Genomic DNA, 44,801 nt, shown 5'->3' with positions numbered 1-44,801 from the left:
GGCGACGCGCTGCCGTCCACGCGGCTGCTCGCGGCGGCGCTGCAGGTCGCACGCGGCACCGTCGTGGACGCGTATGCGCAGCTCGTCGCCGAAGGCTTTCTCGAAGCGCGCGGCGGCGCCGGCACGCGCGTCGCGAACGCGCTGGCCGAGCCGGCGCCCGCTGGCGACCCTCCTGCCGCGCGCCCAAGCAGCGCTCACGCCGCCCACGCCGCGCCCACCGGCCTTCCCGAGCCGGCCGCGACGTTCGCGCGGATCGCGCGCGAATTCCGGCCATTGCCGGCCGCGCCGTTCGCGATCTCGGTGCCGGCCGGACTCACCGCGCCCGACGACATCTGGCGCCGGCTCGGCAATCGCCTGCGCGCGCGCGGCGCCGGCGCGCCGTCCGGCTATGCGGATCCGCAAGGCGCATTGCCGCTGCGCGAAGCGATCGCCGATTACGTGCGCCGGTCGCGCTCGGTGCGTTGCAGCGCCGACCAGATCGTGATCACGAGCGGCACGCAGCAAGGGCTGCATCTCGCGAGCCAGGTGCTGCTCGGCGCGGGCGATCGCGCGTGGGTCGAGAATCCCGCCTATCGCGGCATCACCGCGCTGCTCGAGAGCACCGGGCGGCGCGATGCGATGGTGCGCGTGCCGGTGGACGCGGACGGCATCGACGTCGACGCCGGCATCCGCGCCGCGCCGGACGCGCGCGTGGCATTCGTCACGCCGTCGCATCAGTACCCGCTCGGCATGCCGATGAGCATGGCGCGGCGCAACGCGCTGCTCGGCTGGGCGCGCACGCATCGCGCGTGGGTCGTCGAAGACGATTACGACAGCGAGCTGCGTTACGAAGGCTATCCGTTTCCGTCGCTGCAAGGGCTCGATCCCGATCGCGTCGTCTATCTCGGCACGTTCAGCAAGATCCTGTTTCCGTCGCTGCGGCTCGGCTACGTGATCGCGCCCGACGATCTCGTGCCGGCGTTCTGCGGCGCGCGCGTGCTGATGGATCGCCACGCGCCGACCGCCGATCAGCACGTGCTCGCCGCGTTCATCGCCGAAGGTCATCTCGATCGCCACATTCGCCGCGTGCGCGGCGTCTACGCGGAACAGCGCGCGCTACTGATCGACACGCTGCATGCGCGATTGCCCCGCGAGCTCGCGTGGGTCCAGCCGGGCGACCAGGGCATGCACGTCGTGTTGTGGCTCGCGCAACGACTCGACGATCTCGACGTGGCGGCCCGCGCCGCGCAGGCCGGCGTCGCGGTGCGCGCGGTGTCGCCGATGTTCGCGCCGGGCACCGCACGACCGGGCCTCGTGCTCGGCTTCGGCGGGTTCGACCGCGCGCGAATGGAGGCGGCCGCGCAGCGGCTCGCCGATGTGGTCGGCGAAGCGGCCGGCGGCCATTGATCCGATGAATCGCACGCGGCGCGTGCGCGCAAAGATTGTCCGCGGGCAACAAACGTAATCGTCTGTAAATCCTGCAAGGAAACCGGCCTTTTAGTCACAGCCGACGCCGGCCGGTTTGCTAGGATCGCGCCTTTTCCGCTCCCGCTCTCGCCGCCGTGAATCGCTTCGTGCCGTTCGTCCGCAATCTGTGGCTTCGCTGCCGTGGCCGCGCTCGCGTGCTCGGCGCCGCCGCGTGGCAGCACGTGCGCCATCCGACGCGCCGCGGCGTCGTGCTGACGTTCGCCGCAATCCCGGTGCTCGGCCTGCTCGTGCTGCTCGCGTTCGTTCCGCTCACGCCGAGCATCGGCGACATCCGCAAGGCGCGCATCGATCGCCCCGCGCGCGTGCTGTCCGCCGACGGCCAGCTGATCGCCGAGTTCCGGCCGGTGAACCGCGAATGGGTGCCGCTCAAGCAGATTTCGCCGCACATGGTCGATGCGCTGATCGCGACCGAGGACCATCGCTTCTACGAGCATCACGGGCTCGACTGGAAGCGCACGGCGTCGGCCGCGCTCCATACGTTCTCGGGCGACCGCCAGGGCGGCTCGACGATCACGCAGCAGCTCGCGCGCAACCTGTACCCGGACGAAGTCGGCCGCGCGCCGACGCTCACTCGCAAGCTGAAGGAGGCGATCACCGCGCTGAAGATCGAGGCTGTCTACAGCAAGGACCAGATCCTCGAGACCTACCTGAACACGGTGCCGTTCCTGTACAACGCGTACGGCGTCGAGATGGCCGCGCGCACCTATTTCGGTAAATCGGCCGATCAGCTCGACATCGTCGAAAGCGCGACGCTCGTCGGGATGCTGAAGGGCAACAGCTACTACAACCCGGTACTGAACCCCGAGCGCGCAGTCCAGCGCCGCAACATCGTGCTCGGCCGGATGGCCGCGATGGGCATGCTGTCGCCGCGGCAGCTCGCGCAACTGCAGCGCCGGCCGCTGCGCGTCGATTTCGAGCCGCAGACCGCGCAGCCGGGCCCCGCGCCGCATTTCGCGGTGCAGCTGCGCAAGTGGCTGATCGCGTGGGCCGACCGCAACAACTACGATCTCTATTCCGACGGCCTCGTCGTGCGCACGACGCTCGACGCGCGGTTGCAGGACATGGCGACGCAAGCGCTCACGCAGCAGGCCGACCGCCTGCAGGCGATCGCCGACACCGCGTGGCGCGGCCCGTCCGGCTGCGGGCTGCGCAACGACCTGTTTCGCGGCTTCATCCGGCAGACGCCCGACTATCGCGCGGCGCGCGACGCGGGCCTCGCCGACGCGGCCGCGCTGAAGCAGCTCGGCGCGAATCGCACGTTCATGCGCGCGCTGTGCGAGCGCAAGACGCAGGTGCAGGCCGGCTTCGTCGCGATCGATCCGCGCAACGGCGCGATCCGCGCGTGGGTCGGCAGCCCGGACTTCGGCAGCGAGCCGTTCGATCACGTCGTGCAGGCGCGGCGGCAGCCGGGCTCGACATTCAAGCCGTTCGTCTATGGCGCCGCGTTCGCGGACGGGATGCGGCCAGGCGATACGTTCGTCGATCGCCCCGTCGCGATTCCGATCGGCGCACACGCGGTGTGGCGGCCGAGCGACGCCGAGCCGCCGACGGACGCGCCTATGACGCTGCGCGACGGGCTCGCGCTGTCGCGCAACCGCATCACCGCGCAGGTGATGCAGCGCGAAGGTGCGGCGAAGGTCGCGCAGCTCGCGCGCGCGATGGGCGTGCGCGACAGCCCGCTCGACGCGGTGCCGTCGCTCGCGCTCGGCACGAGTCCGGTCACGCTGAAGGAGATGGTGGCCGCGTACGGGACGATCGCGAACCGCGGCGTGTACGTCGCGCCGCAGATGATCACGCGCATCGAGGATCGCGACGGCAAGGTGCTCGCCGCGTTCGGCAGCGCGCCGCCCGAACGCGCGCTGCCGGAGGCCGCGGCGCAGACGCTCGCCGATACGATGCGCAGCGTCGTCGATTACGGGACGGGCGCCGACATCCGCGCGCGCTACGGAATCCGCATCGACGTCGCCGGCAAGACCGGCACGACGCAGGACAACACGGACGGCTGGTTCATCCTGATGCATCCGCAACTGGTGGCGGGCGCGTGGGTCGGCTTCGACGACGGCAGCGTGACGCTGCGCAGCGACTACTGGGGCGCGGGCGCGCACAGCGCGCTGCCGATCGTCGGGTCGTTCTACGAGGCGGCGCTGCGTGCGCGCGTGATCGATCCGCATGCGCAGTTCTCGCCGGACTTCCGGCCGCGCAGCGGGCCCGCGCCAGCGCCCAGGCGCCGTGCACAGCATTCGGGCTTGTTCGACTGGCTGAGGATTTTCCGCTGATTGCGCGCTCAGCTCGCAGCGAGCGTGGCGGCCAGCGCGTCGTATTCAGCCACCCACGCCGCACGCCATGCGGCCTTCGTCGCCTCATCGATCCACGCGCCGTCGATCCCGTTCAGCATGAATTGCTTCAGGTCGGCGATGCCGAAGCCGAAGTGGCTGAACATCAGCTCCCACGCCTCCGACGGATTCACCTTGTGCAGCGTCGGGTCGTCGGTGTTCGGATGGATCTTCAGCCCGAGGCCCGGCATCTTGCGCATCGGATGCAGTTCCGCCCATTGCTCCGGCGGCAGCGTGCGCAGGTAGTACGAATTCGTCGGCACGACGGTGAAGACGATCCCGCGCTCCGCGTAGCGTGTGCACAGCTCGGGGTTGTCGACGATCGTGTAGCCGTGATCGACGCGATCGACGTGCAGCAGGTCGACCACCGTCTCGACGTTGCGCCACGGCATCCCGAACTCGCCTGCATGTGCGGTCGTGCGGAACCCGGCCGCGCGTGCATCGCGATACGCCTTCCAGAACAGCTCCGGCGGACGATCGTTCTCGCGATAGTCGATCCCGAGCCCCGCGACTTCGTCCGCACGATTCGCCTTCATCCATTCGACGATCGCGACCGCTTCGTCCGGATCCTGCTCGCGGTCGATGCTCGGAATCAGGCGCGCACCGATCCCGAAATCGCGTGCCGCATCGCGAATCGCCGTCACGATCGCGGCCTGCGCATCCGCATACGGAATGCCCGACACGCGCACGGTTCCCGTCGGATTCCAGAAGAATTCCGCATGCCGGACGTTGTGCGCGGCCGCATCCTCGAGATACTCGTACGCGATCCGATGCAAATCGTCGGGCCGCGTGAGCAGATACCGGTCGAGCGCGCGCAGCACGTGCAGCACGCCGACCGGCTTCTCGCCGCGCGCATAGAACGCGTCGATCTCCGCGCGCCCGATCGGCGCGAGGCTGCGCTCCGCGAGCGCGACGAACGTGTCGTGCCGCACCGCGCCGAGCAGGTGGCAATGCAGCTCGACCTTCGGCAGCGCACGGAAGAAGGCCCGATGCGCGGGCGTGATGTCGATGCCCGTGCGCGCGGCCGGGACGTTGCCTGGTGTTCCGTTCATTTCAGTCTCTTTCTTTGCGGTGTTGCCGATGCGTCGTCGAGGCCGCCCGTCAGTGCGGCTTCACGACGGTCCAGAAGTAGTAGCCGAGCGGCAGCGCGAGCACGACGAGGCCCCACGACACGTCGCGCCGGCGGCCGGCCAGCAGCTTGACGAGCACGTAGCACAGTAGCCCGCCCGCGATGCCGGTGCCGAAGCTGTTCGACATCAGCGTGAGCAGCACCATCGACATCACGGGCAGTGCATCGGTGAAGTCGTCGAAATGCGTATGGCGGATGGTCGCGAACATGGACAGTCCGATCAGGATCAGCGCCGGCGCGGTCGCCTCCTTCGGGATCGCGAGCGCGACCGGCACGAACAGCAGCATCGCGGCAAACAGGACGGCCGCGGCCAGCGACGACAGCCCGCTGCGCCCGCCGGCTTCCACGCCCGCCGCCGATTCGATCAGCGCGGTCAATGCGGGAATGCCGAACACGGGGCCGAGCGTCGCGGCGAGCGAATCGACCAGGAACGGCCGGTTGATGTTCGGCAGGTTCCCCTGGCCGTCGAGCAGGTTCGCTTTCGCGCCGACCGCGAGCGCGGTGCCGAGCGTCGAGAAGAATTCCGCCGCGAAGAACGCGAACAGGTACGGCGCGGCGGCGACGGTCAACGCGCTGCCGATGTCGAGCTTGAACGCGATCGGCGCGATGCCGTGCGGCAGCGACACGAACGACGCCGGCAGGTGCGTGACGCCGAGCGGCACGCCGGCGGCGGCCGCGACGAGAATCGCGATCAGGATCGCGCCGGGCACCTTGCGCGCCTGCAGCGCGATCGCGACCGCGAGGCCGATCAGCGCGACCAGCGCGCCCGGCCGCGAGAAATCGCCGAGCGCGAACGCGTTGGTCTTCGCGTTCGCGACGACCATCCCCGCGTTGCGCAGCCCGAGCATCGTCACGAACAGGCCGATCGACGCGCCGAGGCCGAGCTTGATCTGCACCGGAATCAACCGCATCACGACGCCGCGCGCGCCGAAGATCGTCAGCAGGAAAAACAGCACGCCCGATACGCACGCGATGCCGAGGCCCGTCTGCCAGCCGACGTGCTCCGTCGTCGCGAGCGTCACGCCGATGATCACCGAGCCGCCGATGCCGGGGCCGACCAGGAACGGCAGGTTCGCGTAAAGCCCCATCAGCGTGGTGAACAGCACGAACACGACGATCGTCGCGGTCGTCGCCGCGCCGCGCTCCATCCCGCCCGTCGCGAGCAACGAAGGAATCACGACGAGCAGGTAGGCCGCCGCGAGAAACGACGTGACGCCGGCGATCGCCTCGGTGCGCACGCTCGTGCCGCGCGCGGCGAGCGCGAAGCGCCGTTCGAGCCAGTTGGCCGGCGTGCGCGCCGGCATCGTGTCAGTCGCTGACATGGTGGTTCTCCTGTGATTCCGAATATTGTCCTGTGCCGGTTCGCGCAACGCGGTCTTATACTGCCGCGTACCGCCTCCCGACCGTACCGTTCCGATGTCGTCCGATCGCTCGTCGCTGCTACCCGCACTCACGTTGCGGCAGGTCCAGCACTTCGTTGTCCTTGCGCATGCGCGCAGCTTCACGCAGGCCGCACAGGCGCTGTCGCTCACGCAGCCAGCGCTCACCGCGTCGATCCGCCAGATCGAGTTCCTGCTCGGCGGGCGCCTGTTCGCGCGCAGCGCGCACCGGCTCACGCTGACTTCCGCGGGCGAAGCCGTGCTGCCGCTCGCCGAGCGTCTGCTGAACCAGGCGCGCGGCACCTTCGACGACATGACGCGGCTCATCGGCGAACGCATCCAGACGGTGCGGATCGCGTTCATCCCGTCGGTCGCGGGTCGCCTGCTGCCTGCGCTCAACGCGCTGCGCGGCACGCATCCGGCGCTGCGCTTCACGCTGACGGACTTGCCGAACAGCGCACTCGTCGAAGCGGTGCGCGACGGCGTCGCGGATCTCGGCATCGGCGTGCGCGAACCAGACGGCGACGACGGCACGCTGCGCTACCGGCAACTCTTCGAGGACGAAATCGTGATCGTCGTGCGGCACGACGATCCGCTCGCGGGCGCGAAGAGCGTCACGTGGGCGAAGCTGGTCGATCGCGAGCTCGCCGTGTTCGTGCGCGGCAGCGTCAGCGAGTCGCTGCATCGCACGGGCGGCGCCGAGAAGCTGCGTCTGAACGTCGCGTACCGGATGGAATACACGGAGCCGCTGTACGCGCTCGCGCGCAACGGTCTTGCGACCGCCGTGCTGCCGAGCCTCTACACGATGCATCTGCACGATCCCGAACTCGTCGCGCTGCGCGTCGAGAAGCCGCGCGTCACGCGCGCGATTTCGCTGATTTCGCTCGCGGCCGACGACCGCGGCCCGCACGTGCGCACGTGCCGCGAATGGATCGCGAAGCGCATCTGATCCGGGCCGCCGCGCCGCGTGTCGCGCCGCACGCAGCTGCGCACGTCGCGCCGCTCACGGCAGCTTCGCGATACGCTCGGTGAGCGTCGCGTAGAAACGGTCCGCATCGACCTCGTTGATCCACGTCGCGTTCGCCATCCGGCCGCTGCGCCCGTTCCAGTCGACGACCGTCTCGCCGAGCGTCCACTGCCCGGCCGTCTCGACCATCACGTTGACCTTGCGTCCGTTGAACAGCGTCGGATCGACGAGATAGCCGACCACGGTCGGGTCGTACATCGGCGCGTCGTCGACGCCGCGCCGCTTCCTGTTGTACGCGAGCTCCGCTTCCATGATGTCCGCGACGATCGCGCCGCAGCGGTTGCCGAGCGCGCGCAACGGCGCGACGCGTGCCGGCGTGATCGGCGCCTTCACCGCGACGTCGCGCGGCAGCACGACGATCGGCACGCCGCTGCCGAACACGACTTCCGCCGCCTGCGGATCGACGTAGATGTTGAACTCGGCAGCCGGCGTGATGTTGCCGCGCTCGAAGAACGCGCCGCCCATCAGCACGATCTCGCGCAGCGCGCCGCGAACCTGCGGCGCTTCCACCAGCGCGGTCGCGACGTTCGTCAGCGGCCCGAGCGCGCACAGCGTCACGCTGTTCGGCGCGGCACGGCCCAGCGTATCGACGAGGTACGACACCGCATGACCGGCCGCGAGCGGCGCGCGCGGCTCGTGCAGCGTGACGCCTTCGAGGCCGGTCTTGCCGTGCACGTTCGCGGCCGTCACGAGCTCGCGCACGAGCGGACGCGGACAGCCCGCATGGACGGGCAACGTCGTCGTGCGGCCGGCCCAGTCGCGGATGATCCGCGCATTGCGCTCGGTCAGCTCGAGCGGCACGTTGCCGGCCACCGTGGTCAGCGCACGCACGTCGAGGCGGTCCTGCGCGCCCAGCGCGAACAGGATCGCGATCGCGTCGTCCTGGCCGGGGTCCGTATCGATGATGACGGTGCGGCGCGCGGCGTCGCCGCCGGCCGCGAACGCGCCCGTTTCGGGCAGCAGCGCGGTGCCGGCCAGCGCGGCGGACAGTTTCAGGAACGTGCGGCGGGAGGCGATCGGATGGGTCATGGTCGGGTTCTCAGAACACGTGGCGGATGCCGAGCGTCGCCATCATCTGGCGCGTGCCGGTCGAGCGCGCGTACGCGAAGATCTGCGCGTGGTCCGCGTCGCCGGCCGCCTGCTGCGCGATCACCGTCAGCGCGACGTCGGTGCGTTTCGACAGGAAATAGTCGGCCTGCAGGTTCACCTGGTGCCATTTCGGCCGCTTGTCGATCACGTCGTACCTGCCGTTCGTGAACGCATACGCGGCGCCGAGAAAGAGCTGCGGCGTCATCGTGTAGACGACGTTCACGCCGACGTTCTGCAGGTGCAGGTGCGAATGGTCGAGGTAATCGTAGCGCACGTCGGTGAACATCGCCGCGAACTGCGCGCGGCCGATCGTGTAGAAGCCGCCCGTGCCCGCGATCCGCTGCCGGCTCGCGAACACCGCCGGCGACGTCGCGCTCTTCGCGAAGATCAGCAGCGGCGACGCATAGTCGTTCGCGATCGCGCCGTCGGGATTCGTGCTGCTGTACGGATGGTTGTACTGCGCGTACACCGCGCTCCAGCGCAGCGGGCCGCGCTCGTAGCCGAGGCCGAAGCTGTACGCGCTGTTGTTCGCGAAGCCGGTCGCGTTGCTGAAGCCGTACAGCGCCGTGAACTTCAGGCCGTAGTAGACGGGGCTCACGTACTTCACCGAGTTCTGCACGCGGATGTCGTTGTAGCCGTTGTCGTTGTCGCCGATGTTCACGCCGTTGCTCGCGATGATCACCGGCCCGATGTAATCGTGGATCGCGTCGTATTGACGGCCGAACGTCAGCGAGCCATAGGTGCGATCGGCGAGCCCGACGTACGCCATGCGCCCGAACTCGCGGCCGTTCTGCGCGGCCGTGCCCGTCATCACGTTGAAGCCGTTTTCGAGCTGGAAGATCGCCGACAGTCCCTGGCCGAGATCCTCCTTGCCCTTCAGCCCCCAGCGCGGGTTCTGGTTCGTGCCGGACAGCGCCTGCCACGCGTTCTTGCCGCCCTGGTTGGTCGCGTACCCGACACCGGCCGAGATCAGACCGTACAGCGTGATGCTGCTTTGCGCGCAGGCATGGGTCGCGAAGGCGCCGAGCATCGCGAGCGGCGCGAGCTTGTGGAGAGTTTTCATGCGGTCGTATCGTCGGTGAGGATCCGGGCGCGGCAAGATTCCGCGAACTGGCCTCGACTATACGAACCGCGATCGGATAATAAAAGTTTGCTTTTCTTATGCGTCAATAAAACGGATTTATTCTCATCCGCCGGCCTTCCGAGGCGGCGGACCAGCCGTTCGTCAGTCCGCCGTGTCGCCGTTCTTCGGCAGTTTCGACCATGCGTTTCGGCCCGGCGCCGGCGACCATGCCGGACGCGTCTTGCGTTCGCTGTCGATCACGACCAGGTAGCGGCCGGCGATCGGTGTGATGTCGCGATCGTGGCGCAGCACCCACAGCGACTTGCCGGCCTCGACGCGCGCCTGGTAGTCGTCGTCGAGGATGCCGTGGCGGTCGAGGAACGTGTTCAGCGAAGCCGGGATGCGCACGCAGCCCTTCGAGTGCCGGATGCCGAGCAGCGGTTCGAGGTGGTCGGGATCGGTCGCGTGCATCTGGAAGCGCATCGGCGACTTGCCGCCCTTGCCCCAGCCGCGCTCGCCGTCCACCCAGCCGAAGTCGTAGATGCGCATGTCGCGCTGGCCGTAGCCGCGAATCCCGTTGTCGTTGGTCGTGCCTTCCGCGCGGAAGTCCATATGGTCGGGCGAATGGTGGAACACGCCGAGCGGCGTCAGGAAATGATCGTACTGGCCCGGCCAGCCGGTGGCGACCGGCGACGCGCCGATCATCAGCCACGCATTCTTCGGCGTCGCCCGGAAGTAGATGAACAGCGCCTGCACGTTCGGCGCGCGATCGACCATCACGACGTATTCGCCGGCGAGGTCGCCGAGGTTCGCGTCGTCGAGCGCCTTCTGAAGACGCTCGCCGTATGCGCGCTGTTCGCTCGCGGGCACGTTCAGGCGCCGCGTAACTTCCCGCGTGAAGCGCTCGCGCATGCCGATCGCGCGCGCGGTGGCGTCTTTCGCTTCGTCGGCCGACAGCGGCGGATGCCTGCGCGGCGGCGTCGGTGCGGCGGCTTCGGCTTCGCTCGCCGGCGTCCCGGAGGCCGCCGACGCAGGCGATGCGGGCGATGCTGCCGATGCCGCTGACGCCGGCGATGCAGCGGACGCCGCGGAAGCCGCCGATGCGTCGCTCACGGACGACGCATGATGCACGGCGGATGCTGCGGACGATGGTGTCGCTGCCGACGCATGCGCGGCCGAACCCGGACGCACGGCCGACGCAGTTGATGAGGATGGCGTAGCAACGGATGACGATGCGCCGGACGCGGCCAGCGCGGGCCGCTCGACGAGCATGAGAATCGGGAGGGCGGCAGCGAGCCACACGGAAGCGACTGCGAAGGTACGGCAACGCGGCTGGGACAACCGCCGCGCGAGGGCGGAAAGTATCATGCGATCGAGGCCATCGGCCGAACCGGCTGCCGCACGCGGCGACAGCACGCTTTCCGCGCGAGCCATCGACACGCCGGACCCATCCTGTGCATCCGGCGCCGACGCCTCTTCGCGGTGGAACCGTTCGCGCATGCAACGCGTCCGGCCCGATGGCGGCTAATGAGTCGTCAGGTCTTTCATTCTACCCGTGCGAACACGCGTCCGCAGGGGCGAACCCTCCGTTTTGCGCGGGTTTTGCGCTTGGTCACGCTTTGTTTCAATTCGTTGCCGGTTACGCCGCCGCATCGCACGCTGCTGCGTCCGCGATTGACGGCCACGCTCGTGCGCCACACGCGACATTCGAGCGCGCTAGCGTCCGCCGCCTACTTCGAAATGGTTTCGAGCGCGATGCCCTTCGTGCGCGGCCCCATGAACCCGATCGCTGCCATCACGACGACCATCGCGCCGGCGATGAACGCGAACACGCCCAACGTGCCGAAGCCTTTCAGCACGGCCGCGATCACGAACGACGAGAAGATCGCCGAGAAGCGGCTCCACGAATAGACGAAGCCCACCGCGCGCGCGCGGATCGACGTCGGGAACAGTTCGGCCTGGTACGCATGGAAGCTGTACGACATGATGTTGCTCGCGAGCGTGAGGCCGATGCCGAGCACGATCAGGAACGCGCCGATCGTCGTCTGGCTGAACGACAGCCCGCAGACGACGATCGCCGCCGCCATCGCGACGATCACCGACTTGCGCTCGAAGCGGTCGGCGATCACGAGGCCGATCAGCGGGCCGAGCGGCGCCGCGAGCGCGATCACGCTCGAATACATCAGGCTCGACGTGATCGTGATGCCCTGCTTGATCAGCAATGTCGGCACCCAGTTCGCGAAGCCGTAGAAGCCGACCGTCTGGAACACGTTGAAGATCGTCATCATGATCGTGCGGCTGCGATACGGCGGCACCCACATGTCGCGGAAGCTGCCGCGCGGCGGCACCGGTTCGGCCGGCGCGGGCGGCGGCAGCGGCTTGCCGTATTCGGCTTCGACCTTCGCCTCCAGCGCGCGCATGATGCGGTCCGCTTCGTCGACGCGGCCCTGCTGCGCGAGCCAGCGCGGGCTTTCCGGCAGCTCGCGGCGAATCCACCACACGAACAGCGCGCCGTGCGCGCCGATCAGCACGACCCAGCGCCAGCCGTCCAGGCCGAACGGCGCGTGCGGCACGAGCAGATATGCGAGGAACGCGACCACCGGCACCGCGACGAAGCCGACCGCCTGCTCGCACGCGAACGCGCGGCCGCGAATCTGCTTCGGCACGAGCTCGGAGATGTACGTGCCGATCGTGACCATCTCGACGCCGAGCCCGAGACCGACGACGAAGCGCCAGAAGTTCAGCCCGCCCGCCGTGTCCTGAAACGCCATCACGACGTTGGCGGCCGTGTACCACAGCAGCGACCACGTGAAGATCGCGCGGCGGCCGAAGCGGTCCGCGAGAAAGCCGCATGCGATCGTGCCGATGAAGAGGCCCGAGAACAGCGCGGCGATGAAGCTCGCGACGCCCGTGGTGCCGAACAGCCCGTGCGTCGTCGCCGACAGGATCCCGCCTTTCACGAGGCCGGGCGCGATGTAGCCGCTGTACAGCAGATCGTAGAGTTCGAAGAAGAAGCCGAGGCTCAGCAGCACGACGAGCTTCCAGACGCTGCGGGTCGGCGGCAGGCGGTCGAGGCGCGCCGAAATCGAGCCGGGGTCGATGGAAGAGGACGAGGCGGCTGTGTCGGGAAGGCTGTCCGTTGAGACCATCTTGGTCGTGTCTCCTGATCGTGTCGTGTGTCGTTGTGCGGCGGGTGAGCGGCCCGCCGTCGGATGATTCGCTGCATTGTACCGGCACGCCGCACCACCCGCGTGGCGTCGCGAACCGGTTCCGGCACCGCGTTTTCGCGTTGGACAATATGTAAATTGCGTAACCGTCTGTCGGTGTCGCAAGGAATGCCGGCGTCGTGAAATCGGGCTCAACGACCGTGCGCGGAACCGGCTCGGCCCCGCCGCCATGGGCGCGCGGCGGCCTTGCGGCACACAGAAAGCCCATCCGGCGCGCAACGCCCGCGCCCCCCGATCGGCACGACCGCCGGCGCCGCACCCCGGTAACATGCTACCGGGCCAACTCCCGGCTTCCGGGTGCCTTTCAGCATTCGGCATCGTCGGCAAAACGTAAGCATTCCATGTCCATACAACGACTCTCCACGTACGCACGCCGGATCGCGCTGTTCGCGCTGCTGCAGTTCGCGGCGGTCGCGACCGCGTCCGCGTTCCCTTCGGCAGCGTCCGCGCCGGGCGCGAGCGGCGTCGGCGTCCCGGTGCCGACCATTTCGCTGAGCGACGCGGTCGCGCAGCTCAAGCAGATGCAGGTGCAACAGGACCGCATCAAGCAGCAGACGTCGACCGCGACCAACAGCAAGGAGCTCGACGAACTCGGCGACGCGACGCAGGAACTGAGCGCCGACGTCGACAAGCTGCAGAGCCAGCTCGTGCCGCAGCGCACGCAGGTGCAGGCGCAGCTCGACGTGCTCGGGCCGCCGCCGGCGCCCGGCGCGTCGCCGGAAACGCCCGCGGTCGCGCAGCAGCGGGCGGCGCTGAACGCGCGCAAGGCGCAGATCGACGCGGCGCTGAAGCAGGCCGTCGACCAGAAGGCGAACCTCGCGAACCTGAACGACCAGTTCGCGAAATTGCACCGCAGCCTGCTCAGGAACCAGCTCGCATTCCGTTCGGGCAGCATCTTCGGCGCGCAGTTCTGGCTGCCGCTGTTCCATCTGTCGCCGGACGACGTCCAGCGGCTCGACGACTTCAACGACGAACTGCGCGACATGCTGCGCTCGTCGTGGACGCCCGGCCAGCGCGCGATCACCACGCTGCTGCTGATCGCCGCGCTCGCCGCGTGGCTCGGCGGCCGCCGCATCGTCGAACGCGGGCTCGCATGGGTGTGCCTGAACCGCCTGCCGCCGACCCGGCTGCGACGCAGCGCGCTTGCGCTGTCGACCGCGCTCGCGACGCTGCTGGCCACCGCGGTCGCCGTCCAGATCCTGTATCTCGCGCTGGCCCGCCACTACGAGCTCACGCCGTCGATGACCGACCTGTGGGACCAGTTCGCGAAGCTCGCGGTGACGTGCGCGCTGATCGCCGGTCTCGGCCGCGCGCTGCTCTGCACGAAGCATCCGTCGTGGCGGCTGCCCGCGCTCGCCGATCCCGTCGCGCTCGCGATGAAGCCGTTCCCCGGCGTGCTCGCGGCGCTGCTGCTGATGTCCGGCACGCTCGAATCGATCAACCGGATCGTCGACACCAGCCTGTCCGTCACGCTGTTCGGCCGCGGCATCGTGTCGCTCGTCGTCGCGCTGACCGTCGGCGCGTCGATCCTGCGCGCGAATCGCGTGCGCAGCGCGCTTGCCGCATCCGGCGAGGCGCCCGAGGACCGTTCGACGCTCGCGGGGCTGATCCACGCCGGCGTCACGCTCGCGATCGTCGTGTCGCTGGCCGCGCTGCTGATCGGCTACATCACGGTTGCGCGCTTCATCACGTACGAGCTCGTGTGGTTCGAAATCGTGCTGTGCAGCGTCTACATCCTGACGCAGCTGACGCGCGACGCGAGCGAGAGCCTGTTCTCCGCGAACCTGTCGACCGGCAAGCAGATCAAGCACCTGTTCGCGCTCGACGATCGGCATCTCGAGCAGGCGCACACCGTCGTGTCGGGCCTCGGCACGAGCCTGCTGATGCTGGTCGCGGCCATTGCGCTGCTGACGGGCGGTTTCGGCACGACGCCGAGCGACCTGCTCGACAGCGCGATCGCGATGATCGGCGGCCAGCGGCTGCAAAGCCTGAACATCATGCCCGACCGGATCCTGAACGCGGTGATCGGGTTCGCGATCGGCTTCTACCTGCTGCGCTCGGTGCGCCGCTGGCTCGACGGCGAGTTCATGCCGGCGCTCGGCATGGACGCGGGCATGCGCGTGTCGCTGATCACGCTGTTCACCAACGTCGGCTACGTGCTGCTCGTGCTGATGACGCTGGGGTTGCTCGGCGTCAAGTGGAGCAACCTCGCGTGGATCGTCAGCGCGCTGTCGGTCGGTATCGGTTTCGGCCTGCAGGAGATCGTGAAGAACTTCGTGTCGGGGCTGATCCTGCTGACCGAGCGGCCGGTGAAGGTCGGCGACATGGTCAGCATCGCGGGCGTCGAAGGCGACATCCGCCGGATCAATGTGCGCGCGACCGAGATCCAGCTCAGCGACCGCTCGACCGTGATCGTGCCGAACTCGCAGCTGATCTCGCAGAACGTGCGCAACGTGACGATGGGCAACAGCACGCAGGGCGTCGCGACGCTGATGCTGACGTTCCCGCTGAATACCGACCCCGAGCAGGTGCGCGACCTGCTGCTCGACGCGTACCGCGAACATCCGGCGATTCTCGACAAGCCGGCGCCGTCGGTCACGTTCAGCCAGCTTGCGCCGGACGGGATCACGCTCAGCGTGACCGGCTACGTGTCGAGCCCGCGGATTGCAAGCTCGACGAAGAGCGATCTGCTGTTCGAGATCCTGAAGCAGTTGCGCGCGGCGAAGATCACGCTGTCGACGCCGCAGGTGCTGGTCGTGCAGAACATGCCGGCGGGCGACGGCGCAGCGCGGCACGAATCGTGAGCGCGTGATCAGCGGGCGCGCTTGCTATCCAGCGTCGCGTCGCGCCACCGCTCATTGCCGAAAACGACAAGGGCCGGTCACCGCTTCCGCGGCAACCGGCCCTGTTCATTCGACTGTCAAGCGCCCGCAGGGCGCGCGCACCATTACACGTCGAACTTCACCCCCTGCGCCAGCGGCAGCTGCCGGCTGTAGTTGATCGTATTCGTCGCACGGCGCATATACGCCTTCCACGCATCCGAACCCGACTCGCGACCGCCGCCCGTTTCCTTCTCGCCGCCGAACGCGCCGCCGATTTCCGCGCCGCTCGTGCCGATGTTCACGTTGACGATCCCGCAGTCGCTACCCGCCGCCGACATGAATTGCTCGGCCTCGCGCATGTCGTTCGTGAAGATCGCCGACGACAGGCCTTGCGGCACCGCGTTGTGCACCTCGATCGCATCGTCGAAGTTGTCGTAGACCATCACGTACAGGATCGGCGCGAACGTCTCGCGCTCGACCACCGCCGACTGCTTCGGCATCCGCACGATGGCCGGACGCACGTAGTACGCGTCCGCGTGACCGACGTCGACGCGCTCGCCGCCCTTCACTTCGCCGCCCTGCTCGCGCGCATCGGCCAGCGCCTTCTGCATCGCGTCGAACGACGCGCGATCGACCAGCGGGCCGACGAGCGTGCCTTCCTCGAGCGGGCTGCCGACCTTCACCGACGCATAGGCCTTCTCGATGCGCGGCAGCAGCTGATCGACGATGCTGCGATGCACGATGAGGCGGCGCAGCGTCGTGCAGCGCTGGCCGGCCGTGCCGACCGCCGCGAACGTGACGGCGCGCACGACGAGATCGAGGTCGGCGCTCGGCGCGACGATCATCCCGTTGTTGCCGCCGAGCTCGAGGATGCCGCGCGCGAGACGCTGGCTCAGCACCTTCGCGACTTCCTGGCCCATCCGCACGCTGCCCGTCGCGCTGACGACCGGCACCTTCTTCGACGACGTCAGCACCTCGCCGACGTCGCGCATGCCGAGCACCAGCTGATGCAGGCCTTCCGGCGCGACGCCCGGATGCGTGTTGTCGAATTCGCGCAACGCCTTGGCGAGCAACTGGTGGCATGCGATCGCGGTGAGCGGCGTCTTTTCCGACGGCTTCCACACGACCGGATCGCCGCACACGAACGCGAGCGCCGCGTTCCACGCCCACACCGCGACCGGGAAATTGAACGCCGAGATCACGCCGCACACGCCAATCGGGTGCCACGTCTCCATCATCCGGTGGCCCGGGCGCTCGGACGCGATCGTCAGGCCGTACAGCTGACGCGACAGGCCGACCGCGAAATCGCAGATGTCGATCATTTCCTGCACTTCGCCGAGGCCCTCCGACGTGATCTTGCCGGCTTCGAGCGTGACGAGGCGGCCGAGCTCGGCCTTGTGCTCGCGCAGCACGTTGCCGAACACGCGCACGAGTTCGCCGCGCACCGGCGCCGGCACCGTGCGCCACTTGAGGAACGCTTCGTGTGCGGCGTCGATCTTGCGCTCGGCGTCCGCGGGCGAATCGACCGCCAGCGTCGCGAGCGTCGCGCCGTCGAGCGGCGAACGCGCGGTCAGCGCATTGCCTTTCCACTGGGCGAGATCGATGTCGAGCGCAGCAAGAATGTCGTTGAATTGCATCACTTCCTCTTCAGGGACAGATTGATCGGTGCGGCGGCAGCGCCGCCCGCGTGATTCGATTGGAGCGCGTTCGCGCGCCCTGTGCAAGCGGATACACCGCGCGGCAGGCCTGGTGCGCCGCACGGCGCATCGCGCGGCGTCCCGCCGGAACCCCGGCCGGACGGCGCGCCCCAGCCTCGCGAGGGACGATCCATGAGACACATTGTCGGTGGCCACAAGCCCGGCCGCTATTGATATTAACTCACGACTTCATTCCGAAAACGCAACAACCGGGCAGGACAAACACGCCTGTTTCGGCATCGCCATATGACGCGTCTCAAGCCCGCAGCCGGGTGGCCCGGCCGCATGTGCGGCGCCGTCAGTTGATGACAAAGTTGCATCACCCTGTGCGGAAATATCGTTTGCCGCACGTGCGGCGCACACACACAATCGGGGCGGCGTCGAGGTGCACCGCACCCGGCGCGCCGACGGCCGCCGAACGGCGGCCGGACGACAGGCGAAGGCGACGCGCGTCGCGGCCCGGCCAGAGCAGGCGCGAGCCGGATCCAGCCCCGCGCCGCTGCGCGGCCGGCGGCCGGCGATGCGTCACCCTTCGCAGCCAAAAAACAATCCCGGAGACAGCGCCCAGCACCCGCCATGCATTCAGATGCCCGCCCCGACTCGCCCCGTCCGTCCGGCCCGCCGCCCGCGAAGCCGTCCCTCCACCGCAGCCTGCAGGCGCGCCATCTGCGGATGATCGCGATCGGCGGCTCGATCGGCACGGGCCTGTTCGTCGCGTCCGGCGCGTCGATCTCGCAGGCCGGCCCCGGCGGCGCGATGCTTGCGTACATGCTGATCGGCCTGATGGTGTACTTCCTGATGACGAGCCTCGGCGAAATGGCCGCGTTCATGCCGGTGTCGGGCTCGTTCGCGACCTACGGCGCAAAGTTCGTCGACGAAGGCTTCGGCTTCGCGCTCGGCTGGAACTACTGGTACAGCTGGGCCGTGACGCTCGCGGTCGAACTCGTCGCCGCGCAGCTCGTGATGCACTACTGGTTTCCGCACGTGCCGGGCGTCTGGTGGAGCGCGATCTTCCTCGTGCTGATCTTCGCGCTCAACGCGCTGTCGGTGCGCGGGTTCGGCGAAGCCGAATACTGGTTCGCGCTGATCAAGGTGCTGACGGTGCTCGCGTTCGTCGGCGTCGGCCTGCTGATGATCTTCGGGATCATGCAGGGCGGCCCGAGCGCGGGCTGGGGCAACTTCACGATCGGCGACGCGCCGTTCGCGGGCGGCTGGGCGACCATGCTCGGCGTCGCGATGATCGCGGGCTTCTCGTTCCAGGGCACCGAAATGATCGGCGTCGCAGCCGGCGAATCGGAAAATCCGCGCACGACGATCCCGCGCGCGGTGAGCCAGATCTTCTGGCGGATCCTGCTGTTCTACGTGCTCGCGATCTTCGTGATCGGCGTGCTGATTCCGTACACCGACCCGAGCCTGCTGAAGAGCGACGTGACCGATATCGGCGTGAGCCCGTTCACGCTCGTGTTCCGCCATGCGGGCCTCGCGTTCGCGGCCGGCGTGATGAACGCGGTGATCCTGACGGCCGTGCTGTCGGCGGGCAATTCGGGCATGTACGCGTCGACGCGGATGCTCTACAACCTCGCCGTCGAAGGCCGCGCGCCCAAACTGTTCGCGAAGCTGTCGCCGGGCGGCGTGCCGCGCAACGCGCTGTATGCGACGACCGCCGTCGGCGCGCTGTGCTTCCTCACGTCGCTGTACGGCGACAAGACGGTGTACCTGTGGCTGCTGAACACATCGGGGATGGCCGGCTTCATCACGTGGCTGGGCATCGCGATCAGCCACTACCGGTTCCGCAAGGGCTTCCTGAAGCAAGGCTACCGGCTCGACCAGTTGCCGTACCGTGCGAAGTGGTTCCCGTTCGGCCCGCTGTTCGCGTTTGCGCTGTGCGCGATCGTCGCGCTCGGCCAGGACTACCAGGCGTTCCTCGCGGACAAGATCGACTGGGCCGGCATCGCCGCGACCTACATCGGCCTGCCGTTCTTCGTCGCGATCTGGCTCGGCTACGCGCTGGTGCGCAAATGCCGGCTGGTGCGTTACGAGGACATGGAAATCGCGCCGTGGATCGAGCGCAATGCGACGCCCGGCACCACCGAACAGGCCGGCGCCGGCTATCCGGCCTACGTCGCGGCCCCTGTCAACCCGACGCCGGGCGCCTGACGCCCGGCGTGCGCCGGCCGCCGCTCGACGTCGGCGGCCGCTGCGCCGAATGCCCGATTCGACGCGGCGCGCGCGTTCAGGCAAGATCGACGCACGCCGCCCGTTTTCCGCCGTTACGAGTCACCGAACACGCATGCAGAACTTCTACGAAGCCACCGTTACCCGCCAACCTTATCCGCAACTGAGCGGCACGATCGACACGCAGGTCTGCATCGTCGGCGGCGGCCTCGCCGGCCTGTGCACGGCGCTCGGCCTGGTCGAGCGCGGCGTGCGTGACGTCGTCGTGCTCGACGGCGAGCGGGTCGGCTTCGGCGCGTCGGGCCGCAACGGCGGCTTCGTGTTCGGCGGCTACAGCCTCGACAACGCGGATCTGCTGCGCACGCTCGGCCGCGACGAAGGCCGGCGGCTGTACCGCCTGACGGTCGATGCGGTCGACCTGATCCGCGCGCGGATCGCCCGCTACGGAATCGACTGCGACATCGTCGACGAAGGCGTGATGCTCGCGAACTGGTTCGATGATCCGTCGCGGCTCGACGGCGTGCGCACGCTGATGAAGCAGGAATTCAACGTCGACTGGGAGCCGGTCGCGACGGACGCGCTGCGCGCCCGGCTGAAGACGCAGCGCTATTACGGCGGCCTGTTCGAGCCGAACGCGTTCCACTTTCATCCGCTGAAATACGTGCTCGGCGTCGCGGCCGCCGCGTCGCGCGGCGGCGCACGCGTGTACGAACGCTCGGCCGCGCTCGGCACCGCGCGCGAAGGCGCCGGCTACGTGGTGCGCACCGCGCACGGCACGGTACGCGCGAAGGACGTCGTGTTCGCCGGCGGCGGCTATGCGCGCGGCGTGTCGCCGCGCATCGAGCGCGCGGTGCTGCCGATCGCGACCTACGTGATCGCGACCGAGCCGCTCGGCACGCGGCTGCCCGACGCGATCGACGCGCCGTACGCGATCTACGACACGCGCTTCGCGTTCGACTACTACCGTCCGCTGAAGGACACGCGCATTCTGTGGGGCGGCCGGATCTCAGTGCTCGACCGCGGCCCCGACGCGATCGCGCGGCTGCTGCGGCGCGACCTGCTGCGCGTGTATCCGCAGCTCGACGGCGTGAACGTCGACTACGCATGGGGCGGGCTGATGAGCTATGCGCGGCACAAGATGCCGCAGATCGGCCGCGACGCGGACGGCGTGTGGCATGCGATCGCGTTCGGCGGCCACGGGATGGCGCCGACCACCGTCGCCGGCGAAGCGCTCGCGGCCGCGCTGGCCGGCGAACGGCCCGTGCCGCAAGGCTTCGCCGCGTTCGGGCTCACGCGCACGTTCGGGCTGGCGGGCCTCGCCGCCGCGCAGCTCACGTACACCGCGTACCAGGCCCGCGACGCGCTCGCGTCGTACCGGCGCTGAACGTCGGCGGCGACCGCGGAAATCGCGCGGCCGATTAGAGCGTCAGGTCGGCCGGGCGGCGATTTCCTGCATGCTAGAATGATTTCTCCATGCCGCCGCGAACCCACAACAAAGTCACATGAAAGCTGGAAGCAAGGCCGCCACGTCCGAAAGCCGCGCGCTTGCGACCGATGCGCGGCGCAAATACGATCCCGAGCAAACCAAGCGCAACATCCTCGACGTCGCCACGCAGGAATTTTCCGCGATGGGCCTCGCCGGCGCGCGCGTCGACGCGATCGCCGAGCGGACCAACACGACGAAGCGGATGCTCTACTACTACTTCGAAAGCAAGGAAGGCCTGTACGAGGCCGTGCTGGAGAAGGTGTACGGCGACATCCGCGAACTCGAGCAGGAACTGCACGTCGGCGACATGGAGCCGCGCGAAGGCATGCGCCGGCTCGTCGAGTTCACGTTCGACTATCACGACAAGCACCGCGACTTCGTCCGCCTCGTGTCGATCGAGAACATCCACGGCGCGAAGTATCTCGAACAGCTGAAGTCGTTCAAGAACCGCAACGTCAGCATCATCAAGACGCTCGAGGAACTGCTCGAGCGCGGCGCGGCGAGCGGCGCGTTCCGCAAGGACATCGACGCGTTCGACCTGCATCTGCTGATCAGCTCGTTCTGCTTCCACCGCGTGTCGAACCGCTATACGTTCGGCGCCGCGTTCGGCCGCGATCCGTCGGCGCCGCGGCTGCGCGCGCGGCATCGCGAGACGATCGCCGACACCGTGCTGCGCTACGTCGCCGCGTAAGCCCACCGCACCACTCCGCCCGAAGGCCCGCTGGCGAGCGACGAACTCGCCGTCAGCCACACGCCCCGGAACGACACCGTACTGCGTGCAACCGGCATGAGCCGCGCGCACGCCGCCCGTCCGTTCAAGCCACCCGGCGCCGGGCGGGCGCGGCCGTCGAATCCGCCGGCACGCTCGACGCCAGCGCGATCCGCGCCTTCTCTTCCGGACTTCCCGCCACGTAATACTTCTTCGCCCAGCGCGAATCCGGCGCAAGCGCAAGCTGCCGCGGCCCACCGGCGCCACGCCGCTTCGTTTCGATCGACAGCGCCCGCGCGCGATAGTGTTCGTAAAGCCGCAGGAATTCCGCGAGATAGATCGCCGCGATCCGCGTGTCGCGGATCTCGAGCAGGTTCTCGTCGTTGTACTGCTCCGAGTTGCGGCTCATGTTCGCCGAGCCCGTATAGACGATCGGGTTCGCGCCTTCCGCATCGATCACGATGAACTTGTGATGGATCACGACCGGCGGATACGCCGGCGCCGCTTCACCCGGAAACAGGCGCAGCTCGGGTTCGAAACCGTGCGGCACCGTCGCCGGCGAGAAATACGCGGCGTCGATCACATCGCGGCGGTCGCGCCGGCGATGGTAAAGCTCGAGGTTGGCGAGCGTCGCCGCATCGAGCGACTGGCCGTCGCGCTGCGCGGCATCGGCCTTCGTCGCGCTGCCGGCGTTGATGCGGTTCACGAGCCCGAACATCATCAGCCCGCGGTCGCCGGCGGCGAAGCACGCATCGCGCAACGCCGCATCGGTCGGCATGAACAGGCAGAACGACACCGAATGCCGCGCGGCCTCGATCGCGGCGACGATCGTATCGATCTCGGTGCGCTGCCCGGCCGGCTCCGGCGAAAACGCGACACGCACCTGCGCGCTCCCGATCGTCAGCGGCCCGGACCAGCCCGGCGACAGCTTCGCCGTCGCCGCGATCGGCGGATTCGCGGCCAGCGCATGGGCGCGCGCGTTGTACAACGCGGCAAGCGCGGGCGAATCGAACGCGTGCAGCACGTTCGCCTGCTCCGTCAGTCCTTCGGTCGTGAAGTTCGCGGAACCGGTCAGCACGCGCGCGGGCGTCGCCGCGGGTGCGCCGCTCGCCGGCGCGTCGGTCACGATGAACTTGTCGTGCATGATGTGCGTGCGATCGCGCGGCGCCAGCGTCGCGAGGCCTTGCAGCGCGTCGACCGCCGGCTGGTTCGGCGACGGCAGCGGCGGCTTGCCGTTGCGCGCCGTCGTGTGCGCGTCATAGACGATCGCGAGCGACGCCGCGCCATGCTTGCGCCCGAACGCTTCGAACGCCGGAAGCGCCCATAGCGTGTCCGTGAGGTGATAGACGGCCGACACCGCACGCGACGCGGGGCCGAGCATCTCGGCGAACACCTGCTCCATGTCGTTCGCAAGCCACGTACGCAGCTTCAGCGCCTGGTCCGCGCTCGGCGCCGCATCCGGCGCGAGGCCCAGCGCCGCGACCTGCTTCGCGAATGCCTGCGAGCTCACCACCGCCCGGTTGAACCACGTGCCGATGCCGTCGACGATATGCGCGGGCAACACGACGTCGCACGTGCCGGCTTCCGCGTCGAGCACGCGCAACTGCTCGGGCGTGCCGACGACGGGGAAAACGTCATAGCGGAACGACGCACCGCGATCCTGCGGATCGATGCGTGCGTCCCACCACATGAATTTCTGGATCGGCGCCTGATCGGTCGGCGCGTCGCCCTGCGTGTCGGCGGCCGGGCCGTCGAACGTGAGCCGGTTCGGCAGCCAGCTGTTCGGCGCGCGCGTCTTGCCATCGGCCGACCGGAAACCCGGCGTGCGCCGGATCGCAAAGCCGAGGAAGTCGCGGCGCGCCGCCGCGGCCGGCCAGTCGAAGGCCAGCAGGACGAGGGTCGGGGAAACGTAGCTGCGTACGCTGACGGTCATTCAGTGCTCCTGGCGCGTGGCCGATCGACGTGAATGGGTCAGTGTCGACAGCGGTTTTTCCCGCGCGATGACCGTTCGATGAACGTTGTGTGTCGGCTCGGCGTCAGTCGCACACCAGCAGCTCGATGCCGCGGGCCGTCAGCGCGCGGCGCACGGTCTTGTCCGGCGTGCGTTCGGTGACGAGATAGCGGGCCGCCGACGTGCCGTTGATCCGCACCGGCGTCACGCGGCCGAACTTCGAATGATCGGCGACGATGATCGCCGTGCCGGCCGCCGCGATCATCCGGCTGCGCACTTCGGCGGCGAGCCGCGAGTAGTCGGTGCAGTCGCCGTCGGCGGTGATGCCGCCCGCGCCGACGAACGCGAAATCGACGTGGTATTGCGCGAGCTGCTGGATCGTATCGAGCCCGAACGTCGCATCCTCGTCGTCGGACAGTTCGCCGCCGAGCAGCGTCACGCGATTGCCGTTGCGCCGCGCGAGCACGAACGCGGTGCGCCAGTCGTTCGTGTAGACCGACAGCCGGTGCCGGTCGGTCAGTGCGAGCGCGACCGCATGCGGCGTGCTGCCCGAGTCGATCAGCACCGACGCGTCGTCGGGGACGAATTCGGCCGCGCGCCGGCCGATCGCACGCTTCGCGTCGGCGTGCGCCGCTTCGCGCTCGGACAGGCTCGGCTCGCGGCGGTCGGCCGCCAGCGCGCCGCCGTGCGTCATCACGAGCAGGCCGCGCGCCGCGAGCGCGTTCAGGTCGCGCCGCACGGTCTCGCGCGACACGTCGAGCGAGCGCACGAGTTCGGCAACCGACAGCGCGCCCGATCGTCCGAGCTCCGACAGGATGTATTGATGACGTTGTTCCGCCAGCATCGCGATCCGCCCGAGGCGACTGTAATGGGTAAGCCGATCATTGTATTACGGGCGTTTGACCGCCATTTGACGGCCGCGCGGCCCACGGCCCGCGCGTTTCCCGAAAGCGAAATTCAGTATTGCCCGATGCGCGCGAATGGGTGCGGCGAGCGATTGCTAAACTTTGCGTTTCGCCGAACGACAGACCATCAAGGGGCGCGCAATGTATCGCAAAGGCAGTGTGATCGAAATCCAGTTTTCGCCGGAACGGCTCAACGACGGGGCCGGCGATCCGTACTGGATCGACCTGACGCTCGACGAGGCGCGCCGCTTGTACGAACAGCTCGCCGCACGCTTCGCGACCGACGCGCGCGCGAACCAGCCGCTCGACACGTTCTCGCTCGACTGAACTCCGGTTCGTTGCGCGCGCCACGGCATGCGTTGATGCGGCAGCGTGCGCGTCGGGCCGGCCTCCAGCCGCGCCGCGCGCACGCCAGCACGCCGTTGGCGCCGCACGTACGCACGCGCCGCTTGCAGCCAAACACGCACGCAAGCGTGGCGCGCGTCCGCCGCCCCAGCCGCGAGCTCGCAGCCAGCACCGGGCACCGCGCGGGCGTCGGGTACGTACCGCCCACGCCGCGAGCGAGTGCAGAATCCGACAAGACGGCCGCACCGCTTCGTCCGATACTCGTCGACTTCACGATTCGTCCGGCCGCATCGCGGCCCGCCCCTGCATGCTGACCTCGCTCGTCGCCGCGGCTTTCGTCGCGCTGTGGTCCACCGGCTTCATCGTCGCGCGGGCCATCAAGCCCTACGCCGATCCGAACCTGTTCCTGCTCGCGCGTTTCGCGGGCACGGCCGCGCTGTTCGGCCTGGTGGCACTCGCCGCGCGCGCGCCCTGGCCCGCCCGCCGGGAATGGCCGCGCCATCTGATCGCCGGCGCGCTGCTGCAAGGCATCTATCTCGGCGCCAGCTACTGGGCCGTCGCGCAAGGGCTGAACGCGGGCGTGATGGCGCTGCTCGGAGCGCTGCAACCGCTCGCGACCGCCGTGCTCGCCGTTCCGCTGTTCAACGAGCGGCTGCCCGCACGCGGCTGGCTCGGCATGGCGCTCGGGCTCGCCGGCGTCGCGCTCGTGCTCGCGCCGAAGGTCGCGGGCGGCGTCGCGGCGGCGCCCGGCGCCGCGCCCGCGTGGTTCGTCGTCGCGGTATCGGTGCTGTCGGTCGGCTCGATCACTGCGGGCTCGCTGTACCAGAAGGGCAGGCTCGCGCAGAACGACTTGCGCACGGCCGTCGCCGTGCAGAACCTCGGCGCGGCCATCGTTGCGGCCGTGTTCGTCGCGCTGCTGCACGAAACGCGGTGGATCGGCGCGCCGGCGCTGTGGATGTCGCTCGTGTGGGGCGTCGTGTTCCTGTCCGGCGGCGCGGTCACGATGCTGATGTGGATGCTGCGGCGCGGCAACGCGGCGCGCGCGACGTCGTTGCTGTTCCTCGCGCCGCCGCTCGCCGCGCTGCAGGGTTATTGGTTGTTCGGCGAAACGCTCGCGACCGTCCAGCTCGCCGGCTTCGCGCTCGCGCTGGCGGGCGTCGTGCTCGCGCGGCGCTGAGTTGACTCGCGCCACCGCGATCCCCCCGCCGCCGCCCGTTGCACCATGAAGATGCACCGCGTCTCGCCGATGCAACGCGCGGGCGCCCGATCGCATGCCGCGCGCGGCGCCGGGCCGCGATTGCGCTTATGATGGGCGCCTCGCATTTCGTTCCGGAACTCCCTCCATGACATCCGCCGATTACGCCAGCCGCCAACGCGCGATCATTGCCGAACTGCACGTCGCCCCGCAATTCGACGTCGATGCCGAAATCACGCGCCGCGTCGATTTCCTCGCGCAGTACCTTCGTTCGACCGGCCTGCGGACCTACGTGCTCGGCATCAGCGGCGGCGTCGATTCGTCGACGGCCGGGCGGCTCGCGCAACTCGCGGTCGAACAGCTGCGCGCCGACGGCTACGACGCGCGTTTCATCGCGATGCGTTTGCCGAACGGCGTGCAGAACGATGAAGCCGACGCGCAGCGTGCGCTCGCGTTCGTGCGCGCGGACGAGACGCTGACGGTCGACGTGAAGCCCGCCGCCGACGCGATGCTCGGATCGCTGATCGCGTCCGGCCACGCATTCGAGAACCCGGCGCAGCAGGACTTCGTGCACGGCAACATCAAGGCGCGCGAGCGCATGATCGCGCAGTACGCGGTGGCCGGCGCACGGCGCGGCATCGTGATCGGCACCGATCACGCGGCCGAATCGCTGATGGGCTTCTTCACGAAATTCGGCGACGGCGGCGCCGACGTGTTGCCGCTCGCCGGCCTGAGCAAGCGCCGCGTGCGTGCGGTCGCGCGCGCGCTCGGCGGCGACGAACTGATCGTGATGAAGGTGCCGACAGCCGACCTCGAGGAGCTGCGTCCGCTGCGCCCCGACGAGCACGCGTACGGCGTCACGTACGACGAGATCGACGACTTCCTCGAAGGCAAGACCGTCGCCGACAACGTGTACGAAACGGTGCTGCGCTTCTACGACGGCTCGCGCCACAAGCGCGCGCTGCCGTACACGCCGTTCGACTGGCCGGCCGCGTAAGCCGGCCGTGACGGGCGGCGCTACGCGTTCCCGCCCGTCTTCCTCGCCTGCAGCGCGCGAATCCGCATCCGCGCGCTCGTATCGCTGACCGTCGCGTCGTACATCGCCGCGAGATCGCGCTTCAGCGCGGTGCGCGAACCGCCGTCCAGATAGACCATGTGCCCCGACGGATAGAAGCGCGCGGACAGGTTCTGCCGCACCTTCTGGTCCTCGAGCGGCATCTGCTGCAAGTCGATCACGGTCTGGTAGAACGGCGTGACGAAATCGTAGAAGCCATTCGCCGACAACACCTTCAGGTCGACGTTCAGCGCCATCACCGCGGCAAGGTCGCCCGCGGTATAGAGAATCACGTTTCCCTTCGCGTCGATGCCCTGCTGCTCGCCGGTCGGGTCGATATGGCTGAAGTCCCAGTTCTGGAACGCCTGGTCGTTCAGGTCCGTGAACGCGGAGTTCGACGTGAACTTCAGCTGCTCGTTCAGGTAGCTGTTCCACATCGCCGTATAGACGCCCGTCACGGCGGTCATCGTCGGGTCGTTGCCGCCCGAGTTCGGATCGATCTTGCCGGCGATGCCCGACGAGATCCCGGTCACGCGGCCGTCGTACGAGCCGAGCGCGAGCCCCTGCGCATGCAGCAGCGTCGTCAGGAACAGCGAATTGCCGCGCGCGTTGTAGCCGGCGATGTCGAGCCCCCACGTTTGCAGCGTCGCCGTATCGATGCCCGTGTAGTCGGACAGCTTGCGCACGACGGCCGGATCCGCATGCGGCATGTTGCGCAACGCGCTGAGGTAATCGCTACGCGCGAACTGCGCGACTTCCTCGACGAACGCGCCGAGATTGGCAGGCGCCGGCTTGATGCCGAGCTTCTTGTGATACCAAGCGTCGGCGGCCGCGGTCGGCAGCGCGCCGACCGGGTTGCCGGCCTGCCGGTAGTCGAGGATCGACGACTGCAGCGTGATGCCGTTCAGCTCGACGCCGTCCTCGTGCAGCTTGTAGGCGAGCACGCAGCTGCGCGCGGTGCCGTACGACTCGCCGAACAGGTATTTCGGCGAATTCCACCGGTTGTTCTTCGTCAGGTAGCGCTTGATGAACTGCTTCAGCGAATTTGCATCCTGGTCGACGCCCCAGAAATCGCGGTTCTTGTTCGGCGCGACCGCGGCCGAGTAGCCGGTGCCGACCGGGTTGATGAACACCAGGTCGCTGTGGTCGATCATGCTGTCCGGGTTGTCTTCGATCTGGTACGGCGCAGGCGGCGTGAATCCCGGCATCGATGTCTTGATGCGCTTCGGCGCGAACGAGCCGAGCAGCACGAACACCGACGACGAACCGGGCCCGCCGTTGTAGAAGAACGTGACGGGCCGCGTCTCCTCCCGCGCGCCGTCGGCCGTGAACGCGACGTAGAAGATCTTCGCGGACGGCTGCGAACTGCTCGGATCGACCGTCACCAGATGGCCGACCGTCGCCGTGTACGCGATGCGCTTGCCGTCGATCAGGATCGTGTGGTGCGTGATCGCGGCCGCCTCGGTCGTATCGGTGACCGAGTCGTCGGGGCCGTTGCCGTACGCGACCGGATCGAAGAACGGCAGGTCGCGGCCGTGGCTCAGCGCGACCGGATTGATGGTCGGCGGCACGCCATGCGAATTGTGGTCGCCGTGATGCAGCGGATACACGCCGCCGGAAGATGCGGAATCGATGCCCATCGTGCTGCTCCTGGAGGTGAAAAAAGACGCGGGCAGGACACCCGCGTCGGACGTAAAGGCAGATACCGGCGCGTCAGCTCGACGGCTTGCGCGCGAGCAGGGCCGCGAGTTTCGCGCCGTCGGGGCTGCCGAGCCCCGTGCACGCATCCCAGCCGGCCGCGGCCGCATAGGTGCCGTTCGAGCCCTTCGTGATGTCGCGCAGCGCGCCGGGGTTCTTGTACAGCACCGGGTTGATCCAGCCCGCCGATGCGCCGGACGATGCGTTGATCCGCGCGATCAGCGCGGCCCACAACGGCGCGACCGCACTCGTGCCGCCCATCACCGCGGGCGTGCCGGCGATCGACACCTCGTAGCCGGTTTGCGGCGATGCGTCGCCGGCAACGTCGGGCACGCCGCGCTTCGCGAGCGGCGTGGTGCCGCCGCCGGCGAGCGCGACCTTCAGCCCGTGCTGCCAGGCCGGCACGTCGAACAGCGTGCTGACGCCGCCGCCGCCCGCACCGCCGCCCGACGCATCGTCGTTCCACGTGACCTCGCTGCGGATACCCTGCCCCGGCAGCGCGTCGAGCTGCGTGCCGCCGCAGCCGAGCACGTACGGGCTCGACGCCGGGAAGTCGACGTGATCGGCGCCATCCTGCAGCCCGTCACCCGAGCCGCTGTCGCCCGACGCCGCGCACACCGTGATCCCCTGCGCGGCCGCCGCCTGCAGCACGCGGTTGAACGCATGTGCCGACTGCGCCTGCCAGATCGCTTCCGGCCCGCCCCAGCTGATCGAGATCACGGACGGCCGGTTGGTCTTGTCGGTGACGGCCGCGTTGACGGCCTGGATGAAGCCCGCGTCGCTGTTCGGCGCGAAGTACACCGCGATTTTCGCGGCGGGCGCGATCGCGCCGGCGATCTCGATGTCGAGCGCGACTTCGCCGTCCGGGCCGTTCGCTTCGCCGGTCGGCGCGTTGCGGCCGGTGCCGACGTTCACGTCGACGAGCATCGGCGGCTTCGCGATGCCGAGCCCGCGGAAATACTGCTCGATATCGGCCGCGCGATAGCCGCCGCCGAGTTCGACGATCGCGATGCATTGCCCGGCGCCGTCGCCGGCCGGAAAGCCGTACAGCGAAGCGAGCTGCGGCGGCGTGAACGTGACGGCCGCCGCGCCGCGCGCCGGTTTGAACGGCGGACGCAACCGGAAGTGCGGCCGTGCCTGCGGCCGGCTGTCGAGGCCGAGCACGGCCGTCACCGCGTCGCCGAGTTCGTCCGGCAGCGCGATCGGACCCGAGCGGCCGCGATACTGGCCGATCGCGCGATGCTCGAAACGCTCGAGCTTCACGCTGAACGCGGCTTCGAACTGCGCGATCGTGCCGGACAGCACGACCACGCTCTCGACCGGATCGACACGATCGACCGTCAGCTGGTGACGGTGCGCGAAGTCCTCGGTCTTGCGGATGTCGTCGGGATTGGCGGAGAAACGCTGCGCGAAAGCGTCGCGCGACAGCGGCTTCGCGTTCGCGTCGCCGCTCGCGAGTTGGTGGACCAATGCATCGAGTTGCCCTTCTTCCTGCCGCCGCAACATGATCGTGACGTGGATGCGTTCTGCCGGATCGCACTGACCGAGACACCTGGACTCGGCGACGATTCGGGGTTCACGGTCGGCTTGAAGATGCCTTGCCATGTTCAGACCCTCCTTGGTACCGCGTTGCACGGAACAGCCAGGAATCGGACAGGGGCGGCGGGAGACGGTTCCGCTCGGTCAGTCGGTTCGCGACACCGCGTCCGCGACGGCGCGAAGTTAAAGGAAGTTTAGAACAGTCAGATGATTTGCGCGCGTGACGAGCGGCCCCCAGCCGTGCGCGAAGGCCGGCATCGCGCACGGCCGTCGTTCGATGGCACACCGCGCCATGCGGCCGGCCGGCCCGCACGGCAGCGATGCGATGACGCCGCGGCTCAGTCCATCGACAGGCGCAGCGCGAAGCCGATCAGCGCCGCCGAGAACGTCCAGCGCTGCACCGTCTGCGCGAGCGGATGCGCGCGCATCCATGCGGCGATGCGCGACGCGCCGAACACGCATGCCAGATCGAAACACACGCCGGCCGCGACGAGCATCGCGCCGAGCTCGAACATCTGCCATACGACAGGCCCGGCCTCGGGCCGCACGAATTGCGGCAGCAGCACCGAGCAGAACAGCAGCGCCTTCGGGTTCAGCAGGTTCGTCAGCAACCCCTTGAAGAACGACTGCCGCAATTCCCCGGCAGCCGCCGCGTCGCCGTCGCCGAGCGCGAACACGGGCGAGCGGAATACCTGGATCGCGACGTAAGCGAGATACAGCGCGCCGCCGTAGCGGATCGCCTCGTACAGCCACGGCGCACTGCGGATCAATGCCGCGACGCCGCATGCGGACAGCGTCACGTGCACCGTGCGCGACAGCGACAGCCCGGCCGCCGCGGCGATCCCGGGCCGCACGCCGCGGCCGATGCTGGTCTGCAGCACGAGCGCCATGTCGGGGCCGGGCACCGCGTAAATGGCCGCGAGCGCGGCGAGATAAATCAACAGCAAATGCGTGGAAATCATGGTCTGCCCCCGTCCTTCAATGACGATATGTTGCCGCTGAAGGAGGAGGGATTATTGGCCATCTGTGGCCCACGATTGCCGGTTCATAGCGGAATCCGCCACAATCTCGACATTCGACCAAGGAATCCGCCAACATGACCGAACTCGACAAGACGGATCGCGCGATCCTCGCCGCGGTGCAGCGCGACGGCCGCCTGCCGATCGCGCGCCTCGCCGAATCCGTCGGCCTGTCCGAAACGCCGTGCGCGCGGCGCCTGAAGCGTCTCGAAAACGACGGCTACATCGAGCGCTACCGCGCGCAGCTGTCGCGCCAGGCGCTCGGGTTCGGCGTCGTCGCGTTCGTGCTGGTGCGGTTCGCGACGCACGACCGCAAGGTCGCCGACCGGTTCGAACGGGAAGTGCTCGGCATCGAGCGGATCCTCGCGTGCCACAACGTCGCGGGCACGGCCGACTATCTGCTGCAGGTGGTCGCGCGCGATCTCGACGATTACGGCACGTTCCTGCGCGACTCGCTGCGGATGCTGCCGGGCGTCACGTCGATTGAATCGGCGCTGTCGTTGCGGGAAGTGAAGCACGACGCGGGGTTGCCGGTGCCGTGATGCGGGCCGCGCCCGGCTCCGGCATGACGCTCGTTCATATTGCCGGCTCGATCCGGCCTCGCCGGGGCCACCCACGGCCTCGCGCAGCGTCACACCACGTCGGGCGACTGATGCGCGCGCTCGAGATCCTCGAGAAACGCGTCGACGACCGGATCCCCGCGCCCGTCGCGCGCGACGACCATGTGGAACGTGACTTCATAGTGCAGCTGCTCGGCATTGAGCGGCGCGAGCAGCCCCTGGGCGACGTACGGCGCCGCGAAGTGCTGCGGCAGGTAGCCGAGGTGATGGCCTGACAGGATCAGCAGCGCGACGGCTTCCATGTTGTCGGCGGTCGCGGTCACGCGATCGGGCGTCGTCGACATCTGCGCCTCCGGCAGCGGATACGATCGCCACGCCCATTCGAAGCCCGCGACGTCGGCCGGCGTCAGCGCGCCGGCGCGTTCGAACAGCGGATGACCGCGGCCGCAATACGCGACCTGCCGCTCGATGAACAGCGGCGTGTAGTGCAGCGTCGGCACGCGGTGCCAGAAGTAGCCGACCGCGATCTGGATTTCGTTGCTCAGCAGCTTTTCCTCGAGATCGCCGGGCGCGCGCACCGAGATCGAGAAGCGCACGGCTTCGTCGCGCGTACGAAACGCGGCGATCGCCTCGGCGATCCGCGCATTCTGGCTGACCGGCGTATGGCCGATCAGGCCGATGTTCAGCGTGCCGACCAGCTGGCGATCCATGTGCCGCGCGGCCATGCCGAATTCGTCGAGCGCGGCGAGCAGCTTGCGGCTCATCGCGTGGAACCGCTCGCCCTTCGGCGTGAGCCGGAAGCCGCTGCGGCCGCGCTCGCAGAGCCGGTAGCCGAGCCGCGTCTCGAGCGACGAAAGCTGCGCGCTGATCGTCGACTGGCCGACGTTCAGCATCGCCTGCGCGGCCGACACGCCGCCCGCGTCCGTGACCGCGAGAAACACGCGGATCAACCGCAGATCGAGGGTCGACAGATTCCCGAGCACGCTATTCCCCTTCCATACATCGATGGAAATCGATGTTTACGTCGATATCTTCGCATTCTTCTTTCCGGCGCAACGCGTAAAACTATGCGCCAGACCGCGTCGCATGATACGGCAACCCCACATCGGAAGAGGCACCCCATGAACGACCACACCCATTTTCAGCCGCTCGGCGGCAATGAAATGCCGCGCAGCGGCGGCATCGCGACGATGATGCGCCTGCCGCACGTGGCGAGCGCTGCCGGGCTCGACGCGTGTTTCGTCGGCGTGCCGTTCGATCTCGGCACCTCCAACCGCACCGGCGCGCGCTTCGGCCCGCGCCAGATCCGCACCGAATCCGTGCTGCTGCGCCCGTACAACATGGCGACCCGCGCCGCGCCGTTCGATTCGCTGCAAGTCGCCGACATCGGCGACGTCGCGATCAACCCGTACAACCTGCACGACTCCATCGCGCGCATCGAAGCCGCGTACGACGCGATCCTCGAGCACGACTGCAAGCCGATCACGCTCGGCGGCGACCACACGATTGCGCTGCCGATCCTGCGCGCGATTCACCGCAAGCACGGCAAGGTTGCATTGATCCACGTCGATGCACACGCCGACGTCAACGATACGATGATGGGCGAAAAGATCGCGCACGGCACGCCGTTCCGCCGCGCGGTCGAGGAAGGCCTGCTGCACGGCGACAAGGTCACGCAGATCGGCCTGCGCGGCACCGGCTACGCCGCCGAGGATTTCGACTGGTGCCGCGAGCAGGGCTTCCGCGTGGTCCAGGCCGAGGAATGCTGGAACCAGTCGCTCGCGCCGCTGATGGATGAAGTGCGCGCGCGCATCGGCGACACGCCTGTCTACATCACGTTCGATATCGACGGCATCGACCCGGCCTACGCGCCGGGCACCGGCACGCCGGAAATCGCGGGGCTCACGGTGCCGCAAGCGCTGGAAATCATCCGCGGCGCGAAGGGGCTGAACATCGTCGGCTGCGATCTCGTCGAAGTCGCGCCGCCGTACGACCCGTTCGGCACCACGGCGCTGCTCGGCGCGAACCTCGCGTACGAGTTGCTGTGCGTGCTGCCGGGCGTTTCGTACCGCGACTGAGCCCGGCCACACGACTATTCCAAATCAGAGAATTCCAGAGGAGCACACAGTAGATGGGGACCTCCGTCAAACAGCCGAAGCGGGCGGCGCTCGCTTCGTTCGTCGGCACCACGATCGAGTGGTACGACTTCTATAGCTACGCGACCGCCGCCGCCATCGTATTCGGGCCGCTGTTCTTCCCGGGCGAAAGCCGCTTCATCAGCCTGCTCGCATCGTTCGGCTCGTTCGCGGTCGGCTTCTTCGCGCGGCCGCTCGGCGGCGTGATGTTCGGCTATCTCGGCGATCGCTTCGGTCGCAAGCGCTCGCTGCTCGCGACGCTGATGCTGATGGCCGTGTCGACCGTCGCGATCGGGCTGCTGCCGACCCACGCGCAGGCCGGCGTGATCGCACCGATCCTGCTCGTGCTGATGCGTGTGCTGCAAGGCATTGCGGTCGGCGGCGAATGGGGCGGCGCGGTGCTGCTCGCCGGCGAGCACGCGCCCGAGGGCAAACGCACGTTCTTCGCGTCGTTCGCGCAGCTCGGCAGCGCGAGCGGCCTGATCCTGTCGATGCTCGCGTTCGGCGCAATCAGCACGCTGTCGAAGGACGACATGATGAGCTGGGGCTGGCGCGTGCCGTTCCTCGCGAGCGCCGTGTTGTTGATCGTCGGGTTCGTGATCCGTGCGAACGTGTCCGAATCGCCCGAGTTCGAGGAAGTGAAGAAAAGCGGCAACACCGCGCAAAACCCCGTGCGGGAAGCGCTCAAGTACTGGCCGCTGCTGCTGCTCGCGATCGGCGCGAACGTGTACGGGATCGCCGGCGTGTACTTCAGCAACATCTTCATGATCAGCTATGCGACGCAGTTCCTGTCGCTCGACCGGTCGATGGTGCTGCACTGCATGACGATCGTCGCCGTGCTGCAGTTCGCCGTGCAGCTCGCCGCCGCGTTCCTCGCGCAGCGCTTCGGCACGACACGCGTGCTGCTGATCACCGGCGCGTGGGCCGCGATCGTGCCGTTCGTGATGCTGCCACTCGTGCACATGGGCACGCCAGTGTCGATCACGGTCGGAGTCGGCCTCGCGACGCTCGCGGAATCGGGCTACTACTCGGTCGTCGCCGGTTTCGTCAGCGGCATCTTCATCGCGCGTATCCGCTACACGGCGATCTCGATCGCGTATCAGGTGTGCGGCGCGATCGCAGGCGGCCTGACGCCGCTCGCCGCCACGCTGATCGCGCAGAACGCGGCGCCGCAATGGTGGCCGCTCGCGATCCAGTACACGAGCGCCGCCGTGCTGTCGTCGGTGTGCGTGTGGGTGATCTCGCGCCGCGTCGGCATCGACGATGCCGGCGCGCCGGGAGAGCAGGACGACGCGCTGCCGCGCGGTGCGCGCGTCGCGTAACGTCACGCAACTCGCGCAACGGGCAGGCGAAGTCGCCTGCCCGTTTGCATTGGGCGTCCGGCGCGGCCCCGCGACGTCCGGCCGATCGGCAAAGCGGCGTCGCGACAGGCGGTTCACGCGTGCAGCGCTGCAACTTTGCGCCGGCCGGTCATCGATCGTGACGGGCGACGCGCTCCGTCCGCGCGTTATTGCGCGTGGTTGCGCAGCGTCTTCGCGGCCGCGACCATGTTCGTCAGCGCCGGAATCACCTCGCCCCACTGGCGCGTCTTGAGCCCGCAGTCGGGATTCACCCACAGCCGTTCCGCCGGAATCCGCTCGGCCGCCTTCTTCATCAACCCGACGATGTGATCCTGCGTCGGGATGTTGGGCGAGTGGATGTCGTACACGCCCGGCCCGATCTCGTTCGGATACCGGAAGCTGTCGAACGCGTCGAGCAGTTCCATGTCCGAGCGCGACGTTTCGATCGTGATCACGTCCGCGTCCATGTCGGCGATCGACGCGATGATGTCGTTGAACTCCGAATAGCACATATGCGTGTGGATCTGCGTGTCGTCCCGCACGCCGTTCGCGGCAATCCGGAACGACTCGATCGCCCACTTCAGGTACGCGCTCCACTGCGCGCGGCGCAGCGGCAGCCCTTCGCGCAACGCGGCCTCGTCGATCTGGATCACGCGCACGCCCGCCTTCTCGAGATCGAGCACTTCTTCGCGGATCGCGAGCGCAAGCTGGTAGCAGGACACCGAGCGCGGCTGGTCGTCACGCACGAACGACCAGTTCAGGATCGTCACCGGGCCGGTCAGCATCCCCTTCATCGGCTTGCTCGTCAGCGACTGTGCATACGTGATCCATTCGACCGTCATCGCCTTCGGGCGGCTGATGTCGCCGAACAGGATCGGCGGCTTCACGCAGCGCGACCCGTACGATTGCACCCAGCCGAACTGGCTGAACGCGTAGCCGTCGAGTTGCTCGCCGAAGTATTCGACCATGTCGTTGCGTTCCGCTTCGCCGTGCACGAGCACGTCGAGCTCGAGCGACTCCTGTTCGCGCACGCTGCGTTCGATCTCGGCGTGCATCGCCGTGCGGTAGCCGGCTTCGTCCAGCGCACCGGCCTTGAACTGGCTGCGTGCGTGGCGAATCTCGGCGGTCTGCGGGAACGAACCGATCGTCGTCGTCGGAAAGAGCGGCAGGTTCAGTCGTGCCGACTGCTTCGGCGCCCGTTGCGGGTATGGGCTCGCACGGTTGCCGAGCTGCGTGTCGATACGCGCGATCGCCGCTTTCACCGCCGGATTGTTCACGCGCGGCGAGCGGCGGCGCGATTCGATCGCGGCCGCGTTCGCGGCGAGCGCGCCGGCAACCGCGGCGCGGCCTGCGTTCAGCGCGGTCGCGAGCACCTTCAGTTCATCGAGCTTCTGCAGCGCGAACGCGAGCCACGAGCGGATTTCGGCGTCGAGCTTCTCTTCGCTCGCGAGATCGACCGGCACGTGCAGCAGCGAGCACGACGGCGCGAGCCACAGCCGGTCGCCCAGTTGCTGCGCGAGCGGTTCGAGCCAGTCGAGCGCCGCGTTCAGGTCCGTCTTCCAGATGTTGCGCCCGTTGATCGCGCCCACCGACAGCACGCGGTCGACCGGCAGTTCGCGCACGAGCGCATCGACTTCGTCGCGCGCGTTGATCGCGTCGATATGCAGGCCGTCTACCGGCAGCGACGCCGCGAGCGTCAGGTTGTCCTGCAGCTGGCCGAAGTACGTGGCAAGCAGCACCTTGATGCGACGCGTTTCCAGCAGCGCATACGCGGTGCGGAATGCCTCGCGCCATTCGGCATCGAGCTCGGTGACGAGGATCGGTTCGTCGATCTGCACCCATTCGACGCCCTGCGCGGTCAGCGTGTCCAGCAGCGCCCCATATACCGGGAGCAGCTTCGGCAGCAGCGCGAGACGATCGGAATCGTCCTTCGTCTTGCCGAGCCACAGGTACGTGACCGGGCCGAGAATCACCGGTTTCGCATTCACGCCCTGCGCGTTCGCTTCGGCCAATTGCTGCAGCAGGCGCGACGGATCGAGCGAGAAGTTCGTGTCCGCGTGGAACTCCGGGACGATGTAGTGATAGTTCGTGTCGAACCACTTCGTCATTTCGCCGGCCGCGACACCGCCGCAGCACGCCCCATGCTGTTCCGCCGACTGTGTCGAACGGCCACGCGCGACACGGAAATAATTGTCGAGCGCGTCGCCATGGAAGTCCTGCACGCGCTTCGGCAGGTTGCCGAGCGTGAAGCTCATGTCGAGCACGTGGTCGTAGAACGCGAAATCGCCGAGCGGCGCGAGGTCGAGATCGCGCTGCTGGTGCCAATGACGCCGGCGCAGTTCGGCGCCGAGCGCCTTCAGCGCGTCGCGCGACGACTCGCCCTTCCAGTAGCGTTCGAGACCGAACTTGAGTTCGCGCTTCGCGCCGATGCGCGGAAAACCGAGGTTGTGTGTCGTCACCATGAAGCTGCCGTCCAGAAGAAATAGTGGATCCGGCAGCCATCATAGGGATTTCATCTCATGAAATAAAATGGCATTATTTCATTCATCCATTAAATTTGTTCATGTATATGTTGGGTAAGCGAGCGCCATGCTGGAACGATTCCATCTCGTCGTGATTCGTGAAGTCGAGCGCCTCGGCTCGCTGACCGCCGCCGCCAATGCGCTGCATCTCACGCAATCCGCGCTCAGTCATACGGTGCGCAAGCTCGAGCAGCAGCTCGGCACGCCGATCTGGGACCGCGAAGGCCGCGGCCTGCGGCTCACGCAGGGCGGCCAATATTTGCTGAAGCTCGCGAACCGGCTGCTGCCGCAGTTCGAGCTTGCCGAGGAGCGGATGAAGCAGTACGCGAAGGGCGAGCGCGGCACGCTGCGCATTGGGATGGAGTGCCATCCGTGCTACCAGTGGCTGCTGAAGGTCGTGTCGCCGTACCTGTCGCGCTGGCCCGACGTCGACGTCGACGTGAAGCAGCGCTTTCAGTTCGGCGGCATCGGCGCGCTGTTCGGCCATGACGTCGACGTGCTCGTCACGCCGGATCCGCTGAACCGGCCAGGGCTGCGCTTCGATCCCGTGTTCGATTACGAGCAGGTGCTGGTTGTCGCCGACGCGCACCGGTTCGCGAACGCCGAATACGTGACGCCCGAGCAATTGACCGACGAAGTGCTGATCACGTACCCGGTCGAGACCGACCGGCTCGACATCTACAACCAGTTCCTGACGCCGGCCGGCATCGTGCCGCGGCGCCACAAGTCGATCGAGACGACCGACATCATGCTGCAGATGGTCGCGAGCGGACGCGGCGTGGCTGCGCTGCCGCGCTGGCTCGCCGACGAATACGCGGACCGGATGCCGGTCGTGCCGGTCCGGCTCGGCAAGACGGGCATCGCGAAACAGATCTTTCTCGGCATCCGCGAGGCGGACGCGTCGATAGACTATGTGGCCGCGTTCGTCGCGCTGGCGCGCGAATCGACGGGCAGTGCGCCGCGCATGCTGCGCTAGGGATGTTCGCGTGCGTCGCGCGCGACGGGGTTTCCATGGGGGTACGTGCCCACTATATGGAGAATGGCATGCCCCTTTCTTTCATATCCGTAAGACGACGATTCGACGTCCGTACTGTCATCAAACTGACTGGTAACGAAAGCTAGGATCGGACGCGGTTCCCTTACGAGATACCGTCATGAATCAGCCCGCTCCGTCCGCCGCGCCCCATTCCGGCTCTACCGAACGCACCCGGCAGGTCGGCTACGCCGCCTTCCTGCTGGTGCTCACGGTCGGCGCCGTCTATATCACCACCCATCTGATCGCCGATCTGGCGCCCGTCCGCGAAGGCTCGCTGTTCCCGTACCTGATGCTCGGCGCGGCGTTGCTGATCGCACTTGGCTTCGAGTTCGTCAACGGCTTCCACGACACCGCGAATGCGGTCGCGACCGTGATCTACACGCACTCGCTGACGCCGAACGTCGCGGTGATCTGGTCCGGCATGTGGAACTTTCTCGGCGTGATGGTTTCGAGCGGCGCCGTCGCATTCGGCATCCTGCAGCTGCTGCCGGTCGAGCTGATCCTGCAGGTCGGTAGCGGGGCGGGGTTCGCGATGGTGTTCGCGCTGCTGATCGCCGCGATCGTCTGGAACCTCGCGACCTGGTATTTCGGATTGCCGTCGTCGAGCTCGCATACGCTGATCGGCTCGATCATCGGCGTCGGGCTGATGAACCAGCTGATGCACGGGCCGTCGGGCACGAGCGGCGTCGACTGGGCTCAGGCGCTCGGCGTCGGCAAGTCGCTGCTGTTCTCGCCGATCGTCGGTTTCCTGTGCGCATCGCTGCTGCTGCTCGTGCTGAAGGCCGCGGTGCGGATTCCGGAACTGTACAAGGAGCCGCCGAAGGATCAGCCGCCGCCGTTCTGGATTCGCTGTCTGCTGATTCTCACGTGCACCGGCGTGTCGTTCGCGCACGGGTCGAACGACGGACAGAAAGGGATGGGCCTGATCATGTTGATCCTGATTGGCACGGTGCCGACCGCGTATGCGCTGAACAAGGCCGTGACGCCGGCCGAGTCGCAGACGTTCGTCGCCGTCGCGAACCAGGCCGCCGCCACCTTCGCGAAATATGCGAACGGTGTCGCACCGTCCGCGAATCCGCGCGCCGACGTCGAGCGCTTCGTGCAGCACCGCGAGATGACGCCCGCCGTGCTGCCGGGCATCCAACAGCTGTCCACGTCGCTGGCAGCCGCGGTCGGCTCGTCGGGTTCGATGGCGGCCGTGCCGCAGGGCGACGTCGACAACGTGCGCAACACGATGTATCTGGTGTCCGAAGCGATTCGGCTGATCGAGAAATCGGGGCAACCCGCGTTCGCCGCCGACGACAGGCTCGCGATCGACAACTACCGCAAGCAGCTCGATCATGCGACGAAGTTCATCCCGACCTGGGTGAAGGTGGCCGTCGCGATCGCGCTCGGTCTTGGCACGATGGTCGGCTGGAAGCGGATCGTCGTGACCGTCGGCGAGAAAATCGGCAAGCAGCATCTGACGTACGGACAGGGCGCGTCGGCCGAACTCGTCGCGATGCTGACGATCGGCGCGGCCGATGCGTACGGGCTGCCGGTGTCGACGACGCATGTGCTGTCGTCGGGTGTCGCCGGCACGATGGCGGCTAACGGGTCCGGACTGCAATGGAGCACGGTGCGCAGCCTCGTGCTGGCGTGGGTGTTGACCCTGCCGGCGTCGATCGCGCTGGCAGCGGGGCTTTACTGGTTGTTCCGGTCGGTGGCTTGATGCGGCGGGCGGCGGGCGGCCGGGGGAGCCGGTCCGCTTGCCGCGCGGAAGGGCGGCTGATCTCGACGAGCTCCGGATACAGGTTCAGGCCGTTGGCGGGTTCAAGCGTCACTTCTTCCTTGCATTGGCGTGGCATCAAGCGGGGCCGTGGCGATTGGTTTATGCCCCGCATGCCACGTTCCGAGTAGGTTCGTCGGTCAGCGCTTGTCGGTTTCTCGGCTTGCCGCGTACCGCTGTCACTCGTCGCAGTCGCCTCTCGCCTGTCCTGTCCTGTCCTGTCCTGTCCTGTCCTGTCCTGTCCTGTCCTGTCCTGTCCTGTCCTGTCCTGTCGCTTGCCCGCTTGCCCGCTTGCCCGCTTGCCCGCTTGCCCGCTTGCCCGCTTGCCCGCTCGCCGCTGCCGCTGCCGCTGCCGCTGCCGCTGTTCCTGTTCCTGTTCCTGTTCCTGTTGCTGTTGCTGTCGGCGTTGTTTGCCGTTTGCCGTTTGCCGTTTGCCGTTTGCCGTTTGCCGTTTGCCGTATGCCGTGTGCCGTATGCCGTATGCCGTATGCCGTATGCCGTATGCCGTATGCCGTATGCCGTATGCCGTGTGCCGGTTGCCATCACCGCTGGTTGCCACTCGTCACTCGCTTCCGGCCTTCCACGTTTCTCGGGCCTACCTCGTGCGGCGCATTCGCGCCGCACCGCAAACTGTCCCCCTTTCTTCGCCGAATTGGAGCGCAAGATCTGGAGCGCGCCGGCAGTCGCGCGCGATTAGACTGAATGCATCGACGCTCATCGCCGCTCCAATCGTGCGCGGAACGCTTCCGTATCGCCGCATGCGCGACCCCACAACACCATATCGCTGAAGAACCGAGGCACACCCGTGAACATCGCCGATCTGCAACCTGCCGCCGCATCGTCGGACATCGCACAGCGCGTCGACGCGATCGACTGGCCGGCCGTCGATGTCGAGCTCGACCGATACGGTTGCGCGCGCGCGCCCGGCCTGCTCTCGGCAAGCGAGTGCGAGACCCTTGCGTCGCTCTATCCTCGGGATACGCTATACCGTTCACGCGTCGTGATGGCACGGCACGGCTTCGGGCGCGGCGAATACAAGTATTTCGCGTATCCGTTGCCGGCGGTCATCGCCGAGCTACGCGCGACGATCTATCCACATCTGGCGCCGATCGCGAATCGCTGGAACCAGGCGCTCGGGATCGACGTCTGCTATCCGAAAGAGCACCGTGTGTTCCTCGATCGCTGTCATGCAGCGGGACAGACGCGACCAACGCCATTGATCCTGCAATACGGTCCTGACGACTACAACTGCCTCCACCAGGATCTCTATGGCGAGCACGTGTTCCCGCTCCAGGTGGCGATCCTGCTGTCGGCGCCCGGCCGCGATTTCACGGGCGGCGAGTTCGTGCTGACGGAACAGCGGCCGCGGATGCAGTCACGTGCGGAAGTGGTGCCGCTGACGCAAGGCGACGCGGTGATCTTCGCCGTACACGGCAGGCCCGTGCAGGGAACGCGCGGTGTCTATCGCGTCAACTTGCGCCATGGGGTGAGCAGGATTCGAAGCGGCCGCCGCCACACTGTCGGCATCATCTTCCACGATGCACAGTGATGGCAATCGGGACGAGCACGGCACCGGCCCGGCGTTCGGCGTTCGGCGCTTGGCGCTTGGCGCTTGGCGCTTGGCGCTTGGCGCTTGGCGCTTGGCGCTTGGCGCTTGGCGCTTGGCGTTTGGCGTTTGGCGTTTGGCGTTTGGCGTTTGGCGCTTGGCGCTTGGCGCTTGGCGCTTGGCGGTCAGCGGTCAGCGGTCAGCGGTCAGCGGTCAGCGGTCAGCGGTCAGCGTTCGACGGGATTCGTGCCGGAGGCGCCGGGCGTCATTGTCGGACGCGCGCTAAGCGATTCCCTCGTCCGCCTCCAGGACAGCGATCGTCGTCGCGTCCGTCCACGCCACAGCAGCGACGGCGAATCGGCGTTCCAAGGACGCAACAGATAACGTCGGCAATCACGTGTCGCAGGTTCGATGCACGTCGTGTGTCGCCCTAGCCTCGCGCCACATTCGCCCGCAAGCGGTCGCCCGCATCGGAGGCCAATCGCGCATAGCCGGGCAACGTCAGCAGCGCGAGCACGCCCGCCGCAACGAACGCCCAGCGGAAATCGTCGAGCACGTAGTGCATGCCCGCGGCATCGCCGCGCGCCAATGCCGCGAGCCGCAACGACAACGCACCGAACGCGATCCCCATCCCGATCGTCATCTGCTGTGCGGCGCTCCACAGCGTGCTCGCCGCGCTCGTCTGCTGGGCGGGGATGTCCGCATACGCGAGCGTCGCAAGCGTCGTGAACTGCATCGACCGCGTGAGTCCGTACACGAAAACGACGGACAACGTGATCGCGAGCGGCGTCGAAGCGGTCAACCAGCCGCATGCGATCGTAAAGAGGCCGACGATCGTCACGTCGACGAGGGCCACGCGGCGAAAGCCGAAGCGATCGAGGATCCACGACGTGCCCGCTTTCATCCCGAGATTGCCCAACGCGCTCGCGAGCAGCAACAGGCCCGACTGGAAAGGCGACAGCCCGAAGCCGATCTGGAACAGCAGCGGTAGCAGATACGGCACCGCATTGATCGCGATCCGCGTGACCGAGCCGGTGATGACGGTCACCGAGAACGTCGGCACCTTCAGTGTCGTGAAATCGAGCAGCGGATGCGCTGAGCGGCGCGCGTGCATCCACGCGGCGATGCCGAACAGCACGCTGGCACCGATCAATATGCCGGCGCGCGTGAAGTCGACGTCCTGCTGGCCGGCCGCTTCAGTACCGATCAGCAGACACGTCAGCGCTCCACCGGCCAGCACGAAGCCGATCCAGTCGAGCGGCCGCGGTTCGTCGGCCCGCGTGTTGCGGACGATCAGCCAGGTACACGCGAGCGCGGCAATGCCAAACGGGACGTTCAACAGGAAGATCCATCGCCATGACGCGTAGGTCGTGATGAAACCGCCGATCGGCGGCCCGACGACCGGCGCGACGATGCCAGGCCACGTGATCGTGGCGATCGCGCGCATCAGCTTTGCCTTGTCGGTGCTGCGAACGACGATCATCCGTCCGACCGGTACCATCATCGCCCCGCCGACACCTTGCAACAGGCGCGCAGCCGTGAACGTCACCACGCCGCCCGAGAGCCCGCACAACACCGACGCGCCGGTAAAGACGACGATGGCACTCGCGAACACCGTACGCGAACCATAACGGTCCGCAACCCAGCCGCTGATCGGGATGAAGACCGCGAGAGCGAGCATGTAGGCCGTCATCCCGAGACTCAAAGCGTTGGGCCCGACGCCGAACGAGCGCGCCATTTGCGGCAACGCAGTCGCGATCACGGTGGTATCGAGATACTCCATGAAGAACGTGGCGGCCACGAGATACGGCAAGAAGTCGGTCGTCCGACCACTTTCGGTAGAGCTGTCAGTCATGAACGGTACGGGAGACGGAATGCAAAAGACACCGAGCACCCGACAGACATAGACGGACGCCGGGAATCGGAACGAACGGCGATATTACCGTGAAGAGCACACGTTCCGCTTGGGCGGGCATATCGTCCGAATGGGCTTTATGCGCATGGATCTTTATGACGATATCGTTGGGCGACGCGTAGCCCCACCTCATCCGCTCGGCAAGATGTGCTGATGCGTTGGAAAATCAGAGCATGAAGATTGGCAATAAGACAAAAATAGCGCCTTTATCCGCCATCTGTCCCGAACGTCGGCCATCATCGCCGCTCACGGTGTGACGGCCCGATGTACCAACATCAAGCTGATGGTCGCTGGACGCAGATGGGGTGGTCCGCGGAATGAGGTATTGCAAATTTCTGCGTTGCAGGAAGTCGGCATGCTCGAGGGGTAGCTGCGTGACCTGACAAATCGGAGATCGGGGGCCGGCCGCGTTGCCCGCTCTACCGTGAAAGACCAATCGGATCCGAACTGGTCGGGACTGGGCCGGCACGCGGGTCTCGTCGACACAGGGCAATCGGGTCGCGCTACGCGCAGGGACCGGCGTCGTGCCAATGCGCTGCCGCACAACTGCACACGTCATTTCCGGCGCCACAAATGCAAAAACCCCCGCCTGTTCGGGCGGGGGTTTCTGGCTTGAGGGGAGCCTGACGATTACCTACTTTCACACGGGAATCCGCACTATCATCGGCGT

32 protein-coding genes are annotated in these 44,801 nt (G+C 67.8%); 17 read left to right on the top strand and 15 right to left on the bottom strand.

What is annotated here, in order from left to right:
* Both pdxR and BSE24067_RS28955 read left to right on the top strand, forming a co-directional pair.
* Window positions 1-1,386, top strand: a 1,386-nt coding sequence (pdxR, locus tag BSE24067_RS28960) for a MocR-like pyridoxine biosynthesis transcription factor PdxR (RefSeq protein ID WP_174904939.1), incomplete at its 5' end; no start/stop codon positions are given.
* A gap of 155 nt (window positions 1,387-1,541) precedes the next feature.
* Complete coding sequence (locus BSE24067_RS28955) at window positions 1,542-3,743, top strand: penicillin-binding protein 1A (RefSeq protein WP_151065699.1); 2,202 nt, start codon at window positions 1,542-1,544, stop codon at window positions 3,741-3,743.
* An 8-nt stretch (window positions 3,744-3,751) separates the two neighbouring features.
* Here the strand turns inward: BSE24067_RS28955 and BSE24067_RS28950 are convergent, their stop codons facing one another.
* Both BSE24067_RS28950 and BSE24067_RS28945 read right to left on the bottom strand, forming a co-directional pair.
* A complete protein-coding gene (locus tag BSE24067_RS28950; RefSeq protein ID WP_151065698.1) occupies window positions 3,752-4,852 on the bottom strand; it encodes an adenosine deaminase family protein in 1,101 nt (366 codons plus the stop codon).
* A 49-nt stretch (window positions 4,853-4,901) separates the two neighbouring features.
* Window positions 4,902-6,251 (bottom strand): NCS2 family permease, encoded by a 1,350-nt coding sequence (locus BSE24067_RS28945; RefSeq protein WP_151065697.1) that lies wholly within the window; start codon window positions 6,249-6,251, stop codon window positions 4,902-4,904.
* Window positions 6,252-6,345: 94 nt separating this feature from the next.
* On the opposite strand from BSE24067_RS28945, the gene BSE24067_RS28940 reads away from it, so the two are divergent.
* Window positions 6,346-7,257 carry a LysR family transcriptional regulator gene (locus BSE24067_RS28940; protein WP_151065696.1) on the top strand — a complete coding sequence of 304 codons (912 nt, stop codon included), beginning with the start codon at window positions 6,346-6,348 and terminating at the stop codon, window positions 7,255-7,257.
* 54 nt (window positions 7,258-7,311) lie between these two features.
* Here BSE24067_RS28940 and BSE24067_RS28935 read toward each other — a convergent pair whose 3' ends face one another.
* The 4 genes from BSE24067_RS28935 to BSE24067_RS28920 all read right to left on the bottom strand — a co-directional run bounded on the left by BSE24067_RS28935 (window position 7,312) and on the right by BSE24067_RS28920 (window position 12,636).
* Window positions 7,312-8,364: a nucleoside hydrolase gene (locus tag BSE24067_RS28935; RefSeq protein ID WP_151065695.1), complete on the bottom strand. Its 1,053-nt coding sequence runs from the start codon at window positions 8,362-8,364 to the stop codon at window positions 7,312-7,314.
* A 10-nt stretch (window positions 8,365-8,374) separates the two neighbouring features.
* Window positions 8,375-9,487 carry a porin gene (locus BSE24067_RS28930; RefSeq protein ID WP_151065694.1) on the bottom strand — a complete coding sequence of 371 codons (1,113 nt, stop codon included), beginning with the start codon at window positions 9,485-9,487 and terminating at the stop codon, window positions 8,375-8,377.
* A 162-nt stretch (window positions 9,488-9,649) separates the two neighbouring features.
* A complete protein-coding gene (locus tag BSE24067_RS28925) occupies window positions 9,650-10,600 on the bottom strand; it encodes a hypothetical protein (protein WP_420883499.1) in 951 nt (316 codons plus the stop codon).
* A 617-nt stretch (window positions 10,601-11,217) separates the two neighbouring features.
* Window positions 11,218-12,636 carry an MFS transporter gene (locus BSE24067_RS28920; RefSeq protein WP_151065693.1) on the bottom strand — a complete coding sequence of 473 codons (1,419 nt, stop codon included), beginning with the start codon at window positions 12,634-12,636 and terminating at the stop codon, window positions 11,218-11,220.
* Window positions 12,637-13,055: 419 nt separating this feature from the next.
* Between BSE24067_RS28920 and BSE24067_RS28915 the strand changes: the two genes are divergently transcribed.
* On the top strand, window positions 13,056-15,518 hold the full coding sequence (locus BSE24067_RS28915; protein ID WP_151065691.1) for a DUF3772 domain-containing protein: 2,463 nt from the start codon (window positions 13,056-13,058) through the stop codon (window positions 15,516-15,518).
* Window positions 15,519-15,661: 143 nt separating this feature from the next.
* Here the strand turns inward: BSE24067_RS28915 and amaB are convergent, their stop codons facing one another.
* Window positions 15,662-17,173, bottom strand: a complete 1,512-nt coding sequence (gene amaB / locus BSE24067_RS28910; protein ID WP_151065690.1) for an L-piperidine-6-carboxylate dehydrogenase — start codon at window positions 17,171-17,173, stop codon at window positions 15,662-15,664.
* A 636-nt stretch (window positions 17,174-17,809) separates the two neighbouring features.
* Here amaB and BSE24067_RS28905 point away from each other — a divergent pair.
* From BSE24067_RS28905 to BSE24067_RS28895, 3 genes are all read left to right on the top strand, one after another.
* Entirely contained in the window at window positions 17,810-19,390 is a 1,581-nt protein-coding gene (locus BSE24067_RS28905; protein ID WP_151065689.1) for an amino acid permease, read from the top strand.
* 133 nt (window positions 19,391-19,523) lie between these two features.
* Complete coding sequence (locus BSE24067_RS28900) at window positions 19,524-20,792, top strand: NAD(P)/FAD-dependent oxidoreductase (protein ID WP_151065688.1); 1,269 nt, start codon at window positions 19,524-19,526, stop codon at window positions 20,790-20,792.
* A gap of 118 nt (window positions 20,793-20,910) precedes the next feature.
* A complete protein-coding gene (locus tag BSE24067_RS28895; protein ID WP_151065687.1) occupies window positions 20,911-21,585 on the top strand; it encodes a TetR/AcrR family transcriptional regulator in 675 nt (224 codons plus the stop codon).
* A 124-nt stretch (window positions 21,586-21,709) separates the two neighbouring features.
* Here BSE24067_RS28895 and BSE24067_RS28890 read toward each other — a convergent pair whose 3' ends face one another.
* Window positions 21,710-23,536: a phospholipase D-like domain-containing protein gene (locus BSE24067_RS28890; protein ID WP_151065686.1), complete on the bottom strand. Its 1,827-nt coding sequence runs from the start codon at window positions 23,534-23,536 to the stop codon at window positions 21,710-21,712.
* A gap of 103 nt (window positions 23,537-23,639) precedes the next feature.
* Window positions 23,640-24,398: a DeoR/GlpR family DNA-binding transcription regulator gene (locus BSE24067_RS28885; protein WP_151065685.1), complete on the bottom strand. Its 759-nt coding sequence runs from the start codon at window positions 24,396-24,398 to the stop codon at window positions 23,640-23,642.
* 202 nt (window positions 24,399-24,600) lie between these two features.
* On the opposite strand from BSE24067_RS28885, the gene BSE24067_RS28880 reads away from it, so the two are divergent.
* From BSE24067_RS28880 to nadE, 3 genes are all read left to right on the top strand, one after another.
* Window positions 24,601-24,786 (top strand): hypothetical protein, encoded by a 186-nt coding sequence (locus tag BSE24067_RS28880; protein ID WP_014898378.1) that lies wholly within the window; start codon window positions 24,601-24,603, stop codon window positions 24,784-24,786.
* Between the two features lie 325 nt (window positions 24,787-25,111).
* Window positions 25,112-25,981, top strand: a complete 870-nt coding sequence (locus BSE24067_RS28875; RefSeq protein ID WP_151065684.1) for a DMT family transporter — start codon at window positions 25,112-25,114, stop codon at window positions 25,979-25,981.
* Between the two features lie 166 nt (window positions 25,982-26,147).
* Complete coding sequence (nadE, locus tag BSE24067_RS28870; RefSeq protein ID WP_151065683.1) at window positions 26,148-26,996, top strand: ammonia-dependent NAD(+) synthetase; 849 nt, start codon at window positions 26,148-26,150, stop codon at window positions 26,994-26,996.
* Window positions 26,997-27,016: 20 nt separating this feature from the next.
* Here the strand turns inward: nadE and BSE24067_RS28865 are convergent, their stop codons facing one another.
* From BSE24067_RS28865 to BSE24067_RS28855, 3 genes are all read right to left on the bottom strand, one after another.
* Complete coding sequence (locus BSE24067_RS28865) at window positions 27,017-28,693, bottom strand: S10 family peptidase (protein ID WP_151065682.1); 1,677 nt, start codon at window positions 28,691-28,693, stop codon at window positions 27,017-27,019.
* 73 nt (window positions 28,694-28,766) lie between these two features.
* Window positions 28,767-30,356, bottom strand: coding sequence for a S53 family peptidase (locus BSE24067_RS28860; protein ID WP_151065681.1), 1,590 nt, complete (start codon window positions 30,354-30,356; stop codon window positions 28,767-28,769).
* A 272-nt stretch (window positions 30,357-30,628) separates the two neighbouring features.
* Window positions 30,629-31,252: a LysE family translocator gene (locus tag BSE24067_RS28855; protein ID WP_151065680.1), complete on the bottom strand. Its 624-nt coding sequence runs from the start codon at window positions 31,250-31,252 to the stop codon at window positions 30,629-30,631.
* A 134-nt stretch (window positions 31,253-31,386) separates the two neighbouring features.
* Between BSE24067_RS28855 and BSE24067_RS28850 the strand changes: the two genes are divergently transcribed.
* Complete coding sequence (locus BSE24067_RS28850) at window positions 31,387-31,851, top strand: Lrp/AsnC family transcriptional regulator (RefSeq protein WP_050016315.1); 465 nt, start codon at window positions 31,387-31,389, stop codon at window positions 31,849-31,851.
* Window positions 31,852-31,940: 89 nt separating this feature from the next.
* Here the strand turns inward: BSE24067_RS28850 and BSE24067_RS28845 are convergent, their stop codons facing one another.
* A complete protein-coding gene (locus BSE24067_RS28845; RefSeq protein WP_151065679.1) occupies window positions 31,941-32,852 on the bottom strand; it encodes a LysR family transcriptional regulator in 912 nt (303 codons plus the stop codon).
* A 138-nt stretch (window positions 32,853-32,990) separates the two neighbouring features.
* Between BSE24067_RS28845 and speB the strand changes: the two genes are divergently transcribed.
* Together speB and BSE24067_RS28835 are read left to right on the top strand one after the other, a co-directional pair.
* Window positions 32,991-33,947 carry an agmatinase gene (gene speB, locus BSE24067_RS28840; RefSeq protein ID WP_151065678.1) on the top strand — a complete coding sequence of 319 codons (957 nt, stop codon included), beginning with the start codon at window positions 32,991-32,993 and terminating at the stop codon, window positions 33,945-33,947.
* Between the two features lie 53 nt (window positions 33,948-34,000).
* Complete coding sequence (locus tag BSE24067_RS28835; RefSeq protein WP_151065677.1) at window positions 34,001-35,326, top strand: MFS transporter; 1,326 nt, start codon at window positions 34,001-34,003, stop codon at window positions 35,324-35,326.
* A 185-nt stretch (window positions 35,327-35,511) separates the two neighbouring features.
* Here the strand turns inward: BSE24067_RS28835 and metE are convergent, their stop codons facing one another.
* A complete protein-coding gene (metE, locus tag BSE24067_RS28830) occupies window positions 35,512-37,806 on the bottom strand; it encodes a 5-methyltetrahydropteroyltriglutamate--homocysteine S-methyltransferase (protein ID WP_151065676.1) in 2,295 nt (764 codons plus the stop codon).
* A gap of 127 nt (window positions 37,807-37,933) precedes the next feature.
* Here metE and BSE24067_RS28825 point away from each other — a divergent pair, with 127 nt between their 5' ends.
* From BSE24067_RS28825 to BSE24067_RS28810, 4 genes are all read left to right on the top strand, one after another.
* Window positions 37,934-38,842, top strand: a complete 909-nt coding sequence (locus BSE24067_RS28825) for a LysR family transcriptional regulator (RefSeq protein ID WP_151065675.1) — start codon at window positions 37,934-37,936, stop codon at window positions 38,840-38,842.
* A 178-nt stretch (window positions 38,843-39,020) separates the two neighbouring features.
* Window positions 39,021-40,613: an inorganic phosphate transporter gene (locus BSE24067_RS28820; RefSeq protein ID WP_151065674.1), complete on the top strand. Its 1,593-nt coding sequence runs from the start codon at window positions 39,021-39,023 to the stop codon at window positions 40,611-40,613.
* 364 nt (window positions 40,614-40,977) lie between these two features.
* Window positions 40,978-41,367, top strand: coding sequence for a hypothetical protein (locus BSE24067_RS28815; protein ID WP_151065673.1), 390 nt, complete (start codon window positions 40,978-40,980; stop codon window positions 41,365-41,367).
* 108 nt (window positions 41,368-41,475) lie between these two features.
* Window positions 41,476-42,219, top strand: a complete 744-nt coding sequence (locus BSE24067_RS28810) for a 2OG-Fe(II) oxygenase (protein WP_151065672.1) — start codon at window positions 41,476-41,478, stop codon at window positions 42,217-42,219.
* A gap of 427 nt (window positions 42,220-42,646) precedes the next feature.
* Here BSE24067_RS28810 and BSE24067_RS28805 read toward each other — a convergent pair whose 3' ends face one another.
* Window positions 42,647-44,071, bottom strand: coding sequence for an MFS transporter (locus BSE24067_RS28805; protein ID WP_151065671.1), 1,425 nt, complete (start codon window positions 44,069-44,071; stop codon window positions 42,647-42,649).
* Between the last annotated feature and the right edge of the window lie 730 nt (window positions 44,072-44,801).

Source organism: Burkholderia latens, from assembly GCF_902499045.1.
Classification (GTDB): Bacteria; Pseudomonadota; Gammaproteobacteria; order Burkholderiales; family Burkholderiaceae; genus Burkholderia; species Burkholderia latens.
The sequence above is the reverse complement of the archived record's forward strand: the minus strand, read 5'-3'. Positions and strand labels throughout refer to the sequence as shown.

Bases quoted from the DNA above. Each gene is read 5' to 3' on its own strand.
- BSE24067_RS28950 (WP_151065698.1), bottom strand. From the start codon at position 4,852: ATGAACGGAACACCAGGCAACGTCCCGGCCGCGCGCACGGGCATCGAC.
- BSE24067_RS28945 (WP_151065697.1), bottom strand. From the start codon at position 6,251: ATGTCAGCGACTGACACGATGCCGGCGCGCACGCCGGCCAACTGGCTC.
- BSE24067_RS28940 (WP_151065696.1), top strand. From the start codon at position 6,346: ATGTCGTCCGATCGCTCGTCGCTGCTACCCGCACTCACGTTGCGGCAG.
- BSE24067_RS28935 (WP_151065695.1), bottom strand. From the start codon at position 8,364: ATGACCCATCCGATCGCCTCCCGCCGCACGTTCCTGAAACTGTCCGCC.
- BSE24067_RS28930 (WP_151065694.1), bottom strand. From the start codon at position 9,487: ATGAAAACTCTCCACAAGCTCGCGCCGCTCGCGATGCTCGGCGCCTTC.
- BSE24067_RS28920 (WP_151065693.1), bottom strand. From the start codon at position 12,636: ATGGTCTCAACGGACAGCCTTCCCGACACAGCCGCCTCGTCCTCTTCC.
- BSE24067_RS28915 (WP_151065691.1), top strand. From the start codon at position 13,056: ATGTCCATACAACGACTCTCCACGTACGCACGCCGGATCGCGCTGTTC.
- amaB (WP_151065690.1), bottom strand. From the start codon at position 17,173: ATGCAATTCAACGACATTCTTGCTGCGCTCGACATCGATCTCGCCCAG.
- BSE24067_RS28905 (WP_151065689.1), top strand. From the start codon at position 17,810: ATGCATTCAGATGCCCGCCCCGACTCGCCCCGTCCGTCCGGCCCGCCG.
- BSE24067_RS28900 (WP_151065688.1), top strand. From the start codon at position 19,524: ATGCAGAACTTCTACGAAGCCACCGTTACCCGCCAACCTTATCCGCAA.
- BSE24067_RS28895 (WP_151065687.1), top strand. From the start codon at position 20,911: ATGAAAGCTGGAAGCAAGGCCGCCACGTCCGAAAGCCGCGCGCTTGCG.
- BSE24067_RS28890 (WP_151065686.1), bottom strand. From the start codon at position 23,536: ATGACCGTCAGCGTACGCAGCTACGTTTCCCCGACCCTCGTCCTGCTG.
- BSE24067_RS28885 (WP_151065685.1), bottom strand. From the start codon at position 24,398: ATGCTGGCGGAACAACGTCATCAATACATCCTGTCGGAGCTCGGACGA.
- BSE24067_RS28880 (WP_014898378.1), top strand. From the start codon at position 24,601: ATGTATCGCAAAGGCAGTGTGATCGAAATCCAGTTTTCGCCGGAACGG.
- BSE24067_RS28875 (WP_151065684.1), top strand. From the start codon at position 25,112: ATGCTGACCTCGCTCGTCGCCGCGGCTTTCGTCGCGCTGTGGTCCACC.
- nadE (WP_151065683.1), top strand. From the start codon at position 26,148: ATGACATCCGCCGATTACGCCAGCCGCCAACGCGCGATCATTGCCGAA.
- BSE24067_RS28865 (WP_151065682.1), bottom strand. From the start codon at position 28,693: ATGGGCATCGATTCCGCATCTTCCGGCGGCGTGTATCCGCTGCATCAC.
- BSE24067_RS28860 (WP_151065681.1), bottom strand. From the start codon at position 30,356: ATGGCAAGGCATCTTCAAGCCGACCGTGAACCCCGAATCGTCGCCGAG.
- BSE24067_RS28855 (WP_151065680.1), bottom strand. From the start codon at position 31,252: ATGATTTCCACGCATTTGCTGTTGATTTATCTCGCCGCGCTCGCGGCC.
- BSE24067_RS28850 (WP_050016315.1), top strand. From the start codon at position 31,387: ATGACCGAACTCGACAAGACGGATCGCGCGATCCTCGCCGCGGTGCAG.
- speB (WP_151065678.1), top strand. From the start codon at position 32,991: ATGAACGACCACACCCATTTTCAGCCGCTCGGCGGCAATGAAATGCCG.
- BSE24067_RS28835 (WP_151065677.1), top strand. From the start codon at position 34,001: ATGGGGACCTCCGTCAAACAGCCGAAGCGGGCGGCGCTCGCTTCGTTC.
- metE (WP_151065676.1), bottom strand. From the start codon at position 37,806: ATGGTGACGACACACAACCTCGGTTTTCCGCGCATCGGCGCGAAGCGC.
- BSE24067_RS28825 (WP_151065675.1), top strand. From the start codon at position 37,934: ATGCTGGAACGATTCCATCTCGTCGTGATTCGTGAAGTCGAGCGCCTC.
- BSE24067_RS28820 (WP_151065674.1), top strand. From the start codon at position 39,021: ATGAATCAGCCCGCTCCGTCCGCCGCGCCCCATTCCGGCTCTACCGAA.
- BSE24067_RS28805 (WP_151065671.1), bottom strand. From the start codon at position 44,071: ATGACTGACAGCTCTACCGAAAGTGGTCGGACGACCGACTTCTTGCCG.